General features: G+C 35.7%; 43 protein-coding genes and 5 pseudogenes. 30 read left to right on the top strand and 18 right to left on the bottom strand.

All coding sequences use genetic code 11. From position 1 onward, the window contains the following. Positions 1-131: 131 nt before the first annotated feature. A complete protein-coding gene (locus HNP81_RS13355) occupies positions 132-407 on the bottom strand; it encodes a hydrolase (protein WP_220478585.1) in 276 nt (91 codons plus the stop codon). Positions 408-1,512: 1,105 nt separating this feature from the next. Here HNP81_RS13355 and HNP81_RS13350 point away from each other — a divergent pair. Then, positions 1,513-2,247: a type II toxin-antitoxin system SpoIISA family toxin gene (locus tag HNP81_RS13350; protein WP_028390817.1), complete on the top strand. Its 735-nt coding sequence runs from the start codon at positions 1,513-1,515 to the stop codon at positions 2,245-2,247. Positions 2,248-2,264: 17 nt separating this feature from the next. Next, positions 2,265-2,444 (top strand): hypothetical protein, encoded by a 180-nt coding sequence (locus tag HNP81_RS13345; protein WP_028390818.1) that lies wholly within the window; start codon positions 2,265-2,267, stop codon positions 2,442-2,444. A gap of 400 nt (positions 2,445-2,844) precedes the next feature. Here HNP81_RS13345 and HNP81_RS13340 read toward each other — a convergent pair whose 3' ends face one another. Further along, positions 2,845-3,552, bottom strand: coding sequence for a DUF3298 and DUF4163 domain-containing protein (locus HNP81_RS13340; RefSeq protein WP_182502937.1), 708 nt, complete (start codon positions 3,550-3,552; stop codon positions 2,845-2,847). A 98-nt stretch (positions 3,553-3,650) separates the two neighbouring features. After that, positions 3,651-3,932 carry a hypothetical protein gene (locus HNP81_RS13335; protein ID WP_182502936.1) on the bottom strand — a complete coding sequence of 94 codons (282 nt, stop codon included), beginning with the start codon at positions 3,930-3,932 and terminating at the stop codon, positions 3,651-3,653. 250 nt (positions 3,933-4,182) lie between these two features. Between HNP81_RS13335 and HNP81_RS13330 the strand changes: the two genes are divergently transcribed. The 3 genes from HNP81_RS13330 to HNP81_RS13320 all read left to right on the top strand — a co-directional run bounded on the left by HNP81_RS13330 (position 4,183) and on the right by HNP81_RS13320 (position 8,735). Continuing rightward, complete coding sequence (locus HNP81_RS13330; protein WP_182502935.1) at positions 4,183-5,028, top strand: SDR family oxidoreductase; 846 nt, start codon at positions 4,183-4,185, stop codon at positions 5,026-5,028. Positions 5,029-5,435: 407 nt separating this feature from the next. Further along, entirely contained in the window at positions 5,436-6,389 is a 954-nt protein-coding gene (locus HNP81_RS13325) for a TRM11 family SAM-dependent methyltransferase (RefSeq protein WP_182502934.1), read from the top strand. Between the two features lie 978 nt (positions 6,390-7,367). Continuing rightward, the gene (locus HNP81_RS13320; protein ID WP_034300858.1) at positions 7,368-8,735 is read left to right on the top strand and encodes an alanine/glycine:cation symporter family protein; all 1,368 of its coding nucleotides are present in this window, start codon (positions 7,368-7,370) and stop codon (positions 8,733-8,735) included. Positions 8,736-8,967: 232 nt separating this feature from the next. Here the strand turns inward: HNP81_RS13320 and HNP81_RS13315 are convergent, their stop codons facing one another. After that, entirely contained in the window at positions 8,968-10,296 is a 1,329-nt protein-coding gene (locus HNP81_RS13315) for an oligosaccharide flippase family protein (protein WP_182502933.1), read from the bottom strand. 416 nt (positions 10,297-10,712) lie between these two features. Here HNP81_RS13315 and HNP81_RS13310 point away from each other — a divergent pair, with 416 nt between their 5' ends. Beyond that, positions 10,713-10,919 carry a hypothetical protein gene (locus HNP81_RS13310; protein WP_246399346.1) on the top strand — a complete coding sequence of 69 codons (207 nt, stop codon included), beginning with the start codon at positions 10,713-10,715 and terminating at the stop codon, positions 10,917-10,919. Positions 10,920-11,055: 136 nt separating this feature from the next. On the opposite strand, the gene gltC is transcribed toward HNP81_RS13310, so the two are convergent. Continuing rightward, positions 11,056-11,958, bottom strand: coding sequence for a glutamate biosynthesis transcriptional regulator GltC (gene gltC, locus HNP81_RS13305; protein ID WP_028390825.1), 903 nt, complete (start codon positions 11,956-11,958; stop codon positions 11,056-11,058). A gap of 423 nt (positions 11,959-12,381) precedes the next feature. On the opposite strand from gltC, the gene gltB reads away from it, so the two are divergent. The 4 genes from gltB (at position 12,382) to HNP81_RS13285 (ending at position 20,709) form a co-directional block, all read left to right on the top strand. After that, entirely contained in the window at positions 12,382-16,929 is a 4,548-nt protein-coding gene (gltB, locus tag HNP81_RS13300; RefSeq protein ID WP_182502932.1) for a glutamate synthase large subunit, read from the top strand. A gap of 16 nt (positions 16,930-16,945) precedes the next feature. Beyond that, entirely contained in the window at positions 16,946-18,427 is a 1,482-nt protein-coding gene (gene gltD, locus HNP81_RS13295) for a glutamate synthase small subunit (RefSeq protein ID WP_182502931.1), read from the top strand. A gap of 274 nt (positions 18,428-18,701) precedes the next feature. Continuing rightward, a complete protein-coding gene (locus tag HNP81_RS13290; RefSeq protein ID WP_182502930.1) occupies positions 18,702-20,291 on the top strand; it encodes an acetolactate synthase large subunit in 1,590 nt (529 codons plus the stop codon). A gap of 238 nt (positions 20,292-20,529) precedes the next feature. After that, complete coding sequence (locus HNP81_RS13285; protein WP_084552245.1) at positions 20,530-20,709, top strand: hypothetical protein; 180 nt, start codon at positions 20,530-20,532, stop codon at positions 20,707-20,709. 268 nt (positions 20,710-20,977) lie between these two features. Here HNP81_RS13285 and HNP81_RS13280 read toward each other — a convergent pair whose 3' ends face one another. Both HNP81_RS13280 and HNP81_RS24445 read right to left on the bottom strand, forming a co-directional pair. Next, entirely contained in the window at positions 20,978-21,181 is a 204-nt protein-coding gene (locus HNP81_RS13280; protein ID WP_182502929.1) for a hypothetical protein, read from the bottom strand. A gap of 449 nt (positions 21,182-21,630) precedes the next feature. After that, positions 21,631-21,972: a hypothetical protein gene (locus tag HNP81_RS24445; protein WP_312859679.1), complete on the bottom strand. Its 342-nt coding sequence runs from the start codon at positions 21,970-21,972 to the stop codon at positions 21,631-21,633. Positions 21,973-22,531: 559 nt separating this feature from the next. Between HNP81_RS24445 and HNP81_RS13270 the strand changes: the two genes are divergently transcribed. Further along, the gene (locus HNP81_RS13270; protein ID WP_028390831.1) at positions 22,532-23,929 is read left to right on the top strand and encodes a glycoside-pentoside-hexuronide (GPH):cation symporter; all 1,398 of its coding nucleotides are present in this window, start codon (positions 22,532-22,534) and stop codon (positions 23,927-23,929) included. 539 nt (positions 23,930-24,468) lie between these two features. Here HNP81_RS13270 and HNP81_RS13265 read toward each other — a convergent pair. After that, complete coding sequence (locus tag HNP81_RS13265; protein ID WP_182502928.1) at positions 24,469-25,659, bottom strand: ROK family transcriptional regulator; 1,191 nt, start codon at positions 25,657-25,659, stop codon at positions 24,469-24,471. A 267-nt stretch (positions 25,660-25,926) separates the two neighbouring features. Between HNP81_RS13265 and uxaC the strand changes: the two genes are divergently transcribed. Together uxaC and gnd are read left to right on the top strand one after the other, a co-directional pair. Next, positions 25,927-27,330, top strand: coding sequence for a glucuronate isomerase (uxaC, locus tag HNP81_RS13260; RefSeq protein WP_028390833.1), 1,404 nt, complete (start codon positions 25,927-25,929; stop codon positions 27,328-27,330). A 654-nt stretch (positions 27,331-27,984) separates the two neighbouring features. After that, complete coding sequence (gene gnd / locus HNP81_RS13255) at positions 27,985-29,400, top strand: NADP-dependent phosphogluconate dehydrogenase (protein WP_182502927.1); 1,416 nt, start codon at positions 27,985-27,987, stop codon at positions 29,398-29,400. 352 nt (positions 29,401-29,752) lie between these two features. On the opposite strand, the gene HNP81_RS13250 is transcribed toward gnd, so the two are convergent. Together HNP81_RS13250 and dhaK are read right to left on the bottom strand one after the other, a co-directional pair. Beyond that, entirely contained in the window at positions 29,753-29,911 is a 159-nt protein-coding gene (locus HNP81_RS13250) for a DUF4021 domain-containing protein (RefSeq protein WP_182502926.1), read from the bottom strand. Between the two features lie 962 nt (positions 29,912-30,873). Next, positions 30,874-32,631 (bottom strand): dihydroxyacetone kinase subunit DhaK, encoded by a 1,758-nt coding sequence (gene dhaK, locus HNP81_RS13245; protein WP_028390835.1) that lies wholly within the window; start codon positions 32,629-32,631, stop codon positions 30,874-30,876. A gap of 835 nt (positions 32,632-33,466) precedes the next feature. Here dhaK and HNP81_RS13240 point away from each other — a divergent pair. From HNP81_RS13240 to HNP81_RS13220, 5 genes are all read left to right on the top strand, one after another. Continuing rightward, entirely contained in the window at positions 33,467-34,345 is an 879-nt protein-coding gene (locus tag HNP81_RS13240; protein ID WP_182502925.1) for an AraC family transcriptional regulator, read from the top strand. A gap of 46 nt (positions 34,346-34,391) precedes the next feature. Continuing rightward, the gene (locus HNP81_RS13235; protein WP_246399344.1) at positions 34,392-35,291 is read left to right on the top strand and encodes a sugar phosphate isomerase/epimerase family protein; all 900 of its coding nucleotides are present in this window, start codon (positions 34,392-34,394) and stop codon (positions 35,289-35,291) included. Continuing rightward, the gene (locus tag HNP81_RS13230; RefSeq protein ID WP_182502924.1) at positions 35,288-36,448 is read left to right on the top strand and encodes a Gfo/Idh/MocA family protein; all 1,161 of its coding nucleotides are present in this window, start codon (positions 35,288-35,290) and stop codon (positions 36,446-36,448) included. The genes HNP81_RS13235 and HNP81_RS13230 overlap by 4 nt, the downstream gene beginning before the upstream one ends. A gap of 66 nt (positions 36,449-36,514) precedes the next feature. After that, complete coding sequence (locus tag HNP81_RS13225; protein WP_182502923.1) at positions 36,515-37,519, top strand: Gfo/Idh/MocA family protein; 1,005 nt, start codon at positions 36,515-36,517, stop codon at positions 37,517-37,519. A gap of 4 nt (positions 37,520-37,523) precedes the next feature. Next, on the top strand, positions 37,524-38,384 hold the full coding sequence (locus HNP81_RS13220) for a sugar phosphate isomerase/epimerase family protein (RefSeq protein ID WP_182502922.1): 861 nt from the start codon (positions 37,524-37,526) through the stop codon (positions 38,382-38,384). Positions 38,385-39,203: 819 nt separating this feature from the next. Here the strand turns inward: HNP81_RS13220 and HNP81_RS13215 are convergent. Continuing rightward, positions 39,204-39,476, bottom strand: a complete 273-nt coding sequence (locus HNP81_RS13215) for a hypothetical protein (RefSeq protein ID WP_182502921.1) — start codon at positions 39,474-39,476, stop codon at positions 39,204-39,206. Positions 39,477-40,074: 598 nt separating this feature from the next. On the opposite strand from HNP81_RS13215, the gene HNP81_RS13210 reads away from it, so the two are divergent. Continuing rightward, positions 40,075-40,305, top strand: a complete 231-nt coding sequence (locus tag HNP81_RS13210) for a hypothetical protein (RefSeq protein ID WP_182502920.1) — start codon at positions 40,075-40,077, stop codon at positions 40,303-40,305. A 335-nt stretch (positions 40,306-40,640) separates the two neighbouring features. Here the strand turns inward: HNP81_RS13210 and HNP81_RS13205 are convergent, their stop codons facing one another. Next, positions 40,641-40,901 (bottom strand): hypothetical protein, encoded by a 261-nt coding sequence (locus tag HNP81_RS13205; RefSeq protein ID WP_028390844.1) that lies wholly within the window; start codon positions 40,899-40,901, stop codon positions 40,641-40,643. Between the two features lie 220 nt (positions 40,902-41,121). On the opposite strand from HNP81_RS13205, the gene HNP81_RS13200 reads away from it, so the two are divergent. From HNP81_RS13200 to HNP81_RS13185, 4 genes and pseudogenes are all read left to right on the top strand, one after another. Then, a complete protein-coding gene (locus HNP81_RS13200; RefSeq protein ID WP_182502919.1) occupies positions 41,122-41,541 on the top strand; it encodes a hypothetical protein in 420 nt (139 codons plus the stop codon). 179 nt (positions 41,542-41,720) lie between these two features. Beyond that, the gene (locus tag HNP81_RS13195) at positions 41,721-42,161 is read left to right on the top strand and encodes a hypothetical protein (protein ID WP_182502918.1); all 441 of its coding nucleotides are present in this window, start codon (positions 41,721-41,723) and stop codon (positions 42,159-42,161) included. Between the two features lie 273 nt (positions 42,162-42,434). Next, positions 42,435-43,718, top strand: a complete 1,284-nt coding sequence (locus HNP81_RS13190; RefSeq protein WP_182502917.1) for a hypothetical protein — start codon at positions 42,435-42,437, stop codon at positions 43,716-43,718. A gap of 583 nt (positions 43,719-44,301) precedes the next feature. Beyond that, positions 44,302-45,492, top strand: a pseudogene (locus tag HNP81_RS13185) (IS110 family RNA-guided transposase). 436 nt (positions 45,493-45,928) lie between these two features. On the opposite strand, the gene HNP81_RS13180 reads toward HNP81_RS13185, so the two are convergent. Next, positions 45,929-46,801 carry a TetR/AcrR family transcriptional regulator gene (locus HNP81_RS13180; RefSeq protein WP_028390849.1) on the bottom strand — a complete coding sequence of 291 codons (873 nt, stop codon included), beginning with the start codon at positions 46,799-46,801 and terminating at the stop codon, positions 45,929-45,931. A 161-nt stretch (positions 46,802-46,962) separates the two neighbouring features. On the opposite strand from HNP81_RS13180, the gene HNP81_RS13175 reads away from it, so the two are divergent. Together HNP81_RS13175 and HNP81_RS23860 are read left to right on the top strand one after the other, a co-directional pair. Beyond that, positions 46,963-48,483: a DHA2 family efflux MFS transporter permease subunit gene (locus HNP81_RS13175; protein ID WP_182502916.1), complete on the top strand. Its 1,521-nt coding sequence runs from the start codon at positions 46,963-46,965 to the stop codon at positions 48,481-48,483. A 224-nt stretch (positions 48,484-48,707) separates the two neighbouring features. Next, a pseudogene (locus tag HNP81_RS23860) lies at positions 48,708-48,860 on the top strand (transposase); the annotation flags it as partial. 143 nt (positions 48,861-49,003) lie between these two features. On the opposite strand, the pseudogene HNP81_RS23855 reads toward HNP81_RS23860, so the two are convergent. Then, positions 49,004-49,117, bottom strand: a pseudogene (locus HNP81_RS23855) (YjcZ family sporulation protein); the annotation flags it as partial. Between the two features lie 486 nt (positions 49,118-49,603). Between HNP81_RS23855 and modA the strand changes: the two are divergent. From modA to HNP81_RS13145, 3 genes are all read left to right on the top strand, one after another. After that, on the top strand, positions 49,604-50,425 hold the full coding sequence (modA, locus tag HNP81_RS13160) for a molybdate ABC transporter substrate-binding protein (RefSeq protein WP_182502915.1): 822 nt from the start codon (positions 49,604-49,606) through the stop codon (positions 50,423-50,425). Further along, the gene (gene modB, locus HNP81_RS13155) at positions 50,406-51,086 is read left to right on the top strand and encodes a molybdate ABC transporter permease subunit (protein WP_182502914.1); all 681 of its coding nucleotides are present in this window, start codon (positions 50,406-50,408) and stop codon (positions 51,084-51,086) included. The genes modA and modB overlap by 20 nt, the downstream gene beginning before the upstream one ends. A 569-nt stretch (positions 51,087-51,655) precedes the next feature. After that, positions 51,656-52,246 (top strand): dienelactone hydrolase family protein, encoded by a 591-nt coding sequence (locus HNP81_RS13145; RefSeq protein WP_312859685.1) that lies wholly within the window; start codon positions 51,656-51,658, stop codon positions 52,244-52,246. Between the two features lie 479 nt (positions 52,247-52,725). On the opposite strand, the gene HNP81_RS13140 is transcribed toward HNP81_RS13145, so the two are convergent. The 3 genes and pseudogenes from HNP81_RS13140 to HNP81_RS24650 all read right to left on the bottom strand — a co-directional run bounded on the left by HNP81_RS13140 (position 52,726) and on the right by HNP81_RS24650 (position 54,900). Further along, positions 52,726-53,370, bottom strand: a complete 645-nt coding sequence (locus HNP81_RS13140) for a cupin domain-containing protein (protein ID WP_028390664.1) — start codon at positions 53,368-53,370, stop codon at positions 52,726-52,728. A 517-nt stretch (positions 53,371-53,887) separates the two neighbouring features. Then, positions 53,888-54,775 (bottom strand): annotated as a pseudogene (locus HNP81_RS13135) (IS1595 family transposase); the annotation flags it as partial. Continuing rightward, positions 54,664-54,900: a TGL-type protein-glutamine gamma-glutamyltransferase gene (locus HNP81_RS24650; RefSeq protein ID WP_376766752.1), complete on the bottom strand. Its 237-nt coding sequence runs from the start codon at positions 54,898-54,900 to the stop codon at positions 54,664-54,666. The gene HNP81_RS24650 and the pseudogene HNP81_RS13135, both read right to left, overlap by 112 nt. On the opposite strand from HNP81_RS24650, the pseudogene HNP81_RS23845 reads away from it, so the two are divergent. After that, positions 54,900-55,052, top strand: a pseudogene (locus HNP81_RS23845) (IS110 family transposase); the annotation flags it as partial. The gene HNP81_RS24650 and the pseudogene HNP81_RS23845 overlap by 1 nt on opposite strands. Before the next feature lie 482 nt (positions 55,053-55,534). Here HNP81_RS23845 and HNP81_RS13130 read toward each other — a convergent pair. Next, complete coding sequence (locus HNP81_RS13130; RefSeq protein WP_182502912.1) at positions 55,535-56,152, bottom strand: TetR/AcrR family transcriptional regulator; 618 nt, start codon at positions 56,150-56,152, stop codon at positions 55,535-55,537. Between the two features lie 166 nt (positions 56,153-56,318). On the opposite strand from HNP81_RS13130, the gene HNP81_RS13125 reads away from it, so the two are divergent. Then, positions 56,319-57,512: a YhgE/Pip domain-containing protein gene (locus HNP81_RS13125; RefSeq protein WP_182502911.1), complete on the top strand. Its 1,194-nt coding sequence runs from the start codon at positions 56,319-56,321 to the stop codon at positions 57,510-57,512. Positions 57,513-57,671: the final 159 nt, after the last annotated feature.

The raw sequence follows: 57,671 nt of genomic DNA, 5'->3' as shown, positions 1-57,671 counted from the left end.
GTAGACACAAATTGTGACACCTTAAATTAAGGAAATGGAAAAATTAAAAATAACGAGACTAAATTGATATTCGGTCTCGTTGATAAAGTGATAATTAATTATTTATGTCAGCTAATATTTGTAATTTCATATCAGTCTGCTTCGATACGAATGGCTTGTATTTGTTGGCAATCTACAATAAGAGTTGATCCTGGTTCTGTTGTAGGATCCGTAAAGAAAGCACAACAATCTTTCTGATTTAAGGTAATAAATACTACGTCTTCTAACATTTGACCACCTGATAAGAATACGTCTACTTCTGTCTGTGTTTGTAACTTTCTTAATTGATCACAAATGCATCCATTACATTTATTTTCATGATCTTTTTTGTGACATTCATTACAATGTTTTTGACTTTTATTTGTCATATGTCCCATATAGCGAATCTCTTTAGCCATAAAACTTTCCCCCTTTCGCTTTTTTATATGAAATAGCAATAATATATTATGAGTTTTGAGAAAAAAAGATTGGACAAACCCTATTTTTATGACACATTTTCTACCATTGGATAAAAAGGACCTTAAAAACAGTAATGCGCAGTTCGAATAAACAGGGAATGGGGGAATTAATTCGAAATAGAAGTGGGTAAAGAAGCTGAAGAATTCTGTCTAGCTACTAAAAATGGATGGGCTAAATTAGCTGGGCATTCAATCAATGTAGGTCAGTACCTTTAAAAAATATTTTTAGAGTATCTGAAATAAATTCTGGTGCCAAAATTTTAGATGTACCAGTTCCAAAAGCAGTTGAATCAAATGAAGATACAACTACATTTATTGAAATTATAGTCGGGGCGTAGCTAGTTTCATTAATTAATAGTGTAACTGAAAAAGAACCTGGTCTGCCCGATAGAACAATTGAGCAAACCGGCATATGAGAAGTGTGGCGAAAAACCACTCCTGAAAAAAGTTGATGTAGCACAGTACCACTCGGGTAAATTAGATTTGCACATTGTGAAAGAAAAAGTCATTAACAGAGCAAGGCTCACTGGTGGATTTCCATATATGACTAACACCTTGCCCTATAACTAATATATTGTTCTTGAATATTTTCTGTTACACCTATAATAAGGGGGGATTTTAATGAGTTAGGTAAAAGTTTGGTATTTGACTGAAAATGAACGTCTTGCTTATATTGAAAAAATGCGATTAGACCTTAAATGGGGTTTCCATCCTTTAAGTATGAATAAAGTAGTCTAAAGATATCCGAACTATTTAAGGATGTCCCAAAAGGGTTTAACTACATTCTCTATACACAGTTCATAGTGATTACTTACGCTTGATTAATACTGTGATGCGAGGTTGATTCTTATTGTTGGGGATATCCTTTTTGTTTAAATTATTGCTGATTTTTCATAGAATGTATCACAATAATGTTGGCTTTTCTTTTATCAATTTGAACTTGTGAGTAAAGCTGTCTTTCCCTTTGCATATAAATTCCTTATGATAAGTATAAGGGGAGTAAAGGGGGATTTTGATGTTATTGTTTTTCAAAATTTTTGTATGGTCGATATTTGCCGCTTTGGTCGGCTATGTCATTTTATCTTGGAAATATCAGGAGCAAATTAGGTATAAAATAGAAGTAATCAGGAAAACATGGTATCTTTTATTCGTTTTAGGTGCGATCATTTATTGGAGTATGTATCCTAAAAGTATTTTTGTTAATTGGAATTATTATTTAATTATTGCCCTCGTATTTGTATTGATTGATATGTTTGTGTTCCTTAGTATGTACTTTACAAAAATCGGTGATCACGAATTATCTTTTGCATCAAAGGCTGTCGCTGAGAGTGATCAAATAATTACGGATAATCGGGAGAAATTAAAGAATATGTTTCAACTTTTAAAGAAAGAGGGGATACCAGAATATTATCAAACTAATTCGGAATATTTAGCATATTTAGGAATCCTTCTTCAAGCTTATGTTGAGAAAGACGGAATGAATGTCCAGATCCTCCCTTTTAGAACAGAAGAGGAGAAGCAATTGGCGTTAAATGGATATCCTCACTTGAATGAAAGCGCCATCCGTGCTACATTGGAAAGAGAAGATACGTACTATAATGACAATGAAAAGATGGCACTTCATCCTGTAAGTCTATTAACAGATCCTTTTATTATAAAAATAAAATCTCGAAATTTTGTATCAGAAGTGGATTGTTTACTGATTGCTTTATTGATTATGATGTTCGATATGGTCATAAAACAAAGGTAAAAGGCGGTGAAGGATCAATGAGTATTTATAGCAAAGCCAATAAAAATGACATCGTTGTTGTAAGAAAGCCAAAGGTGAAAATTCCAGATGTAAGTTTAAGCCCACATACAAAAAAGGTTATGGAACAAAATGAACGCATTATGCTGAATTATAAGGCTAAAGCACCTAGATTAAAACGATTACGAGAAATATGGTAAGTGAATAGAGGATGTCCCTAAAGAAGTGTCAAGATCCCACTCTTATTACATGCAGTGAAAGTACCATCAAAAACTGTGTAATGAGTACATGGTCAGACTCTTATGGGATATCCTTATTTTTTCATCGTTTTTATCTTTTTACATATACTAAAAAAAACATGTATGGCGGAGTGAGAACTAATAAAATGAATAAAAAACCCGAGAGAGTAAACATCCCTGCACCTACAACATCTCCATCGGATAGAAAAATTCATCAGCAAAATGAATCTGTAAGAAAAATTCTAAGAAGATTAAAAGAAAAGCGCTGGATTTTTGGAAAATGAATCTTTTGTAACAATATTCCCAGTTGTACCATCAGTGGGGATGAAAAAAACCACTGATGGGAGATGGGAATTTCGCATCAATGATAAATAGTACTAGGAATGATAATCACTGGTTGTCCAGAAGAATAAGGTGCTATTTCATACGATTGAAATAGCAGTGCGATTCCATCATCTACAAAATAAAATGCGTGATCTTTGGTCACTTTTAAGGCATTTAATGTCTCACTGTCGGTAAAAAATACATCAGGATGCTTTTTGATATATTCTTTGACGTAATTTGAAATCTTCGCATAACTATTATCTTTTATAATAATGTCATCAAGTTTATATTGTTTTCCATTTTCTGTATTGAAATTATAAGCCGTGACTATTGTATTACCATGGGCTCCACCGGAAAATTGATAATCATACATCAATATGCTGATTTTGTGATCTTTATTAAACAAAACTTTATAACTCGAATTATACTCATATTGACACGCAGAGGGAGCTTCTTTGCAAAGGGGCTCGCCTTGGATTTTTTCCATGGACTTTTTTAATTTCTGAAAGTTATAATAAGAATTCTGAATATGTTTATTGAAAATAGCATTGATTTTGTTTTGTGCTGTTTTATTATTTAACTTTGATAACTGGGGGAAAGTTAAAAAATCCAAATCTTTATATTTGTATGTTATCACTTTAACTGGAGCATCGGCATAGGTTTTTACTGTAGATAATGTGAAGAAATTCATTAGGAAAAAGATAGTCATCAACAATAAAGCTCTCATTACAAATGTTTTTCTCATAGAATGCCTCCAATAATTTGATCTATACTATTTTGATTAGTATTTATTACTTGGATGTTCTTTATCCTATGAGAAAAAAGATAAACAAAAAAATGAGTTTATTTTTGATCAATAAAAAACTCACCATTAAATAAATTATATGATTCATCTTCAAATGGTTCATCATTTAAAATCGGTTCCGCATCGTTTCCTTTTCTTCGGCGATTCAGATTTGTGAATTCAGCTTCAAGAAAATCTGCTTGTTGGTGTGAAAGTTTAATGGTAACTTCATTATTGTTTTCATCTGCAGCTTTAAAAAGAACGTAACTATCGACTGAATCACGTAAAGTCACGTTGCTTAAAGTTATGTTCATATTAGTAAGTTCGTATCTGGCTTTCATAATAAAAAGAATCCTCCGATTGCACTTTAATAGTAGATGTCAATTATAGTTTACTTTATCATAGGTAAAGTGAAACATCCATCAGCGGTTTTTTCTTCCTGTTCAACAGGGATACATAAAATGGTTCCCTAGTGAAATAAGTTGAAGGAATGGAAAAAGTACTGTTATTAATGTGGTAATTATACATAGATGTAAAGCTTTGATATTAGTAATACGGACTAAATCGGTACATTCGAAAGGGTGCGAGTCTATGGGAAAGAAAATTGCAATTGTAACGGGTTCAGCAAGTGGGTTTGGATTATTAACTTCATTGGAGCTTGCCAAGCAAGGATTTCAAGTAATGGCTACGATGAGAAATAAGGGTAAAAAGACGGAATTAATAGAGAGAGCAGAGATGGCAGGAATCGCTGATCGGATAGAAATCTATGAACTGGATGTTACGTCTGAAGACTCTATACAGCGATTCAAAATCAATATTGAAATGCATGGGAGAGTAGATGTATTAGTGAATAATGCTGGATATGCCGGTGCCGGATTTGTAGAAGACATTCCAATTGATGAATATAGACAACAGTTTGAAACAAATGTTTTGGGCGTAATTGCTATAACTCAAACGGTACTTCCTTATATGAGAGAACAAGAGAACGGTAAAATTATAATAATTAGTAGCATAAGTGGTAAAATGGGTTTCCCAGGACTATCTCCCTATGTATCTTCGAAGTTCGCAATTGAAGGCTTTAGTGAATGCCTTCGTCTTGAGTTAAAACCTTTTGGAATAGATGTTTCCCTCATTGAACCAGGATCATATAAAACCAATATTTGGACTAACGGAAAACATATAACAGAAAAATCTTTACATAAAAATTCCCCATATCATGAATATCTCGTAAAAATGGAAAACTATCTAAAGCAAAATGAAACCTCGTATGGAGATCCAAAGGATGTTGCAAAAAAGGTTGCTAAGCTAGCGATAAGCAAAGAAATGAAGCTCCGTACTAAGATTGGCCGAGGCGTTAAAATAGGAATATTACTAAAGAGCATACTTCCATGGAAGGTTTGGGAGAGAATGGTTTTAACGCGATTGGATAAGAATTAACAGAGTTTTTATACATGAAGGGGGCAAGTAAGACCCCCACCTCTCAAGGCTAAGAGGAATCGGAGAAGCATAGGTGGGGGACTGCTGCCGGAAATAGCCTGATTGGTGAGATACAGTGAAACTTACCGATGCGTGAGCAGAGGTTTAGTTGAGGCCCACAGGATGTGGGTCACACAGACGTTGCCGCAGGACGCGGCGAACTTAGTCTGTGATTCATTGATTCGGGTTCATACTGTCGATTGATCGAAGCGAAAGCGAAGATCTTAGCGACAGTAGAACGGGACTAACAATCAGTGGGGGATGAAGAAAACCCCCACTGATTAAAGTTTCACTTTATTTTGCTTTTCCATTCTTTAAAGGATAAGGTTAAGAGAAGAAGGATTTTATCAATAAAGGGTGGGAACAGATTGAATAAACATAAGCGAATGCCAGCTTTTATATATACTTATGCATGTCGGATGGATGAACGCGCACTATGTCAGATGGAAATGCGCTCTTTATTTGGTATTGAGACGAAAATGAATATTTTAAAAACGGATGTTAAAGTCAATCCGAGCCGAAGTCCTTTTATCAAAGAAAGGATTGAAGTCCTCTTCGAAGGGAATGACTTATCGGAAATCCTAGATCAGGTTCAATCTATAGAATTGTATGAATCAACATTCAAAGTTAATTTTGTGAAAATTAATGACCTTGATAAATCGGAGAAAATTGAATATAAAGAACGTCGTAGTATAGAACGCGAATTAGGTTTGCGAATCAATGGAGAGTTCGATTTCTATCAACCAGATTATGAGTACGGCATAGTTACTATGGCTGGGCGATGGTATTTTGGAAACTATCGAAAGAGTGAGTCGATTTGGTTCCATCATCAAAAAAAACCTCATGAATATTCGACTGCACTTAGTACACGAGTAGCAAGAGCTATAACTAATATTGCTATACCGAATCCTGATGGAGTTCAAGCAATTGATCCGTGTTGTGGTATTGGAACAGTGTTGGTAGAAGCACTTTCGATGGGAATTGATATTGTTGGCCGTGATATTAATCCACAGATTATAGAAGGAATAAACGAAAACCTTCGCTATTTCGGTTTTGAAGGAGATGTATCATGTGGTCCAATTTCCGAGATATCAGAGTATTATGATGTAGCCATTATCGATTTGCCATATAATTTGTATACACATACTACACTTGAGAATCAACTATCTATCCTAAAGCATGCACGACGTATTGCTAGAAAAGTAGTTGTGATTTCGATAGAAACAATCGACCAGATGATTGAAGATACTGGATTAGAGATTATTGATCGATGTATAGCGAAAAAAGGATTATTTTCAAGACAGATTTTAGTATGTGAATAAGGCTCTTATACATAATGGATAGAGGTACGTAAAACGGTTTAATGAGCATAGTGATTAACGATTTTTCTCATTTAATAGAGTAAAACTCATTTCATCCCACATTAACGGGAAGTAAGACTCCCATCTGGAGACTTAGCAGAATCGAAGAAGCTTAGGTGGGGGGATGAAGAACCCCCCACTGTTTGAAGTTCACTTTATTAGGCTGCCCCATTATACGAAATTAACGGTATGTAGAGTTCAAGTTAGACTCTTTTGGGACAACCTTTTTCTTCTTAATATCCTGATAATCTATATTTATCATTTTCTGTTATACTACTACAATATTTGTTATGAATATAAATGGTGATGACTAGATTAAATCTATAACAGGATTAGGCTTTATTTTTTCATCTAGCTTTTGCTTCTAAAACCATTAAACAATAAAATGACAAGTTGATAAAGTGTAATAAAACCTTATTTTTGATATTGTACAAATAGTTTTCGTGGAATATAATAGTACAAATAGAGTGTAATTGAAGGAGGAGCTTTATTGATTATCTAACAAATTTCATTATATTTATTGAAAGGACCTCACTTATTTATTTTATTATTTGGACTAGAATTTTCAAATCTATCATTTTTAACAGTAAACAAGAAAGATACGGTAATTATCATAATCTTATATTTTTTTCGCGTTAAAATTCAGAACATTATAAATTATCACTCTAATTTATCGTTTGATTTATTGTTTTGTCAAATAATTTTATTGGCACCTGAGGAATTATTATCATTGGTTATCAAGCGTATGAAATTATCTAATTTAAAGTCTTGGAGTCATGTTGCATCTCACTTAAGCAGCACTGAAAATGCTGAAATAAATCACAAGTAACAGCTATCACTTCTTTATTTAATGTGTTTTTTCAGTATAAAAATGAAAATTAACAGGAAATACTCTGTACCCAGCTCGTTATTATTTTAAAGAGAAAGGAACGTGAAACTATGACTGAGTTTATGACTAAATTAAGTGACATAATTTGGGGACCTCCACTACTAATTTTATTAGTAGGAACTGGGGTTTATTTAACGCTTCGAATATCTTTCCTCCAGTTTAGTAAACTACCATATGCATTAAAACTTGCTTTTTCTAAGAACCAAGATCATTCTTCAGAAGGTGATATCTCTCATTTTCAATCATTAATGACAGCTTTGGCTGCTACAATAGGTACAGGTAATATTGCGGGTGTAGCTACTGCCGTTGTTTTAGGTGGTCCAGGTGCTGTGTTCTGGATGTGGGTTACAGCACTTGTTGGGATGGCAACTAAGTACGCTGAAGCGATTCTTGCAGTTAAATATCGAACGATTGGAAAACGTGGTGAAATGGCTGGTGGACCCATGTATTATATTGAAAGAGGATTAGGATGGAAATGGTTGGCTATTCTATTTGCTCTTTTTGGTGCCATCGCTGCTTTTGGAATAGGTAGTACAGTTCAATCCAATTCTGTTGCTGCTGCAGTTGAGTCTAGCTTTGGTCTAAACCCTTGGATTACGGGTGTAATTTTAACGATTGCAACTGCCCTTGTTATATTGGGTGGTATTAAAAATATTGGTAAAGTTACAGCATACTTTGTACCGATTATGGCCATTTTTTATGTTGTAGGTGGACTAGTTATCATTTTATTTAATATAACGGAAGTTCCTGCAGCTTTAGCTTTGATTATTAAAGATGCGTTTACAGGGGAAGCGGTAGCAGGAGGCGCCATTGGTGCAGTTATCCGATATGGTGTAGCACGAGGAGTTTTCTCAAATGAAGCGGGTATGGGATCTGCTCCAATTGCCGCAGCCGCAGCTAAGACCGATCATCCAGGGCGGCAGGCTCTTATTTCGATGACTGGAACTTTTCTTGATACGATCATCGTGTGTTCAATAACTGGCATCACGTTAGTAATGGGTGGATTATTTACAGAAAGCAAATTATCTGGCGCTGCTTTAACTACCAAAACTTTTGATCTGATGCTTCCAGGAATTGGCGGGTGGATTGTTACGATTGGCATTATCTTTTTTGCTTACTCCACTGTATTAGGATGGGCTTATTATGGAGAAAAGTGTTTTGAATACTTATTTGGAATAAAATCGATTATGTGGTACAGAACTTTTTACACTTTATCTGTATTTGTAGGTGCTGGTATGAGCCTTGGCTTAGTGTGGACCATTGCTGATGTATTTAATGGATTAATGGCGATACCGAACTTGATTGCTCTTGTCGCACTAGCGGGAGTTGTTGTATCAGAAACTAAAGACTTCAATAAAATATTGGCACAGGAAAAAAGAGAGAAAAAGAAAAATGTTGATATTACACATTCCACATAAGATATAGAATATGAAAAAAGCTATCAAAAGATATCCTTTTGATAGCTTTTTTGTTGTCTTAGTATATGGTTAGGACATTCTATGGTTTTAACCAAGTGAAACGTATTTTATTATTTGGCATTACCGATATTGATTCGTTTCAAAAATATTTCATTACACTTTTCAATCTTTTTAAAGGTATTCACTATTGGATTTGAATTTGTAGATCCATATTTAATAGTGAGCTAAATTGTTAAATGACATTTTGTCTAGGCTTCGTTAACCAAATTGAAATCCCAACTTTTTTGCAAATCGTTACATAATGCATCGCGGTTAATAAAACAGCACCTGTGTTCATGCCCAAAATAACACCAATCATATTTAAAGAGGATTGAGATCCTAATAGATACATAAGCATAAATGAGATGATGTGGGACCATACAGTATGGATGAATGCGTCTTTCACTAATCCTAAACCGATTAAATAAGCCTGCATCGGGATAATGAAGAAGTGGAATAAGAAATAAGGCCATAAAAGTTTAAGGTAGACCGCTGCTGTAGTTGACGAAAAAAAGAGTGCAGTTAGAGGTTCTGAAAATACATACATAATAAAGACAGCAGGTAATCCATAAAGTAGTGTTAAGGACATGGATTTTTGCAATAAATTTCTTAATTTTTGATAATCTTGTTTGGCATAGGCATCCGATACATTTGGAATGAGCATAATCATCAATGAATGAGCAATAAAAGCGGGGAAAAAGCCAATTGTCATGGCTACTCCCATCAACATTCCAAAATGTTCAGTCGCCATAACCGCGCCGAACCCAGCTGATAGTAAAGCTGAGTGGATTAAAAAGGGCTGGATGGCATTGGTAATGGCGTGAAAAATGCGAAGTCCTACGGTTGGTACTGATACTGCAAGCAGTTTGTAACGTGCATGTTTACCTGAAATCAACGTATTTGAAACTTTTCTCATTGTTTGCATTTGAATGATAAATAAGCTAATCAAATAGAGAAATACAATGAATTCACTGGCAATTAATATAGTCAACGCGCTTAGTAGTGATTTTTCTTGGTCAAATTGTAGAAAATGAAAGATAAGCAAGAGCAGTAGAAATTGAGATCCTTTTTTCAAAAAGTTTGAAAAGGCGATTTTCCCCATTTCTTGAACGCCCATGAAATACCCTCTTGCAATCGTTGAAATAGCTGCAATTGGGATTAACCCGATTAATAGCCACTTTACATATGGATGAAAATTATCCAAAACATTCGAAAATAATACAACGATAAATGTTAACAAAAGTGTGATCAGGATTGCATATCCTGCTAATTTAAGTGCATGTTGCAGTAAATTATAATGAAGTTTTGATTTATTTTCAGCAACAAATTTCGATATAGAAACCTGTAATTCGAAGCCGGAAATAATATAAACTAAGAAAATGATTGGCAGTATGGACATATAAAGACCCATTCCTTCTTCACGAAGTTCTCTAGCGAGGATCATATTGACAAAAAACTCAATACATTCTCCAAAGAACGCTGCAACAATCAATATGATGGTTCCTTTGTAAAAAGATTTCATGTTGACTCACTCCCAATAGGTCTTTGTATAAAGATATGAGACATGCTTTGGAATATTCGTATGAGAATATCAGTTTACCTATCCTTCTTTCGGTTATTAACTACTTTTTTAGGTGAGAAAAGATTTTTCTGATAAAAGGAAACGATTGGATGGGAATTGGAACGTGTACCTGCTTGATTTGTGCATACTAAACATGAGGTGAAAAATGAAAAAAACTTTTCAAATTTCATTGTTAGTAATCCTGTTACTCTCATCTCCAGTAAAGGGGAGCTATACTTGATTCAGAATGTCCAAAGGTAAAAAGTCTAATAAAAACCACCGAAAATGAAAAAAGTGAACTAATCCGTTCTTTGGTTGCTATTATTCCTGATGTTTATGGGACAAGTTCTGAATATAAAGAATGGAGTGTTGAAGTATTGAAACCTATGCCAGTTTTGACCGGGTTTGAGCAAACTTATTATAAAATGGCGATTAATTTTTGCGGGGATGACGTAGCGAATCATTCTTGGTTTGTCAGGTTTAGATTTCCGGGATTGCTACCAGATCAAAGTGCTTCTGTAGGAGAGCTATTTATAGTAAAAGAGATCAACAAAGGTTGGGTCCCTTGGCTTCAATATCATTAAATGAGTAGATTAAAAGATTATATATAATACGTTTCCACGACGGAAAAAGCAGAGGGAATCCCTTTGCTTTTGTCGTTTTAAAAGAGGTTGATATCTTTGGCTGTGAGATTGCGCATTTATAGATTTATAAACAAACTTAACGATAATGCTCCAACAATGAAAAGAATTCTTTAACAAATTGATAAAAAACTTGCTCAGTTGGTGCCAAGCTTCTATTTTTAGAAGAGATAATTCCTACGGTTCTTTGTACTTGTGGTGTATCAATCGGTATTTTTACTGTGAAGCGAGGTGTAGTGTCATAAAGAGTACCATCTGGTAAGATGCTCAGACCTATACCAGCTGAAACGAGACCTTTTATCGCATCCATATCTTCCCCCTCCGCAATGATGTTTGGTGCAAAACCTGCTTGTAAACAAGCATCTACTGCTATTTTTTGAAGAACATATCCTTTTGGAAATAATACGAAGTCATCGTTTCGTAAATCGCTAAGGGATAAGCTCTTTTTCTCTGCCAAAGGGTGGTTCTCAGGTACTAATGCAGAAAAACTTTCCGAAAATAAAATATCTGCTTTAATCTCCGGTTCATTTGTAGGAACAGGACCAAGCAATGCTAGTCCGATATCTCCGTTTTTAACAGAGTCGATTAAAGATGCATAGGATCCTTGTCGGAGGTGATAGGAAACGTTCTGATATTTTGCTTTAAAAGCAGAAATAACCGTTGGTAGTGTATGATTCGCCAAGCTTGTTGGATACCCAATTTTTATCGTCCCGTTTTCTGGATCTAAGTACTCGTCAACCTTCTCTTTTGCATAATCGACAGCCTTGATGGCTGTTTTCGCGTGGATTAAGAAAATTTTTCCTATTTGGGTAAGTTTAACGTTTCTTCCAACTCGTTCAAATAAACTCACACCAAGTTCAGCTTCAAGTTTAGAAATTTGTAAACTTATTGCGGATTGTGCCACATGAAGATGGTCTGCAGCAGCTGTTACATGCTCCCGTTCAGCGACTTCTATAAAATAGATTAACTGACGCAGTTCCATGAATTTACCTCCTCGTATATTCTAATCCAAGATTGTTTATATCTAAATGATATATTATTTAAATCTATTTGAATACATACAATATCACGTAATTTGGTAATCTTTAAAAATTGATGAACCGCTGGGATCTATTGTTTTTTTGAAAATGTGAAAAAGTAACTTTTTTTGAATAAAGTCAAACCGCAATGAGTAGCGGTTACTGATCGTTAATACAGGATAAATCTTAAAATTTTGGTTAATTTCAATTGATAAAAAGTGATTGAGTTAGATTAATCAGAATATCGGGATGTAATGTTCAAATCATTGTAATTAATTATATAAAAACAATATGGTTTACATCTAAATGATATATTGTTTATATTAATTGGGGAAATTACAATAAAAAATAAAGATATTGGTAAAAAAGAAACGGGGAAGATAATCATGACCTTTAATCAACTACCAAAAGCGCAAGGTCTCTACCGTCCTGAATTTGAACATGATGCATGTGGAATTGGCTTATACGCTCATATAAAAGGCAACGCAACACATGATATTGTGAAAAAGGGACTTCAAATGCTATGTCAATTAGATCATCGTGGCGGCCAGGGAAGTGATCCACTTACAGGAGATGGTGCAGGATTAATGGTGCAAATTCCAGATGAATTCTTCCGTCAAGTTTGCCTAAACTTTCATTTGCCTGAAAAAGGGCGCTATGGCGTTGGAATGATCTTTTTTTCAAATGATCAAACCGAGCAAATAAAGATTGAGGCGCAAATAAACGACTTAGTTGAACGAGAGGGACAAATAATTCTAGGATGGAGAACTGTGCCAGTAGATGTCGGAATAATCGGAAAAAAAGCTATGAAAACATGCCCAATTATTCGCCAAGTTTTTATCGGAGCGAATATTGATATCCAGGATGACTTAGCATTTGAACGTAAATTATTTATTATTAGAAAACAAGCTGAACTATGGGCGAAAGAGAGTGAGTCACGTTTTTATTTTGCTAGCCTCTCCAGTAGGACGATTGTTTACAAAGGGTTACTGACTCCCAAACAAGTGGATGCGTTTTACTTGGATTTACAAAATGAGTCTTTTGTTTCTGCCTTCGTTCTCGTACATTCTCGTTTTAGTACGAATACATTTCCAAGTTGGGAAAGGGCGCATCCGAACAGATATCTCATCCATAATGGAGAAATCAATACTTTGCAAGGAAATATTAACTGGATGAAAGCCCGTGAACAAAAGCTTGTCTCTAAAGCATTTGGAGACGATTTATCGAAAGTGTTACCGATTATTGATATAAATGGCAGTGATTCATCGATGTTAGACAATGCATTGGAGTTCTTGGTGCTTGCAGGCAGGAAACCAGCTCACGCAGCCATGATGCTCATTCCTGAACCTTGGACAAATAACCCTCATTTGTCGAATGAAAAGCGAGCATTTTATGAATACCACAGCTGTTTGATGGAACCTTGGGATGGTCCGACAGCCATATCCTTTACCGATGGGAGACAAATTGGGGCTGTTTTAGATCGTAATGGTCTACGTCCAGCTCGTTATTATGTGACAAAAGATGATCATATTATTTTCTCATCCGAAGTTGGTGTAATCAACGTGGAACCAGAAAATGTTTTATATAAGGAACGTTTGAGCCCGGGGAAGATGCTACTGATCGATCTAGAACAAGGACGGATAATTTCCGATGCAGAAGTAAAATCGGAACTGGCAGGGGCTTATCCGTATCAAGAATGGTTGGATGAACACCTTGTTCAATTAGATAATGAGGTACGAGAAGAAGTTGAAATCCCTGATTTGCTTTCACGGCAAAAAGCGTTTGGATACACGTATGAGGAAGTTATAAAATATTTGCTGCCAATGGTCATTGAGGGAAAGGATCCGCTAGGTTCAATGGGGAATGATAGTCCACTAGCCGTATTATCGGATTTTCCACAATCCCTTTTCAACTATTTTAAGCAATCCTTTGCTCAAGTCACCAATCCACCGATTGACTCAATTCGCGAGCAAATTGTTACTTCAACGATGACGCTGTTAGGCGCCGAAGGGAATCTGCTTCATCCAGATGAAACAAATTTTCGTAGGATTCAGCTTGAATCACCTATAATAACGAATAGTCAAATGAAGCGATTAAAAGAGATTCAAGACTTTAAGAGTGCGTATATAAACACTTTATTTTCGGAAAATTTAGAAAAAAGGCTCGAGTGTATATTCCTAGAAGCAGATCAAGTAATAAATCAAGGTGCAAGCCTGTTAATATTATCCGATCGTTTTATGAATAAAGATGATGTTGCAATTCCTTCTTTATTAGTAGTAAGTGCCCTACATCATCATCTTATTAAACAAGGAAATCGCACGAAAGTAAGCATAATCGTTGAAGCCGGAGATGTAAGAGAGGTTCACCATTTTGCCGCACTTATTGGGTATGGTGCGGATGCGATCAACCCCTATCTCGCTTATGCTACTTATAAAGAGGCAATCTTAGATGGCAGTTTATTAGTTAGCTATAAAGAAGCGGTTAATAAGTATGTTAAAAGTGTTACCGATGGCGTCGTTAAAGTGATGTCAAAAATGGGTATTTCGACGGTACAAAGTTATCGTGGTGCACAAATTTTCGAAGCGGTAGGCATCGGTTCAAGTGTTATCAATCGTTACTTTTGCGGTACAACTTCACAAATTGGGGGCATTGATTTAAAAATTATTGCGGAAGAAGCTAGGATTCGTCATAAGAAGGCATTTATTGAATCGAGTGATGATACGTTAGATTCAGGAAGCGATTTTCAATGGAGGAAAGACGGTGAACACCATGCGTTTAACCCAAAGACGATTCATACCTTGCAATGGGCTACCCGCAAAGGTGATTATGAATTGTATAAACAATATTCCCATATGGCAAATGAGGAAAGGATTGGCTTCTTACGCAACTTATTTTCATTTGATCCATCACGTAAGGCAGTGCCAATTGAGGATGTAGAATCTGTTGATTCAATCGTCCGTCGATTTAAAACCGGTGCGATGTCTTTTGGTTCTTTAAGTAAAGAAGCGCACGAAACATTAGCGGTTGCGATGAATCGTTTAGGTGGTAAAAGCAACAGTGGCGAAGGAGGGGAAAGTTCAAGTCGTTATATCTTAGCCGAAAATGGCGATAACCGTCGAAGTGGCATAAAGCAAATTGCTTCAGGTCGCTTTGGTGTAAACAGCCATTATTTGGTCAATGCAGATGAATTGCAAATTAAAATGGCTCAAGGAGCGAAACCAGGTGAAGGAGGACAGCTTCCAGGTAATAAAGTGTATCCGTGGGTTGCAGAAGTGCGGGGTTCTACACCAGGTGTTGGACTCATTTCACCTCCACCGCATCATGATATTTACTCAATTGAAGATTTGGCACAATTGATTCATGATTTGAAAAACGCCAATCGTGATGCAAGAATCAGTGTGAAGCTAGTATCAAAAGCAGGCATAGGGACCATTGCAGCTGGAGTAGCTAAGGGAGCTGCAGATGTCATTGTTATCAGTGGTTACGAAGGCGGAACAGGTGCATCTCCTAAAACTAGCATTAAGCATACCGGGCTACCTTGGGAACTTGGTCTTGCAGAAGCACATCAAACATTAATACTGAATGGCTTACGTCAACGAGTCATTTTAGAAACGGACGGAAAGCTCATGACAGGTAAAGACGTTGTCATGGCTGCAATATTAGGCGCAGAAGAGTTTGGTTTTGCGACAGCGCCACTTGTAGTTCTAGGTTGTGTAATGATGCGCGCTTGTCATTTGGATACTTGTCCTGTTGGGGTTGCAACGCAAAATCCTGAGCTTCGGGCAAAATTTAACGGGAATCCCGATCATGTTGTGAACTATATGCGTTTTGTTGCCCAAGAAGTACGTGAACTTATGTCAGAACTTGGATTTAAAACAGTTGAGGAAATGGTTGGTCGTACCGATGTCCTTCAAATAAGTGAGCGGGCAAAGAATCATTGGAAAGCAAAATATTTGGACTTATCTACATTGTTATATCAGCCTGAAGGAATTCGTACGTTCAAAACACCTCAAAACCATAAGATTAATGAAACGCTAGATATTCTAGAAATTTTGCCAAACGTATTCCCAGCTTTAGAAGATCAGATACCAGTGGATATTACGCTTCCGATTTCAAATGTCAATCGTGTTGTTGGAACCATTGTCGGTAGTGAAGTTTCAAAGCGGTATGGAAAAGAAGGTTTACATGAAGATACAATTACACTTCGTTTTACAGGGTCAGCTGGGCAAAGTTTCGGTGCCTTTGTCCCAAATGGGATGAGTCTTCATTTAACTGGTGATGCGAATGACTATCTCGGAAAAGGACTATCCGGTGGAAAACTGATTGTGAAAGCACCCCATGAAGCACAGCTTGTAGCGTCTGAAAATGTAATTGCCGGCAATGTTGCTTTAATTGGTGCAACTAGCGGCGAAGCCTATATCAACGGTCTCGTTGGTGAACGTTTTGCAGTACGAAATAGTGGTGTAAACGTTGTAGTGGAGGGGATTGGCGAGCACGGATGTGAATATATGACTGGTGGATGCGCTGTTATTTTAGGGAACGTTGGGAAAAACTTTGCGGCAGGTATGTCAGGAGGAGTCGCTTATGTTCTTCCGGATAATCGTGATGAGTTTACGGCATTGTGCAATCAAGAGATGATTGAACTTGGTGCAATCGATGATCGACACGATGTTGCTATACTGTGGGAAATGATTCTTAGTCATTATATATACACGGGCAGTATTAAAGCGTGTAATGTTATTGAGAATTGGGATGACGTCGCCGAAAAATTCGTTAAAGTCATTCCAAAAGACTATAAGTGCATGTTGGAAAGTATTCAAGATCAAAAGCTAACTGGTTTGACAGAAGAACAAGCTGTAATGGCTGCATTTCAAGCAAACGCTAGACGAGAGCAAAGAAAACCTGTTCAAACATTTGAAACAATTATGAAATAAGGAAGGAGAGGGGTACATGGGAAAAACAACAGGATTTATGGAATATCCTCGTCAAAAGCCAAATGATAGAGATGCTTTTAAGCGGTTAAACGGCTGGGAAGAATATTCTTCCCCTTTCTCTGATACGATGTTAAGTCAGCAAGGAGCGCGGTGCATGGACTGTGCCACACCTTTCTGCCATATGGGGATGGAAATACAGGGGATGACAACAGGTTGTCCCATTCACAATTTAATTCCAGAATGGAATGATTTAGTTTATCGAGAGAGGTGGAAGGAAGCGTTAGATCGTTTGCTTAAAACGAATAACTTCCCCGAATTCACAGGTCGAGTTTGTCCGGCTCCTTGTGAAGGGGCTTGTACAGTAGCCATTTCTGATCCAGCGGTCACTATCAAAAATATCGAGCGAACCATCATTGATAAGGGATTTGAAAATGGATGGATCAAAGCACGCATTCCAGATAAACGAACAGGGAAGAAAATCGCTATTATCGGCTCTGGACCTGCTGGTTTAGCAAGTGCCGATCAACTTAATCAAGCGGGTCACCATGTAACCGTCTATGAACGTTCAGACCGTGCAGGTGGATTATTAATATACGGCATTCCAAACATGAAACTTGAAAAAGAAATTGTCGAGCGTCGAATCCAATTATTAACTTTAGAAGGCATCAATTTCATCACAAATACGGAAGTTGGCAAAGACATCTCAGCTTGCGAACTTCAAAACGAATTTGATGCTATTATCCTTTGTACAGGTGCTCAAAAACAACGTGATCTAGTGCTTCATGGCAGAGAGGCGAAAGGGATACACCTCGCAATGGATTACTTAACATCCACTACGAAAAGTTTTCTAGATTCTAATTTTGAGGACGGCCAGTTCATTGACACAAAAGGCAAGGATGTAATTGTCATAGGAGGTGGTGATACAGGAGCTGACTGTGTCGCTACCGCTCTTCGTCAAAATTGTCGTAGTGTCGTGCAATTTGGCAAGCACCCAAAGTTACCGACATCTCGTACGCCTGAAAATATGTGGCCAGCATATCCAAACGTCTTTACTCTTGAATATGCGTATGAAGAAGCCGAAGCGAAATTTGGTGTCGATCCACGTGAATATTCCATTCAGACGAAGAAAATTGTTGCAGATGAAAAGGGAAATGTAAAAGAGCTTCACACAATTCAAATGAAAAAATCAAAAGATAATAATGGGAATTATTTCTACAAAGAAATTCCGGGATCCGAAAAAATATGGCCCGCACAATTAGTCTTCATCGCAATTGGGTTTGAAGGAACGGAAGAACCGTTATTAACTCAATTCGGTGTAGAAATAACGAATCAAAAAATCAATGCTGCCTATGGCGATTACAAAACAAACATCGATGGTATTTTTGCTGCAGGTGATGCTAGAAGGGGGCAAAGCCTCATTGTATGGGCGATTAATGAAGGTCGAGAAGTTGCACGTAAAGTAGACTGTTATTTAATGGGAAGTTCGGTATTGTCTTAGTTCAAAAGGTGGGTATCTCATAAGGGTATGACTTCGCACTCTAAATCAGTTGTTGCGGGGTCTGACCCTTTCTTTTTTGGGCTACACCTTTTAAATACATAAGTTACTGAAAATAAGACTACAATATTTTTCTTTAAAAAACAGAATTATATTGAGTAGAGAAAAATATTTACTTCTCTTAATGATTGCTAGTGAATAGGGTAATCCTAAAAGAAAAGCCTGGATACTTTATAAGCAAGGATGTATGAAGTAAAGAGTGCATTAGGAGGACAATATGAAAGTAACGGATGTACTTGTTCAATGTTTAGAAAACGAAGGGGTCGAATATGTTTTCGGCATTCCTGGTAAAGAAATTCTTGATCTTGTTGATTCCTTATCCCGTTCTCATCAAATTCAGTTTGTGAATGTTCGTCATGAACAAGGGGCCGCTTTCATGGCAGATGTATATGGAAGATTATCAAATAAGGTGGGTGTATGTTTATCAACGCTTGGACCCGGTGCTACCAATTTGTTGACAGGTATATCAAGTGCGAAGCTAGACCATTCACCAGTAGTGGTCATAACGGGACAGGCTGCTTTTGAAAGACAACATAAAGAATCTCATCAGTATTTGGATATGGCAAAAGTATTTGAACCTGCAACAAAATGGAGTATTCAAATAAAAGATTCCCAAAGAATTCCTGAAATAATCCGAAAAGCCTTTAGAGTCGCAAGGATGGAGAAACCAGGACCAGTAGCAATAGAATTACCGGAAAACTTAGCAAGTCAAATGATTTCAAGCAACCCCTTACCGATTACTCCTGTTCCAGAAAGCATCCCTGTAATGGAGTCGATTAATGATGCACTAACACTTATGCAACAATATAAGAAACCGCTTGTTATTATTGGTAACGGGGTGGTTAGACAAGAAGCCGTAGCTGAACTCCACCCCTTTATCGAAGCTCTTCAAGCACCAGTGATTCATAGCTTTATGGCAAAAGGCGTTTTACCTCAACATCACCCTCTTAATTTCTTCACGTTTGGGTTTAATGAGAAAGACGAAGTATCAGCTGTCATCAAGGAAGCCGACCTACTTATTGTCATTGGATTTGATTTCGTGGAAAAGTTACCTAAAGAATGGAATAAGAAGAAACTGCCGATTATACATCTGGATGCAATACCTGCCGAAATGGATGAGTATTATCCAGTACAAGTAGAACTGGTTGGAAATATCAAGCAAACCTTGAGGATAATTAATCAACTTGATATCCCAACTAAATCATGGGTTCCTTTCGGGAATCTTCAAGAAAAAATCAAGCAATCCTATCAAATTGAAGAGATACAGAAAGATCTAAATTCATTACCTTTAACGATAGAGAATATCCTACATATAATCGAAAAACTCTCTTCAATGAACACCATTGTGATTTCTGATGTGGGCGCCCATAAAGTGTCTATTGCTCGCACTTATCAGCCTAGACAGCCGAAAAGACTTATAATATCAAATGGACTGGCCTCGATGGGAATCGCAATACCAGGTTCAATAGGTGCTAAATTAGCTTGTCCCGGTGCAACTGTAATTTGTATAACTGGGGATGGTGGAGCATTAATGAACTTCTCTGAAATAGAGACGGCTAAGCGCCTCGGACTTTCTTTCATTATCATTGTTATAAATGATTCAATATTGAAATTGGAACAGGAGACGATGAATAAGATGTTTGGAAAGAGCTATGGAATAATGTTTCAAAACCCGGATTTTGTCCAGTTGGCAACTAGCTTTGGAGTCATAGGAAGACGTGTGAATCATGTAGCTGAATTTGAAAATACACTGAAAGAGGCTTTATGTAGATCAAATGAGCTTGTAATAATTGACGTGACCTTATAAATCTAATACATGATGTCTTTTCAAGATGATTGAATGAAGGCAACTTTCTTTTGAATATATAGAAATAGAGGCTTTTTTAGGATAGGTACCGTGAATCGATAGTAAAATCAGATGGAACTAAGAAGAATATTATTTCAGGATTACCGAGCCTAGGTGATCATCATAATAATCGTGTTATATTCGATCCAGATGGCAAGATGTATTTCAGCCAAGGAACGGCACGACTAACTCCGGTGTAGTGAGAGTTGATAATAGCCGATGGGTGAAGCAGTATCCGTACTTTCATGATTATCCAGGTTCTATCATTCCACTAGTCGGACAAAATTTTGAAACGGGAAATATTTTATTTAATCAATCAAGTGAACAAGTATGGATAGGAGCATACTCTCCATTCGGTGTCCTACCTATCGGAATATAAAAAAGGATAGTGAAAGCGAGTGGCAGTTATTTTGAGAGCGAATTTTGATGGAACTCAGCTTGAATAGTTTCTTGTAACTAAGGAATCCATTTCCGCTAAAATTTGATCGAAAAAATCGTTTGTTTTACGGTAATCATGGAATGGATGTTCGAGGAAGTCGCGTTGTTGATCAATCTACGGATGAAATTTAATGGATCCGACAAGGAATGTTGTACATTGTACGGCTGGCCCGATTAAACAGGGTGCAACCTGTGGCAAAACGTCTATTTTAACCCGAAGGAATATTACAGCCACTAGAAACACGGTCACCGACTAGAGATGCAGGGTTTCCACCAGTCGTATCTGGTGCCTCACTTCCAAACTCAGCGATTAATACCTCCCCAATTGGACCAAACGAAGGGTTATAGTTAAAATCAAAGCACACTATGGTCGAATGGGGAGTAAATGTAGCGACAGTTTTTGGTGGCTGCATGGGGTGCTCTCCAAACTATAAAGGAGGGTTCACCACGAAACAGGAAAAATTACGACAATTGCTATCAATAGGACTGGGCTTGTAGCAAGTGCAACAGGGGGGCGGCTTGGAACGGCCGATTGATGTTAATTATGGAATACAAAAAAAGGTATATTACAGATTTTAGAATCTTAATACCGACTGGAAGTACTATTCCACTTATTCCGAATACAGGTGTAATTTGGAAGCTAAGAAGATATAATCGGTTTCACCCTTTTAAAAATGATTATGCTAATTTCAACCCAAACCCAGTTATAAAAGATAGCAAATAATAAAATGAAACTAAGTGAAAGAAAAGAAAAAGTTTGAGAAAAAGTAGGGCCTAGTACAGGGAATTCGAAACCGTATAATAAGATAATAATTCCAACAGTTAATAGTGTGGCACCGCTAACAATAATAGTTACCTTTTTTTAAAAAAAATAAAAAGAAGCCCCAGTAGCTATCCCTAACAAACCTGTTGTAAAGGGGAAAATAATAAGTTCACTTGGCTGAAGAATTAGAAGTAATCCGATAGTCAGAAAATAAGAAATAGAACCAAGTGGAATAGAAAGCATGGAGCAAAAAAGGATTGGAGCAGTGGCTAATGGACTAATAAAATAACCAATCCCAGGAAAAAATCCCCCTGCTGATTGAAAGAGGGCGGCTAGACAGGCGAAAAGGGAACTTAACACAAGCCGTTTGGTTTTAGATAGTCTAAGAAAAGTATGTTGTATAGATTTGATCTCATCTGAATTGGATTGTAAAGAATTCATGGGATTCACCTCATTTAGATTTTTTATACACTATATGTGCCATTTCTAAAATATTTGCTGGAATTGATAAATTTAGAAGTACTTTTAATACAAGAATGGTGCACATTAATAATAAGTAGAGATGTAGTATATTTGCTATCAATCCGTTTAATGGGAGCAAAAAGTTAATGGTTATCATAAACAGATGAAGATGTTCCATAAGCCATTTGGACAGAACTACTATCACACAATAACTCTGGGATATCACAGAAGACATAATAATGGTGATGCGTAAGAGCTATCGCACCAAAAAAATTTATTTTTTATATAAAGGGAATACTGGATTAAAAATTCTAAATATAAACCCAAGAAGGAATATTATTTTTCTATAACGCTTACAATTTTTTGTTGACGAATAATGTCGAAGGTGATATTCTACATTTATCATTAATTAGTTAGTTTAATAAACAAATTAATTGATTTAATTTCATTCTAAATTGGGTATTGCTTTTTTATTTAATTTCCTTTGAAAAGGATTACAAACATGAGCAGGTTTAACTGAAAAAGGGGTGGGTTTTTTATGGGAGCACCAACATTAGCATCAAAAACAACAACAGCAACTAGTAAAAAATTAAGTTTAAAAGAGAAAATATCCTACGGTTTGGGGGATGTTGGAAACGGTCTCATGTTCGATATGGGGCAAATCTATCTATTGAAATTTTATACGGATATATTAGGAATTTCAGCATATTGGGCAGGTCTAGTATTCTTAATTTCGAAAATTTTCGATGCTTTCGCTGATGCGAGTGTGGGGGCTTTTGTTGATTCTAGAACGAAAATCTCAAAACGTGGAAAGTTTCGTCCGTTTATTCTTTGGGGTTCCATACCTCTCGCCATCTTAACAGTTGTCTCATTTTTAGCACCGGATTTTTCTGATAATGGAAAAATCGTGTGGGCATTTGGAACGTATATGGCATTTGGACTTGCATATTCCATTGTAAACATTCCTTATGGTTCTTTATCTGCAGCAATGACTCAAAATCCAATCGATCGCGCGTCGCTAGGATCATTTCGAGCAATTGGAAGCCAAATGGCTTTACTGATTGCAGGTGTTTCTGTTATTCCAATTGTTCTTCATTTTTCTGATCATGAAACAGGGTATATCGTTGCCATTTCTATCATGGCTTCACTTGGAGTTATTTTCCATTTTATTTGTTACCGAAACACTAGCGAAAATATTGTGAGAGAGCAAAGAAAAGAAAAAATTCCACTTTCTGTTTTGTTTAAATTATTATTATCTAATAAACCATTAATTGTACTTTGTTTAGTATCATTATTCATGATAGCAGCTACCAATCTTCGTACAGCCGTTCAGCTATATTACTTGGAATATAACTTAAACAATCCAGGGTTAATGGCAATTTTAACTTTTCTAAGTATTGGACTTGCGATTTTGGGATCTATGTTTATACCAGCTCTAGTAAAACGAATTGGGAAAAAGAAAACGTTTGCTCTTGGGCTTATAATTGGTATCACAGCTGATATTGTAAACTTTGTGTTGCCAACTGATACGACAACATTCTTAATTGCATTTTCAATCGGAAGCTTTGGACTTGCTTTTGCTTTAGGTCTTCCTTGGGTAATGGTTGCTGATGCAGTTGACTATCATGAATGGAATTCAGGGGAAAGAACTGAAGGTGTTGTCTATTCATCTTACAGCTTCTTCCGTAAATTAGCACAAGCACTTGCAGGTTTCATTCCAGGGGTTGCGTTAGGATTGATTGCCTATGTTCCTAACGTACAGCAAACTTCAGAAACATTGCTTGGCCTTAAAGGATTGATGTTCATGGTACCTGCAAGTCTCAACATCATTGCACTTATTATCTTATTGTTGTTTTACAAATTGACTGATGAGATATATAGTAAAATCGTCAGTGAATTAAAAGAAAGAAATAACAATAAACCAGATCTTGCATAAGCTTTCTGAATAAATAAAAGTATGATTTGATAATATCTAACTAAAATCCCCTTTTAGCAATTGTGCTAGAAGGGGTTTTTGGTGTAATTAGGAAAAGATTCTCTACCAGAGAATATCAAAGCAATATCCTTCGTTTTTCAAGGTAAATGGAGCTAAAGTGTGATAAGAAATGTCGATTATGCTAAAAGTAGCAGAGTAAATTAAGCTGATAAGGGGGAGGGTGTAAGTTATTACAGAAGTAAATTGAAACTTCAATCAGCGGGTTTTTTCATCCACTATCAAGGCTTCTTCGATTCCTCTAAGCCTTGAGGTGGGGGGACTGCTATTAAATACGGGATAAATTCGATTAAAGCTTTTTAGGTTTTGGGGATATTTATTAATTATCCTCTTACGAGAAAGAAGGTGTCCAATTAAAGGGTCTACCTCAGCAACCATATTATTCAGTTCAAATTAAGCATAAGAATCACTGAACTGTGCAGGTGTGATCGAACTCTTTAAAGCACCTTCCTTTATTATATTCAGGATAAGAGGGGATCAGGCTATATGATTAATTTTGATTTTGGCGTTTCTTCTTCATAGGTTAAATTAAGCATCGGCACATCCAAGAAATGTTTGATGGCAAGTGCACATGCTCCCATAGCGCAAGCTTTTTTTCCAATTGAAGATATCGACAGTTCACGGTAATGACTGATGGAAGATGTAAGATTTTCTTTAAGTCTATTGACGGAATCTGGTAACATTCGAAGGAGTTCACTATATAACACTAATACATCGGGATTATACAGATTAATCATATTGTTTAACCCAATTGATAAATAGTAAATAAATTCTTCAATTTTTGCTAGTACGATCTCATCACCTTCGTTAATCCATTTTTGAATATGGTCATAACTCAGATTCTTGATTTGACGTTCTTCAGACAGTTGCTTAAAAAAACTAGTTTCGGACGCGTATTGCTCCCAACAACCTAAATTTCCACATTTACAAGGTTTCCCTCCAGGTACTACAATCATATGGCCAATCTCACCTGCAAATCCATCGTGACCACGAAAAAACTCACTGTTCATCATCATACCAAGACCGATCCCTGAAGAAAGGCTGGCACTTAATAAGTTGTCTGTTTCATGATGGACATAGACTCGTTCGGCAAACGAGCATAGGTTTGCATTGTTTTCAAGATAAATATTAATGTCTATTTCTCTTTGAAGATCCTTTTTTAATGGGACGTCGCGCCACTGTAAGGATGGGACATATTGAATAACTTCATCTTTCGTAACTAGTCCATGGATACCGATGACAATTCCTACAATTCCATAGAGGCTGTCTGAAAAACTTGTAATAAATGATTTGATTTCAGTAATTAATATATGAAAAATCGTTGTGTATTCTGTAGTATTTATTTCGATAACTTTTGTAGTAATAGGCTGGCCAAGTAGATTTGATAGAGTAAAAGAAATGTGGCCATAGTCAAGGTCAATACCTAACGCGTAGCCTGCTTCACCGTTTATAGAAAGCATAATTGGTTTTCTGCCGACGGCGTAATGTTCTAGTTGCTTTTCAACAATCAGGCCTTCTTCTAATAAAGAAACAGCTTGCGCTGAAATGGTTGCTCTAGTTAAGTCTGTTGCTTTCGAAAGATCTGCTCTGGAAATCATGCCTTCCTCTATGATTTTTCTGATGATTAATGATCGATTAATTTTTTTTATATAAGATGCATCCCCCGTAATCATGCATTTATTCCCCCGTTCATGAGCTGTTTATATGTATGCGTTTTCATTATAACAGTTTTCATAACATTATTCCTATCTATTTTAAGAATATCTTCGATAAAGTGAATTGACGAAATAAAAAAAAAATGATAAATTAGATTTGTAATTAATTTGTTTGATAAACAAATTAATTAGGTGGGATTTTAATAAATATTATTATTGTTTTTTGAAAAGGTTTACAGAGTTACGTTATATAAGTATTAATCACGAAATTTGGAGGGAAAAACGTTGAAGAATTTTTTAGACAAAGACTTTTTATTAGATTCAGCTACTGCAGTAAGTTTATATGAAAATGCAGCCAATCAACTACCGATTTTTGACTTTCACTGCCATTTGGATCCACAAGAAGTGTGGGAAAATAAGCCGTTTGAAAATATAACACAATTATGGCTTGCTGGAGATCATTATAAATGGCGGACTATGCGAATGCATGGAATAGGTGAAAGATTCATTACGGGTGATGCATCAGATTATGATAAATTCGCTGCATGGGCACAAACCGTTCCTCATTTAATTGGCAATCCACTATATCACTGGACGCATATGGAATTAAAGTCTTATTTCGGTATTGAAAAAAGTCTTAGTCCAGAAACCGCACGTGAGATATGGGAAGAATGCAATGAGAAATTGCAACAGCAAGAATACAGAGCAAGAGGATTTATTGAAAAATCAAATGTAAAATTTATCGGAACAACAGATGACCCAGTGTCAACACTTGAATATCATCAGTTATTAAAAGATGATTCAACTTTTACATCAATCATTGCTCCAACGTTCCGTCCGGATGGGGCACTTTTTATAGAACGACCTACTTTTGAAAGTTGGCTTGAAAAATTGACACAAGTATCAGGTTTTGAGTCTGATTCTTTGGATGGCTTATTGAAAGGGCTTAAACAACGGGTTGCATTTTTCCATGAGAATGGCGGCCGCGCATCTGATCATGATATTCCAAAAATGTATTATAAGGAAACATCTAAATCAGAAGCAGAAACGATTTTCAATAAACGAATTAGTGGCGAACAATTGTCAGATGATGAAATCGTCGCATATCGTTCATTCCTTTTAAAAGAACTAGGAAAAATGTATGCTGAAAAACAATGGGTTATGCAGTTGCATATGGGTGCAATTCGTAACAACAACACAAAAATGAAGGAATTGATTGGTCCTGATACAGGTTTTGACTCAGTAGGTGAGGCAAATATAGCAGAAGGATTGTCACATTTCCTTGATGCATTAGAACAGCAAGATGCTTTGCCAAGAACAATTCTTTATAATTTAAATCCAAAAGATAATGCTGTGCTCGCTGGAATGATGGGGAATTTCTACGAAGAAGGTGTCCCTGGGAAAATTCAATTTGGGTCTGGATGGTGGTTTAATGACCACATCGATGGCATGGAAAGACAAATGAAAGATTTAGCTAATGTTGGCGTACTTAGCCATTTTGTCGGCATGCTGACAGACTCACGTAGCTTCCTTTCTTACGAGCGTCATGATTATTTCCGTCGGATCTTATGTAATATCTTAGGTAATTGGGTAGAAGAAGGTAAAGCTCCTAACGATATGACTTTCCTTGAACAAATGGTTAGGAATATCGGATATAACAACGCTGAAAGATATTTCTTGGAAAGATAAATTAAACTTCAATCAGTAGTGGGGGCTTCATCCCCCTCTTATCAACTATGATTCCCTAAAACCTTGAGGTGGGAGGGGACTGCCCGTTAATGCGGGAAAAAATTAAGTTGAGTTAACTTCTTAAAACCGGGCAAATGCCTGGTTTTTTTATGGAGTTTTGGTGTTATGTAGAAGATGGTCCAAAAGGGGTTTACGGTGTTTAAGCTTCCTATGTATGTAACCATATAAAACTAAGAGTACACACATAAAAAAATAAAACTGATTTTCACAAAAATTCTTGTCGAGTTAATTGACTAACAATGAGAAAAGTGTTAAATTATCTATAAATTATTATTAATTTGTTTATTAAACAAATTAATAATACTAGATTTAAATTTAAGTTACTAAAAATGATTGAAAAAGGCGAATTTCAGAAAAATTTTATGTTCACAGGAGAATTTAACGTTAGCGTACAATTAGCTTGGATGAATCACGAGAAGTGGTTGCATACGCTAAAGGTACTGCGGGAACAATTAGCATGTCTGAATGTGAAACTTTATCTAAACTTTATATTAGATATTTCTGTCTTATTCGACCAATTTTATGTAAAATGGTATTAGAGGACTCATATCATGCTTTTTAAAAAAAACTAAAGCGTCAAGAAAGGAATTAGATATGTCAAAACAACAAATTGGAGTAATAGGTTTAGCAGTAATGGGGAAAAATCTTGCGTTAAATATTGAAAGTCGTGGATATTCAGTTTCTGTTTTCAACCGTTCATATGACAAAACAGAAGAGTTCTTAAAGAATGAAGCAGAGGGAAAAAATTTCGTTGGTGCGAAAACAGTTGAAGAGTTTGTTAATTCATTAGAAAAGCCACGTAAAATTCTTTTAATGGTTAAAGCTGGTGCAGCGACAGACGCAACAATTGATTCGTTAAAACCATATCTTGAAAAAGGCGACATTCTTATGGATGGCGGAAATACTTTCTTCCAAGATACAATTAGACGTAATAAAGAACTAGCGCCTACAGGTATTCACTTCATCGGTACAGGAGTTTCTGGTGGTGAAGAAGGAGCGTTAAAAGGACCTTCGATTATGCCAGGTGGACAAAAAGAAGCTTACGAGCTAGTTGAACCAATCTTAACAGCCATTTCAGCTAAAGTTGAAGGCGATGCTTGTGTTACATATATCGGACCGAACGGTGCTGGCCACTATGTAAAAATGGTTCATAACGGAATAGAATACGGGGATATGCAATTAATTTGTGAAGCTTATTTTATTCTTAAAAATGTACTTGGTTTAAGTGCAACAGAACTTCATGATGTATTTGCAGAGTGGAATAAAGGTGAGTTAGACAGCTATCTTATCGAAATTACTGCTGATATCTTTACAAAAGTTGACGAAGAAACAGGTAAACCACTAGTTGATGTGATTCTTGATACGGCTGGACAAAAAGGTACAGGCAAATGGACAAGCCAAAACGCTTTAGATTTAGGTGTTCCACTACCAATTATTACTGAATCTGTATTTGCTCGCTTTATCTCTGCAATGAAAGATGAGCGTGTCAAAGCAAGTAAAGTGTTAACAGGTCCTAAAGTTGAAGCATTTAAAGGTAAAAAAGAAGAGTTAATCGAAGCAGTACGTAAAGCACTTTATTTAAGTAAAATCGTTTCATATGCTCAAGGATTTGCACAAATGCGTGCAGCATCAGAAGAATATGATTGGAATTTAAGCTATGGTGATATCGCGATGATTTTCCGCGGTGGTTGTATCATCCGTGCTCAATTCCTACAAAAAATTAAAGATGCATATGACCAAGATCCTAACTTGGCAAACTTGTTATTAGATCCATACTTTAAAGAGATTGCTGAAAGTTACCAATCTGCATTGCGTGAAGTTCTAACATTGGCTATTGAGAGTGGAATCCCAGTACCATCATTCGCGAGCGCAATTGCTTATTACGACAGCTATCGTACAGAAACTTTACCAGCTAATCTTTTACAAGCTCAACGTGATTACTTTGGTGCACACACATATCAACGTGTTGACAAAGAAGGCGTGTTCCATACAAACTGGATGGGCGAGTAAGTAGGAAAAGAAATGAAAAAAGGACGAAACCTTTAATACATAAGGTTTCGTCCTTTTCTTTTTGTTTGAACCTGACCCTTTTGGGTGCTTGTTGACCAATTTCGTCAACTAATTAAATTTGAATAGATTATCTAATTTTTTAGCTGCTGGTGTAGATGGGGATAATAATGCATTCTGTTCTTGAAAATAACACCAATAACAAGAGATCTTCTGATAGTATAGATAACATTTAATAATTATTTTGACAGGAATACTCTAAAAAAAACAAGAATATACAGTAGACTATAGTATGTAACCAATACATGCATCAATTTTGATGTAAGCATAACTATGCAGCCATGCTTACACAGGTTTAATTTAGTGAATCGTTTTGACGATTTTCAAAATCAGTTTCTGGCATTCCGTATAGACCGTTCATAGCTTGTTCCTCTGGATCAAGACCTACTTCATTAATACTTTGTTGTAGCTCTTTTTTTACATGTGTCTCTTTTTTAGGATCTGGGTTAATCATTTATATCACCTCCGATTATTATAGAGTGGCTAAAAATGAGAGAAATATACTGGTATAAGGAAAGAATATATTCTTTCAATACTAGAGATATGAGGATTGGAAAGAGTAGAGCGTGATGTATCTTCGTAGAACACAAAAAAATCCGGCATTTGACCGGACAAATTAATGGGAAACTCATGAAAAAGCTTGGGGTTTCTTTACCTTTATATCTTACCGAGTAGATGTTACTAAACTATGAATAAATTTTTAAGATTTAAAGAAATGTCATATTAAAGTATCCTACAAAGTAGAACCACCAAATTCACTACTTTATTATGTATCAGCTTTATCTTTAGTTAATTTGATGGTTATGGTCTCATGATTAGCAACAATGAAGCAACAAGAACAATTAAGAAGATTAAAAAATAACTTTTCGTAAATTCTGGATTAATATTATTTGTAGCAGGATGTGGCAATAAGGCAACGATAACGGTAGGTGGAAAAGGAGGTACCACTAAAAGAGGAGCGTGTAGTTAAACATGTTAAAGAAGACACAGCGATTATAGGCACTCTTAAAAAATCGTAATGCTTTATCAAGGATATAATAGGTCTAGCTGGTTCAACTAGTTTTCTAATTATTAATAGTTGTTTTGGTGCTGTTACAACACTAGTGAATGCGGACTGTGATATGATAAATGATTATTAAAAACAGTGGAAAAATCTATTTTTTTTGCATCTAAGAAAATGTGATGAACTTCAATATGTATAGTGTTCGGAGCATATAAAAAAATATAGCGATAACCTTAAAAATAGGTCATAAAAAAACACCTCATAGCATGGTTTTTGTTAATTTGTCGAGAATCACAAAAACCGTACAAAAGAGGTGTCTCCTAGTCGAAAAATGTTCAAAATAAACAATTACAAAATGAACTAACACTGACTTTCAAATAATTACTGATCCTAAAACATCTAAAAAACTGGTATTATCTAAGACTACGGGAGAGTTCAGTAAAAATAACTCCTAGAGCATAGGCGCCAGCATCAGGATAACCTAGGCTTCTTTCGCCAACCGTACCAGCACGGCCCATTCGAGCAACGATTTCCTTTGTGTATTCGGCTCCTTCAACAGCCGCGGCTGCTCCTTTTTCAAAAGCGGACTTAAAGTCCAGGCCAGCAGCTGCACTTTCTGACCAAGAATTTGCACAAGGCACAAGCGCATCCACAAGGGTTTTATCGCCTACCATTGCACCTCTTCCAAAAGATCGCTCGCCAATAAATTGTATTCCCTTGACTGAAGCATGCAACATTTCAGCAAACTCTCCGACTGTTAATTCCATTTTGTCTTCCGTAGCCTTACTAGCAGCTCGGAAAGCTGCGCCCCAAATTGGACCAGAAGCACCTCCACAATGTTCCATAATAATCATAGAGCACGCATCAAGAAAGTTCCCTATATGTAAACGTTCTTGATCCAAGATCGAGCTCCATTCTCGTTTTAATTGCTTGAATCCCTTGGAGATGCTCATCCCAAAATCGCCATCGCCTGCGTGTGTATCCAATTCGCAGAAGGGCACTTCATTCTTGATAATGACTTCACTCATTTTATCTACAAGATAGATGATATTATCTAATGTGATTACCTTATCCTTGATAATAGCGTGTTCTATTGCTGTTTCTGTCTCGAAAAAAACAGGATTCTTTTCTACGGGATCCCCAATTTCAACGTATTCTACACTCTCAATTGGTCCATCTACTCTAAAAGCAGGTGTATTACATTCTCTAGATAGCAATGTTTTCAACTCATCATCTAGTTTCATCACTGTCAGGGAAATTCCGGCCATATCAATACTAGTCATGTAATTACCGACAAATGTTCGATAAATTCGTATATTTCTGCTGTTCAACTCCCGAGTAACGGAATTGTTAAAAAGATAGAGCTCTTGCAATGGTGTACCACCAAAGCCGTTTACTAGGATAGCAATTTCTGAAGGAACATCATCATCTAGTTCTAAATCCTTCAGAAGGTCAGTTGTCATACGTAAGGCCAATTCGTCTGCGGTCGCAACTTTTTCCCGTTTTATGCCCGGCTCTCCATGAATGCCTACACCATATTCCATCTCGTCCTCATTCAATTTGAAAGTGGGCGTTCCATTAGCCGGAACCGTACAGGAGGTTAGTGCTAGACCAATGGTTCGAACATTTGTCGCTGCTTTTTCCGTTACGGCTTTGACCTGCATTAGATCTCTACCTTCTTCTGCTGCTGCTCCTGCTATTTTATGTACCATTACAACGCCTGCAACGCCACGTCGTCCTACCGTGTAGAGACTGTCTTCTACAGCAATATCATCGTCTACTCTGATATATTCTACTTGAATACCGTCCTCGGTAGCTAAGTAGGCTCCATTTTTAAAGTTCATGATATCCCCACTGTAATTCTTAATGATCAGTAGAGTACCTTGTTTGCTTACTGTTGCTTTAATCGCCTGATATACTTGTATCTGTGAGGGGGAAGCAAACACGTCTCCACAAACTGCTGCATCTAGCATTCCTTTTCCCACAAACCCTGCATGTGCAGGTTCATGGCCACTACCACCACCGCTAATTAGGGTCACCTTATTTTCGTTCATTTCTTTTTTCTTTATTACCTTATACTTTTTTAAGAACTCGAGTTCGGGATGGGCCATGACCATCCCATTGCACATTTCTATCACAAGATTTTCAGGTTTATTAATAATTTTTTTCACTTGTTATTCCCCCTTTATTTTACAAACTCGGAAACTTATTAGTTTATTGATTCATAGAGTGGTACGGATATACCTCCTTAAAAAAGGTATAACATATTATTTCGCCAATGTTTTAGGCATCCCTTCTTCATCTTATTTGTCCCTTCCGTATAATTAGGTAAAAAATCAGAAAAGAAATAATAAAGTATTGTTTAGAACGTTAAGGGGAAAATACTTATTGTTGGTAAACTAAAATGTGTTTAATTTTTCTTTCCAGTGACTTTACTAAATTCAAGTCCTCCTTTGCGAAGCAGAAGCGAATCAAATAGAAAGCCAAATAACATCATTTATGACAGGTTTGCAACTTGAGACTTCTAAATATAACTATGATTGAAAAATTCAAATAATTGTGGTAGGTTGTTTTTTCTGTATTACAAGGGATAAACGGGCATGGAGAAATAATTTCGTCAACAAAGCTAAGTTGTGATTGAAATAGAAAAGTAGTATCACTTGAAAACAGAGTCTTAATAGTTATGATACAACTCTTTAATGGTTTGAAATAATATCATCCATCCAAAATAGTTAGAATAAATGATAAATAAAGTGAAATTCAAAATAAAAAGTTATTGTAAAATCATAAAATGATATTGTAAAATCTTCTCAATGCGTCTAAAGTTTGTCTCTATTTTTTTCTAGTATTTTACTGGAGTTTGATTACAAAAAGCAATATGAGTCAAAAAACATTAAAATCCAAGCAGTTTTGGAGAATGTTTTTTATAAAAAGTTCCATTAAAATAAAAGTAGCTTCAGTTATATATTACTTAATTGATAGCGTTTTCGTAAAGGTGTGAGAAAGATGGATGAATGGATATATGGTCAGTATAGAATGCAAGGAAATTTAGATCATTCATTTACTTTTCATTCTCACCACGAATATGAAATATATTTTTTTCATGCAGGAGAATGTAAGTATTTAATTAACAATCGGATATACGAATTGCAGCCAGGTGATATCATTTTATTAGATGGCTTAACTTTGCATAAACCAAACCCACGATTAGTAAGTACGTATACGAGGAGTGTTATTCATTTTTCACCGACATGGTTAAGTGAATTATTGTCTGTTCTTGGAATCCCAAATTTATTGGATCCGTTTCAAAAGCTGAACAATTTTTTACTACGTACAGGGTATGATGAAGCGGGGCAATTTGTAGATGGCAAGATTGAGCGAATTGTAAGTTTGCTTTCGAATGGTGATAAAGTGAGGCAGCAAACAGGTCAAACAAGCGAAATAATTGAAGCTGAAGTTAAGATTGAGTTGGTTCAATTATTGTTAAAAATTTACAAAATGAGCCAAAAAGATTTAGCTCAGGTGACAAGTAAGAAAAGTGAAAAGGAACATCATGCCGAGGCCATTGCATCATGGATTGATGCTCATTATGCCGAAAAAATTAGTTTAGATCGAATGGCATCAGAGTTGAATTTAAGCAAGTATTATACTTCACATGTTTTTAAGGAAGTCACAGGATTTACTGTAATGGAATATGTGATGGGGTGTCGTCTAAATCAAGTGAAATATTTGTTGGAGATGGAACCAAACCAATCGCTAGGAGAGGTTTCTCGTACTTCGGGTTTTGAGAGTGTGTCACATTTTAGTCGGTATTTCAAAGATAAAGTAGGCATAACGCCATCTCAATATCGTAAAAATAAGCAAGTTCAATCAAGTAATTCTTAAAGTTTCAATAGATTGGTCTTTTAGCAAGAAGGAGGAACAGAACTAAATGAATATGGTTAAAGACATAATGATTTCAGGCTTTTCCGATGAAATTTCATCAGATTTCGATACTCAGCTTGATGTGGTCGCAAATCTAGGTATGCATTATATATCATTACGTGGGATTGATGGTAAAAACATTGGAGACTTTAATGTAGAAGAGATAAAAGAATCTGTATTACCACGTCTTCAAAAAGCTGGCATCCAAGTTTCTTCAATTGGATCGCCCATAGGCAAAGTGTTTATCTATGATCAAGAAGGTTTTGCTAAACAAAAGGTAATGTTGGACGAGCTTTGCCAAATTAGTAACTTGTTAGACTGTAAATATATTCGTATTTTTAGTTTCTATATTCCAAAAGGTGAAAATTCAGATCAATATAGTAAAGAAGTAATCGCGAAAATAACGGAGTTTGCTGCTATTGCAGAAAAATATAATGTGATTTTAGTACATGAAAACGAAAAAGATATCTATGGTGACATAGCAAGGCGTTGTCATGAGATATTGAAAGCGGTTGACTCTCCTTATTTTAAAGGGATATTCGATTTTGCTAACTTTGTACAATGTGGGGAAGACACGCAGGCTTGCTACGACTTGCTAAAGGATGAGATTGTTTACATTCACATCAAGGATGCAGTTACAACAGATAGCCAAAACGTTGTGTGTGGTACTGGCGATGGGAAAATACCTGAGCTACTTGCACAGTTTATCCAGAGTGGTTACAAAGGGTTTTTAACTCTAGAGCCGCATCTTGTACTATTTGATTCATTAAAGGATTTAGAACTTGAAGAAGCTACAGATGTGATTAAGGATAACAAAGGACTTGATGGTGCTGGTGGATACAAGCTTCAATATGAATCATTATTAGCCATACTTGAAAAAATAGAGAGTGAGGAGAAATCAATATGAAAACGGTTAGATTAGGAATTATCGGAATTGGTGCACAAGGTGGAACTTATGCTGGATTTATTTCAGAAGGAAAAGTAAAAAACATGGTGATTGGAGCTATTTGTGACATTGATCCAGAAAAAAAGGCAATGTGTGCAGAAAAGTATCCAGACGTACCTTTCTATGATAACTATATTGACATGCTTGAGAGTGGAGATGTTGACGCAGTCGTTACAACTGTTCCACATTACTTACACCCAGAAATTGGAATCGCAGCATTACAAAGAGATATTCATGCATTAGTAGAAAAACCAGCTGGTGTATACACGAAACAAGTAAAAGAATTAAACGAATTCGCAGCATCAAAACCAGAATTAACATTTGGAATTTTCTTCAACCAAAGAACAAATCCACTTTATCAAAAATTGAAAGAGCTTATTGATAATGGAGAAATTGGTAATATCCGCCGTACAAACTGGATGATTACAACATGGTGGAGACCACAAGGTTATTACGAGCAAAGCGCTTGGAGAGCAACATGGGGCGGTGAAGGCGGTGGTGTTCTTGTAAACCAAGCACCACATCAACTTGACTTGCTTCAATGGATTTGTGGAATGCCTAAAAAAGTCTATTCCAATGTAAAATATGGCTTCCAAAGAAATATTGTCGTTGAAGATGAAGTAACGACATTACTTGACTATGGTAATGGTGCAACTGGAGTGTTTATTACATGCACACATGATATTTTGGGTACGGACCGTTTTGAAATTTTGGGTGATAAAGGAAAAATTGTCGTGGATGATAGTAAGAAAATTACAATCAAACGACTTAACACACCTGAATCTGAAATGAGTGCTAATATGAGCTGGGCAGATGTAATGGCCATTTTCACAGGAAAAGGTCTATCAGATATATACACTGAAGAAGTGCTTGAATTTGAAAGTGTATGGGGTGCTCAACATATCTCTGTTTTGGAAAACTTTGCAGCAAATATCGTAGAAGGCACACCTTTAATTGCACCTGGTAGCGATGGTATCCATGGTGTTGCACTTGCTAATGCTATCCATCTTTCAAGCTGGTTAGGTAAAGAAGTTGAGCTTCCAGTTGACGAAGACTTATACTTTGCTGAATTAAACAAAAAGATTGAAGAAGAAAAAAAGAGTCCTGTTAAACAATAATTAAAAATATCCCAATGAACTCATGGCTAGTTTGGTCGTGAGTTTGTTTTAAAAGGAGTTGGGCGTATGCTCAAAGTAGCAGTTATTGGACTTGGAGATATATCCAAAATCCATATCCCAGCTATTAAATCTAATCCTAATGTTGAATTAGTAGCGGTATGTGATACTGATGTAACATTAAAAGATACCGTACTTGATGTGAATTTTTATACGGATTTTCACGAGATGCTTGAAAAAGAAGCGTTAGATTGTGTGCATAATTGTTTACCACATCACCTGCATTACCCTGCGACAAAAGCGTGTGTCGAAAAGGGCATTCATGTTTTTCAAGAAAAACCATTATCTTTGAACACAGAAGAGGGATATGAGTTAGTTAAACTTGAGCAGAACAACATGGAAGTTAAGATTGGTGTCTGTCTGCAAAATCGATATAATGAGTCTTTTGAAAAACTTCAAGAATTAGTTACGAGCGGACAATATGGCAAAATTATCGGGATTAAAGGTATCGTATCCTGGTTTAGACCGAAAGATTATTATGATGCTAAACCGTGGCGGGGAAAAATGGAGTACGCCGGTGGTGGAGTCATGATTAATCAGGCACTTCATACTTTAGATTTAATGCAACTGATCGGCGGTGAAATTGAATCGATCAGAGGATCTGTTGATAATTTATTGGATTATGGCATTGAGGTGGAAGACACAGCCACAGCCAACATAAAATTTAGTAATGGTGCTTCAGGTCTGTTTTTTGCGACGGTTGCTAATTCGGGGAATTCCAGTGTTGAACTCCAAGTAGTCTTTGAGAAAGAAAAATTTACAATTAAAGATAGCATTTTAACAAGATTAAATGAAAATGGTAGAAAAGAAGAGATAATAGAAGACAAAAAATTGCCTGGTACAAAATTTTATTATGGTGCAAGCCATACAAAATTAATTAATCAGTTCTACGCGTGTATTGAAAACAACTCTCAGGATTATGTTCATGCTAAAGACGCACTAACATCTATTAAAATGATAGACGCGATTCGCAAATCATCAGAAATAAAAAAAGAAATTAAATTGGAGGTTTGACAATATGAAAAAAGGAAAAATTGGCGTTCAAATGATGATGCTTAAAGGCAAAGTCGAAGAACTAGGTGCATATGAAACAATGAGAAAGATAAATGAGCTAGGATATCATGCTGTCGAAGTATCACAAATTCCAATGACTGAAGAAAATGTATCTGAGTTAAAGAGTGCTAGTGCCGATTTTGATATAAAAATTGCTGCGATGTCCGCTGCTCTAGAGCCTATGCTACCTGGTGCTCCTGGAGAAACATTGACAGATGATTTCGAGAAAATAGTGAATGATTGCAAAACATTAGATTGTAATTTCTTACGTATCGGCATGTTGCCTTTAACCGTAATGGGTGATAAAGATAAAATCATGGATTTTATCCATAAAGCTGAAGTAATGGCTGAGAGATTAGCTGAACATGGTATTGAATTATATTATCATACTCACCATCTCGAATTTCAAAAATATGATGGCGAATATCTATTAGATTTAATGAAAAATAATACGACTAAACTTGGATTTGAGTTGGATGTTCATTGGATTCAAAGAGCTGGCGTAAACCCTGTTGATTTTATTAAACAATATGCAGGACGTATTTCTCTATTACACTTGAAAGATTATCGAGTTGGACAGATGGATTTAAGCGAAGTTGATTTTAATGACATGGCTAAATTCATGCAGATCTTTACAAATACGATAGAGTTTGCAGAAATTGGTGAGGGTAATCTTGATATGAACGCCATTATTGAAGCTGGGCTTGAGAGTGGTGCACAATATTTCTTAGTAGAGCAAGATAACACATATGGTCGTGATCCATTTGATTGCTTGCAAACGTCTGCTGAGCATTTAAGAAAAATTGGATATGCCGATTGGTTTTAATTGAAATGAAAAATAAAAGTACATTAATGGTATAAAAACTAAGAGTCTCAGAACCACACGTAGACAGATGTCTAACAAATGGTTTCTGAGGCTTTTTTTTGAATTTGCTATAACTAGTAGTTTCTTACAATCTTTAGGATTGAAATCGAAGAAATGTCAAAAATTTATTAATCATATATTTTCCTCATTCAGGAGCATAATGGGCTAAGTAGTGCACGGTAGCAAGACCGCCTAAAAGCCTCTAAAGAATGGTCTTCCAAAAAAACCAAACCCAATTGGTCGCGTTGTGTCATTAACATTTATATTAATATCTTCTAATTCATTATTCATGTGAGCCACTTCTAATTTATTATGTTTATCTTTATCAAAAAATGTAATCTCTAATAAAATGTATAGTTGAATACCCTAAGTTACAATGGATATTGCTGTGTAAGCATATTAGTGGTTCGTACTTATTCAGTTTAGGACCAAATAGTAAAATTGCTTTTATAAAGAAAGGTCTTTGATTTTTATTCTCCCTGTAAAAGTAGATAGGATGATACAGTTTAGCCAAGGGAGAGTAGGCACATACTGCGCAGTATAATTATTTTTTCTAACAATTGACCATCCTGAATAAGGATGGTCTAAATTGGACGTTAATTTTGTTTCAAATTTATTTTATTCAATTAACTTGTTGCTTGAACGTAGTCTTATGTTAATTTGCGGATATAATTGCCCAACAGCTGCAACTATAAAATCAGTCCAATACCTACAATTAGGATCATTACTAACTGCTATCACAGCATCTCAAAAGTTTGTAAAGATAATTGGAATTTTCATTTAACCGCCCATGATAAGGTAACCATTAATATATGGGTGTAAAGGAAGCTTTTTAGTATGCTTATGTCCTGGGGAATTCCATACTTTGTGCTGAATATTCTGTCCTTGGTTCCATTGTGACTGAGGGTTCCATAACTGTGGATGATAAATTTGCTGATATGGAAGTAATTGATGATTATGATACCAGAGTTGATTAGGGTCCCATAGAGGCTCAGATTGATATTCTGGATATTGGACGTATTGACGGTATACCAACTTTTTCACCTTCTCCATCTTAGTATTCCTTATATGGTATGTAGTGAGAAAGAAAAAGAGAATGTATTATGTGTGATATAAATGCTGAAATATTGTCTATTTTTGAGAAACATGTACGAATCCAAAAAGGCTTTAACATAGTCAAAGACATAATCTTCAATTGGGTTAAGATCTATGTTTACTATGATAAGATAGTTGATAAAATAATGGGTATTTATACTGTACTGCCTCTAACTTGGATAGGTGCTCTTTGTATTGAAGAATGATGTTTATATACAACTAAAAGAAAAAATGAATTTATTAAAGGAGAGTTTAAGGATACCAAGATATTTTCAATCCTAAAAGAAAAGTTCTTGTTAAACTATTGGGTGCGTTAGTGAAAGAAGGGACTGCATAAAACACCCCTTTTTTATGCAGCTATCAGGCTTCTTAAGAAGCCGAAAATGTTAATTCATCAACATTGTATAAAATCATGTATAAACGATAAAAACGGACCATTCGAAACCTTGGGATATTGTTCACTAATAGGGCAGAAGATAGTTAAATAAGACTTGATTTATAATAGGATTTATACCGTATCTACGTATAATAACAAGGAATTTTAGGAGTGATTTTAATGAAAATATATGAAGCCTTAGAATGGCTTAAAAGTAACAACAATTCATCAGCATTAGCATCTGATAGGTTTGGTGAAACTGTTAATGCAATCAAATTTGTTGAAAAACTCTATGAACTTGGTGTATTAAAGGTAAATGTTATAGGTATTCAGGATGAACCAGAAAGAATAGAAGATGAGGGAGGACCATATGCTACGTCCTTGATTGTCGATTTACCGAAAGACAACTAAAAGCGTAATAAGATCATTGAGTTTTATAAAAAGGAAATGGAAGAACAAGGAATTGAAGAAGGAGAAGGAATTTTAGAATGGAATGAAAGCAAATTGAATGAAGATAAATTGGGTTTTAGTTGGGACTAATAAGGCATACCACCTAACAGACCTATAATTGAACAAGCAGCTAAAAGGATTTTCCAGACGAAGATCCTTTTTCACTGCCTATAACATCGCTTATGGTGACTAGATTTTCTGCACCCCCTTTGGGGAGCTGCTTCAACTAACGATGCACCCTTTAGTGCAATAAGAAAAGGTTCAAACAAAAAAACGAAGTCCAAATACTTCGCTTTTCACTTAATCAACTTCAGCTTATAACCCAACAAATAAACCAGCATTACAACGATAAAGCCAACAATAAATTCTGTAATGTAGGAAGAGCTAAAATTTCCACCTATCACTACTTCACTTTGAAGATAGTATACTTCTTCTCCATTTGATACCATATCAGGTTGATACATAGCTGTTAATATAAAAGCTAATACAAACTTAACAATTAATAATGCTAAATTTGTAATTAAGGAGAAAATAAAAGAGCGAGTAAGTAAATTCAATATAATCACCCATTAAATAATAACAAAAATGATATGTATTTCCTATGATTATACTATCCATAGTTCTGGAACTAACGGATAGCTTTAATTCAATAAGCAGCAAAAAAGGATCTTCAACTGAAGATTCTTTGTTCATTGCGGATAATTGACCTTGGATCTACTATAACTAATGTATGTTAGAATTAGCATATCCAGACACCTTGTCTAAAGGAGGTATGTTATGAGTCTTGCAACTTATCTAGGATGCAATTTTAAAGTGGAAATTACAGACGAAGTGACTGATGACCTTATCGAAATTAGTTACATTTTTTCAGAAGAAAAAGATAGAAGAAATGTTCAAAAAAAGCATTTTACTACTCAAAATGTTTATGAAATTGAATTACCGAATCCTATATATTGGATAAGTCATTATCAAAAAAAGAACTCTCCACATAATTATAAAAAGTCACAAATAGATTTTATTACTTTATGTGACCTTCTAAAACAGTATCTTAAGCCAGGAGAGTATTGTGAAATCTATCCTTGTTGGCTAGGTGAAGAGCTTGAGCCAAATGAAGGTGAATGTACAATTCGATTAGACGATTATAACATTGATGAAATTGAAATTTATGAAAAATGTCTGGTTAGGATAGAGAAATAAATGATCATGGATCTTCATTGAAGATCTTTTTTTATGCCTATAAGGTTGATTATGTAAACTATTCTTGGAATAAAATAAGAGGAGTTTTTTAATCTAGCTTATCAAGCTAATGGTTGAAATCAGTTCAAGAAGAAGCAAAGGGAATATATTCAAATAGAATTTAATGAGGGTGGTAGTTTATGAAATTTCCTAACGGTATAACTGGCTTTTATGAACAACAATGCGAACCTCCAAAAATTGATGGAAAACAATTTAAACAGCTATGTTTCAGTATCATAAAAAATAACGAAGGAACGGTTTTAGAATTTAAAGCACCAACAGAAGTAACAAATTTCTTTGATGTGGAAGTTAATGTTATTAATAAACATTTTCATATACTGCTGAATGCATATTATCCTTTACTAACTTTTTCTTCTGTTGTTAATTTCGGAGAAATCAATTTTATTGATGAACCTCATTTATATAAAGAATTTAGCCCTTTTTATAGTGTTTTGGGTACTACGGAACTGAACGAACAATTTTTTCAAAAAGACAATGAATTTAATAATGCTGAATTGGAACAAATAGCCTATTGGAAACCCGAAAGAATTGGAGATGTAATCTTTAATTATTGGGATTAAGTCTATTTAAAGCAAAAGTTCTTGTAGAACTAACGATTGATTAATTCAACAACGCGACCACCAAATTGGTGGTCTTTTCAATGGACGAAAATAACGATAATCTTACATTGTGTAGAGTCGCTTCACCCCATCATCTCGTAAAACGTTGGCCAGAACCCAATTACTTCACTTGAATCAAATTTTCCATCTATAAATAAGAGCAAATACACTTTTGTTGTCATAAACTATACAAGCTAATTAAATAGATAAAGGAAGGAAGGGAGATTTAGCAATATGAATCCTGAAGAAAATGATGTTTCTAGAACCGTTTATTGCCGGAAGCATAAGGAGGAACAATGCTTTGGTAATTTAATTAACGAATCTACTGTGTTTTGTAAAAAATGCCAAAATAAGCCGTGTTGTTGTAAGAGTCAGAACGCAAATCGAGGAGATCAAACACAAACGGTGGGAGATCAAACTCAAAATTCAACAGAAAGCCAGCAACAAACCTTAGGCGATCTAACTCAAAATCCAAATGAGAACCAGCAACAATTCATGGGCCCTCAAACCCTAACACCACAAGAGAACCAGCAACAATTCATGGGACCTCAAACTCAAAATCCATTTGAGAGCCAGCAACAAACCTTAGGCCCTCTAACTCAAAATCCACAAGAGAACCAGAACCAGCAACTAACCTTTGGTGCTTTAACTCAAAATCCAACTGAGAGCCAGCAACAAACCTTAGGCTCTTTAACTCAAAATCCATCAGAGAGTCAGCAACAAACCTTAGGAGAACAAACCCAGACACAGAGACACGGGGACCAGACCCTAGGCCCTCAAACCCTAACCAATACACCAACAATCAATACACCTGTTACAGTAAGTGGAGTTACAGTAAATGTTCCTGTTACGGTAAAATGCGGCTGTGAAAAGAGGAAAAAGAAAAAAGATAGACGTAATCGAAAAGGAGAATGCTGTGATTGCTGTGCACGAGCACTAGCCAATGTATTGAATCAAATAAGAATATTTGAACTATCTAATCCTTCTGAAACAGTAGATATCTATTTCCTTAATCTTCCTTTCTTCACTCCCGTTCCTACTACCGGACAAACAATTACCAATGTAAATGACTGTTCAACGGTATCTTTCAGGACAGATACCACACCCCCAACAACAACGGTTCAATTATGCAAGGTAGCAGGTATTAGAGTTGGAGCAACCTCTCCTGATTTAGTTCAATTTTTAGTAACCTTTGCAAAAAATAATTGTAATAATAGTCCGATCTTAAGTAAATGCGATGAGTGCGATGATAAATGTGGAGGAAATTGTCATACTTGCAAGAATTCCTTTTGCAGCTGCAATAATTGTGCAAATGGAATTGGACAACAATTGGAATTTGCAGCTGGGCTTGTAACACCAGTCAATCTTATTATTGAAAGTTTGATAGCCCCGATTAATGGAGTATTTTTACTAGCAATCTGTGATTGTTTAGCGTTTTTTGTTGATGATTTAACTACTCCTAAAGTAATCTACGCTTTTTCATTGTGCTCAGTGGCTGGATTTACCCCAGTGATTTAAATGTAAGATACCGAAGGAAAATCAGAGGCCACTATTTTGGTGGTCTCGTTGTTTGGGATTGCAGGATTAGTTGTAATAGGGATATCTTTGTGTACAAAAAGGCTTTCAATTGTAGTGTATTTTACCTGGAAGGATATCGTGTATGTGCTGTTTAATTTATTATTAGAGGTTGATGATATATGGACGATTTAAAAGGATTAGAATTAGAAATTGAAGATTATAGACAACTACCGTTAAATTAGGATTTTATAATGTCTCATAAGACTTGTGTCAAAATGCTTATCGTTGTAAATCCGCACTTTCTTGACTCTACCCCTAATTAAGCTAAAGGATGCTTTTGTATTATAAGGTCAACCAGTTATTTTTACTGGTTGACCTTTATTTAATAGAATCTATTATATCAGTAGCCAGGGTAGGACATACGGGTGCGTGGGACATGATCCTGTGAACTAAACTGTCCGCCCCCTACTTGTAGAAACATGTTTGAGGCTGGTTGGGACGTAGATCTCGTATAACAAGCGAAGCTATGACACTACATGGAGGACTATAGGGTACTGGTTAGTAAGTAGAGGAGGAAAAAACGATGAATCCAGTAGTTGGTGCGGATGTGGCAAAGGGAGAGAGCCCAAGTTCAGGCATTTTTAAATAAATCAAAACCGTATGGAAAGTGCTCTTCAATAAAGCATACTAGAGAGGAATTAGATTATTTTATAGGATTTTTAAAAGAGATCGAAGAGGTGACAGGGAAAATGCCTATGATCCTTTTAGAATCTACAGGGCATTACCATACTCCCGTTATTCAATACTTGGAGGAACTAGGGGTCCAATATATCTTACTAAATCCCATTATTTCTTATCAGGCAAAGAAGTCTAGTTTACGAAAGGTAAAAACAGACGCAATCGATGCGTACCAGTTGTGTGTGTTGTATTACAAAGCGGATTTTGAACCTCATAAAATTAGAGGAATTCAGCTGTTAGACCTTCGGAATATGTCAAGACAACAGGAAATCGTAACGAATATGTATGTGGAAGCTAAACTTCAGTTTCATAATATTTTAGATCAAGTGTTTCCTGAATACCAAAAGGTTTTTGGCGATTTATTTTCAAAGGTTTCATTATTGTGTTAAAGGAATACCCTACTTCAGAGGCGGTACTAACAGTCGGGGAAAGTAAACTAGCAGAGAGTGTAATGGAGTTCTGTCCTAGCCGATCTGGTCAATGGGCATGGGAAAAAGCCAAAAAAAAATGGATTCCGCATCTCGAAATCCGTTTCGAACAAGCGTGTATCAAAGTCACTTAATTAATCTGCGTATGTATATTGAGTTGCTTTTTCATTACCAGGGAAACCTTTCCGATTTGGAAGATCGTATAATTGCCCTGGCAAATGAAATGGGAAAATATAAGATGATCCAATCGATTCCTGGTATAGGAGAAAAAATCGCAGCCACGATTATCTCTGAGATTGGTGAAATCGATCGGTTTAATCATCCCAAAAAACTGGTTGCCTTCGCTGGAGTCGATCCTAGTGTTCACTCAGGTTTACGGCAACCATCAATCGTATTACAAAAAGAGGTTCGAGTAGACTACGCCATTCCCTGTATCTTGCCGTATTATGCGGTATAAGGAGTTCAATAAACAACATAAAGCATTCTATAATAAGAAAAAATCAGAAGGAAGGCCTGCCCAAGTGGCAATCGTTGCCCGTATTAATAAACTCCTTCATTGGATTTATGCTTTATTAAAGAGAAAAGAAACGTTCCTTGATTTAGCCTAATTAACGGTTTTGTGAAACAAAGAAAAATCCTTCCAAAAGGGTTTTGGAGGGTTATTTGGTATGGCCAAAAATAGTATAACATAAGGGAAATAAAAATTTTAGAAAAAGATATTGCCTTCCTATTAGCTGGTTTAGCACTATAATAAATAGTGGAGAAGTATTTATTTTTTTATAATAAGTTCTTCCACAATTGGGTGCTTTTCTTTAATAAGAATGCGTCTTTTTGTATTGGACCAGATTCTGGAGCCAAACATTTAAGGGATTAGATATATTAAAGTGAAGAAGAGATTGTGAAGCTTCTACTTAAGTGGCCTTAGTAAAAAATTAAACCCCAATTTTATCTTTGTATCTCATAGATAAAATTGGGGTTTTTATAACAGGCAACTCTTAATGTTACAAATCCGCATTTTCCTGATGCTAATTCTATTATGAAAATTTAAATAGACTTCAAATAATACCATATCATATTCGTAAATGTGTGTACTTGCGATTGAATGGTTGTTTCGTTAAATAATTGTTGAAACGGCTTTAATAATTGCTGAATTACAATCTTTCGTACCCGTTCACATTGTAATTCGTTCATTATCACATCGAATAAATCTTGTTGCTCTTCATTAAATGTATAGTGTTGCTGAAGTTGATCTGCTAATTCCTTTAATTCTGCTATGGTTACCACTTTTTTATCAACATTTGTGCGTAATAAATCAATTGCAGAATAGTTTAACATAAAACTGCCATTCTTCATCATATACGGCATAATCAATTCTATATATGACAAAATGACATTTACTAAATGATGTAAAGAATACGGACTATTCGTAATTCGCATGGTAAATAACATATGTTGCAACATGCCATAAAACAATATGGTTCCTTCAAAAGCGTATTCTCGAATTTCTTCTCCTACGACTTCAATAAAACGATTAGATAGCCATTCTATTTCGAAAACTCGATGCTGCAACACTAACTTTTTCAGTTCTGTTTCATTCGAATGTAAAATAGCCTCAAATAGTGCATGTAAATTTCGTTCTTCGTTCAACCGAATTAAAATAGTAATTTGTTCAACAAAAACGTCGCGATCTTGTGGATCTTTGCTGATTTGCATGGCAATTCGCTGTTGACTGGCATCATAACGAAGAAATTCTAATATATCTGCAATACAATCATTTTTAGAGGAGAAATAATTGTAAAAAGTACCTTTAGATATGTTCGCTTTTTCAATAATTTCTTGGATAGAAGTTTGCTGAATACCCTTCTCAACAAACAATTTTAATGCAATGTCGGCTACTTTCCTTTTTCGGTTATTCATGCCGTCCTCCTGTCATTTCTATATAGAGTAGTATAATTTTCTTACACTAAAAAAACAACTGTTTTAAACCGATAGTATAAAACAGTTGTTGTTTTTGAACTATTGGTTTAAAATCAATTGAGTGAAGAAATTAATTAGAAAAGATAAGAGGGATAAAAAATATGGATTCAACCTTACAACATAAAAAAACACCTTATTTTATGATTGCTATCCTCTTCGTAGGAGCATTTGTTTCATTTTTAAATAACTCGTTATTAAATGTAGCACTGCCATCCATTATGGTCGATTTAGAAATTGCTGATTATTCAACAGTACAATGGCTTTCTACAGGCTATATGCTTGTCAGTGGTGTATTAATTCCAGCGTCAGCATTTTTGTTAACACGCTTTTCGAATCGTCGTTTATTCATTACATCGATGGCGATTTTCACGTTAGGTACTGCAGTAGCAGCCTTTGCACCAAATTTTGGTGTATTACTTACTGGGCGTATGATCCAAGCAGCAGGTTCTTCGGTCATGGGACCTTTATTAATGAACATTATGTTAGTAAGTTTCCCACGTGAAAAACGTGGTGCTGCAATGGGTATTTTTGGTTTAGTTATGATTACTGCACCAGCAATCGGACCTACATTATCAGGGTACATCGTACAATACCACGACTGGCGCGTACTTTTCGAAATGATTTTGCCATTAGCTGTCATTAGTTTATTACTAGGGATTTGGAAGCTTGAAAATGTAATGGAACAAAACAAAAGTGCAAAACTTGATTACTTCTCAGTTGTATTATCTTCTATCGGTTTTGGTGGATTACTATATGGTTTCAGTTCTGCGAGCTCAGATGGTTGGACAGATACAATCGTATTAACAACGTTAATTGTTGGTGCCATTGCATTAATAGCCTTCATTCTTCGCCAGTTAAAAATGGATGAACCATTATTAGATTTACGTGTTTACAAGCACCCAATGTTTGCACTTGGATCTGTGATTGCAATTGTAAACGCAGTAGCAATGTTCTCTGGTATGATATTAACACCAGCATATGTTCAAAACGTAAGAGGGATTTCACCGCTTGATTCAGGTTTAATGATGTTACCTGGTGCAATAATTATGGGTATTATGATGCCAATCACAGGTAAACTGTTCGATAGGTTTGGTCCACGTATTTTAGCTGTAGTCGGACTTGTGGTTACAGCAATTTCAACTTATATGCTAGCAAACTTGCAAATAGATTCTAGTTACACACATATTGTACTTGTTTACACTTTACGTATGTTAGGTATGTCAATGGTTATGATGCCAATTATGACAAATGGTTTAAACCAATTACCAACTCGTTTAAATCCCCACGGTACAGCTATTAACAATACAGCCCAACAAGTATCAGGTTCAATTGGCACAGCTATTCTGATTACTATTATGAACTCAGTTACGAAGACAAAAGCTGAAAACTTAATGGCTGGCGTTGATCCAGCAACATTAACAGATACTTCAACAGCTGCATTAACGCAACAAGCATTACTAGCTGGAATTCAATATTCATTCTTTGTAACGCTTGTGATCAATATTATCGCCCTAGTATTAGCACTATTTGTTAAACGTGTCGATACAAGTGCAGCAGCAATAAGCAAATTAGAAAATCAAGACAATCAAGACAATATTGCATCTAAAACTGTAACAAATTAAAAGGGGGGGGGTTAATTAGAATTGAGTGTTTTAAGATCCAGATTTTCGTTATTTCATAAAAGGGCGCTATTGTATAAGATCAAAGGTAGAAAATGATCAAACTTTTTTATAAAACCCTAACTTAAATATGCTAATGAAGAATCTATTTTGATAAAATTTGATATGCTCCCCATAAGGTAGACAGGTTAAAAAATAAAATCTGTTTCTCTAAGGGGAGTATTTTTATGGCTCGAATTAAATATTCTAAAGCTGAGAAATTAGCCATTCTACACCTTTATAAAGATGGTCATCATTCAATAGCCGATATTAGCGCTAAATTTTCTGTTGATCCCGGGACTACTAGAGAGTGGAATAGAAAATATGAAGTAAATGGTGAAGAAAGTCTGGAAGAAGCAGCTTCTTGGAATTCTTATTCGAAAGAGTTAAAGTTAGCTGCCGTCACTGATTATCTATCAGGTAAATATTCTTTGAAGCTAAGGGGCGACCATGAAGGTCGCTCTTTTTGCTCCTTATTTCCAAATCCACTACAGAAGTTGGCTCCAATAATGATTAAGAGGATAAACAATACAATTAGCAAGGTAAAGCCGCCGCCAAATCCAAAACCACCATGGGATGGACCAAAGTAAGATGCCAGAAGAAATGAACCCCCCGGAAGGGCTTGATCCAAGCCAATGGCTAAAAGCGGGACTGCCGATCCTTCCGTTTCCAAATCATAATGGGGAACCGCCCAGAGGATTTACATGATGCATCAGTCTTTATTAAAACTTATAATGGTTCTATCATAGATGCAGAAGTAACTAAATTACTAGGGGCAGTAAATATTCTACACTCAAAAATCCAGGTCAACCATTTTACTGCCCGACTTGATACACGATCTGATGTTAAATAAGAACAACTCCTTAAGCTGTCAGCGGATATGAATAAGATGCATTTTTTTTATTACAAAACATAAAATCGTATTCATCTAGATGGATAATCAGAAAAATTCACAGGTTTATATTTATTAAGGGTTAATTTTCTGAAAAGTTTGAAAAATATTTATTTTTATAATTAGTTAGTATAAAATGTAAATAGTAATAATTAATTATATCAAAAGGGTGGAGAGGGTAGAGGTGGAAACATGCAAAAACGGTTTAAATTCGTCAGTATTCTCTTATTTTTACTTATGTTTGCAGTAGCGTGTTCTAATAAAGAGAGTGCAGATCAATCTTCAGACAAACAGGTAACACAAACAGCATCTGAAATTAAGGAAAATGTTGAATTAACCATTTCAGCAGCAGCTAGTTTGAAAGATGCAATGGATGTTATTCAACATACATATCAAGAAGAACATCCCGAAATAACGTTGAAATTCAACTTTGGGGCTTCTGGTTCTTTGCAGCAACAAATCTCTCAAGGAGCGCCGGTTGATCTATTTTTCTCAGCAGCAGAAGATAAATTTGATTTATTGGTTGAGGAAGGAAATATTGCGAAAGAAGACGGATTGGATCTTCTTGGAAATGAACTCGTATTAGTTGTCCCTAAAGAAGATCAATCTATTAAAAGTTTCGAAGATCTTGTAAAAGCTGAAGTAGATAAAATTTCAATCGGAACTCCTGAAATAGTGCCTGCGGGAAAATATGCAAAAGAGTCTCTTGAAAAGATGGATATATGGAAAGATGTTGAGTCAAAAGTAGTTTATGCAAAGGATGTCCGTCAAGTATTATCCTATGTGGAAACCGGTAATGTTGACGCTGGAATTGTGTACAAAACAGATGCATTGGTTTCAGAAAAGGTAGTAATTGTTGCAACCGCTGGTTCTGCAACACACATCCCTATTATTTATCCTGTCGGTATCATTAAGGATTCTGAACATTACGAAGCGGCAAAAGAATTTTATGAGTATTTACAAAGCAACGATGCATTAAAGGTATTTGAGGAATATGGATTTACTATTGAATAAAGATTTTATGCAAGAATTTTTGAGTCCAATTTGGTTGTCGATAAAAATAGCTACTATATCAGGTGTTATAGTTATTTTGATTGGAACATTGATAGGACGAATTTTGGCTAGAAGATCTTTTAAGGGGAAATCCATTTTGGAAACTACTCTCATGCTCCCGATGGTTCTCCCTCCTACAGTTGTTGGATTTTTTCTTATTGTCATCTTTGGAAAGAATAGCATGGCTGGAAAGGCTATTGAATGGCTTTTTAAGCAGCCCATCATTTTCACTTGGTGGGCTGCTGTCATTGCTTCAATAGTTGTAGCATTTCCACTTATGTATCAGTCCGCAAAATCAGGATTTCAAGGAATAAACCTTGATATTGAAGAAGCAGCTAGGGTAGATGGAGCGAATGAATGGAGAATTTTCTTATTTATTTCTATTCCTCTAGCTTCAAAGGCCCTTATTTCAGGAAGTATATTAAGCTTTGCACGGGCATTGGGGGAATTCGGTGCTACCTTAATGTTTGCTGGTAACATTCCGGGAAAAACACAGACGATACCTACAGCTATTTATATAGCGATTGATTCTGGTAATATGAAAATGGCGTGGATGTGGGTGATTTCCATCGTCATTCTTTCCTTTTTAATACTGCTGACTGTCCGGGTAAAACAAGAATAATATAATTAAAGAGGCTGGAGAAACTGGAGCCTCTTTAATTTATATATTTATCAAACTTTCCAAGTTTATAAACTCATTATTTAATCTCCTAGATACAGATATCTAAACAAATCATCGCGGTGATATTATTGGATTGAGAGATCAAAATGGTTCGATGGTCGTCACGTATTCCTATGATGCGTTTGGCAGACCTCTAACAGCAACAGGGGCAGCGAAAACGGCCAGTGAATTTCGTGGATCATGATGGAAAATTTCCATTCCCAGTCATTTCCTAGCGATTCGCTTAGGAATTGCGGCGTATGATGCTTATACGACCTAAAAGTCCATAAATAATGACCAAGGCATAGTGGTTCACATAATTAAACAATTTATTTTATTGACGAGTGACACAAGTCTAGACACTCTTGTACTACAACTCGGGTTATCGAGAACGAGACTTTATTCAACGAACAGGCCATTTAATGGAGCAAGCATCTCAATAAAATTAGATATTTTTGCCAAAGTATAGATAAGATTTTTTTGCATGTATTGTATAATAAGAAGGAAGATTCAATAGGAGGTATAAACTAATAAAAATATATAATAAGTCAGATACTCTAATCATTGTAGTTCATGAAATATATGGAATTAACCAGCATATGAAGAATATTTGTCAATTATTATCAGAAAAAGATTTTGATGTTATTTGTCCAAATTTATTAAATCAGGAAACACCATTTGAATATTCTCAAGAGGAATTAGCTTATCGTAATTTTACTGAGAATATAGGTTTTGTAAATGCTTCGGAGGAAATTAAAAGTCTATTATTAGATATTAAAGATAAATATAAAAAAGTATATATTGTCGGATTTAGTGTTGGGGCAACTATTGCCTGGTTGTGTAGTGAGGAAGATTGTCTCGACGGAATTGTGGGATATTATGGCTCACGAATTAGGAACTTTGTAGGGATAGACCCCTTATGTCCAACAATTCTATTCTTTCCTGAAAGAGAGCAAACATTTACTGTTGACCAGTTAATTTCATCTTTAGAAAAAAAGAATATCGAGATACATAAATTTTACGGGCAACACGGATTTAGTGACCCATACTCTTCAAAATATGATGAAAAATCAGCACAAGAAGCTTTAAATAGAATGGTTGATTTTCTTCTAAAACATTGATTATCTTAATAAGCTGTTATGACTTGGAAAAGTATTTTTAGAAGATATAGAAGCTCCTAAGTTATTCCGTTATAGGGCGTGATTCTTCAATAAAGAAGATCGCTTTTTTTCATTATAGGGCCAGTTAATGGAGTAACGGAAACCCAAATCCTACCGAGTTTGATTTTCGAATGGCTAATCAACCCACTAATTCGATCATGAAAATTTTTATTAATGCTTTATTTTTAAGGCTATGTTAAAGGAAAAGGTTGATTTATAGTAAAATGGTATGGTGACACCTACCCTACTTCTGATTAAATTAGATTCACTTAAAATGGATATTTATGTTAAAACAAGAACAAGTTTGTGAAGGTTTACACTTAAACTAACGGTGCAGTTTAGTTGAAAAAGCGAGATAACTCCTTCATGTTGCTTTTGAGCGAAACAGGTACACAGAAAAGGCATGGTTTTAGCCATGCCGATAGATTTATTTATTTAATTTATCTAAAGCCCCAATATTGCTGATACTGAGGCATGTAGGGATATTGTTGATTATATTGTTGTTGTTGATACTGTTGAATTAAATACCGCTGAGAGAAATTTTCATTTTTACTATTGCAGTTTGTGTAAGGACCTATAACTGTTGATGGTTTAACCGGTCCAATTGCATCTTTCCATTTATTTTCATCAAGACAGTAGGTATGTGCCATAATATTTGTAGGAGTATATTTTAAAATGTCTGAACCAAAAACCACCTCTGGAGTTGGTGCATCAAAAATTGCTAAAAAGTGAGTGTTATCAGCAGTAGCCATTTGATAATGCCACCAACCTTGTGGAATGTTTACCACTTGACCGGGGGTAATAGCGTAATTGAGAATTTGTTTTGTAAATGGGTTCAGCATCGAAACAGTTATCGCCCCGGAAATACAATAGTTCAACTCGGCAGCATTTGGGTGATATTGAGGTTCTGCTACATTATTGGCACTTAGGAAAATGTCTAACAGAGATACATTTTCCAATGTATTTAACTGGTTCACACCTAATATGTTAATAAGGTTGTTGTTATCCTTTTTAAACAAGGGACTGTTATTTACGTCAAATGTGTATTGAGTTGATGGTGATGTGTAATCCATATATAAAGTCATAATTTTCTTCACCTCATTACATAAGATATATATAGGTATTTTATGTACTTAAAACATGTTCGGTGTGCAAAGTGATTGAGAATAACTTAGTGTGAAGCAGAAGAGAAGGTACATCTCAAAAATGAACGTTTTTGAGATGATTATGTTTATGCTTTGTTATAGCTAATTCGCTTCCTTTTAAAAGTGGTTTTGGACAAGATAGTAGTACATGAAGGGAACTTGTGAAACATTGTACTTACACTACCATGAAAATAAACTTCTGTAACTTCGAAAAAAGGCAATACCAAAAAAGGCCCTTCTCATTCGTTTAAAAAAATGGAGAGAGCCACAATTCATTGATCTATGGATTGACTGGATTAAGAATCAGTACGGACACTTCACTATATTTTCATTCTCTGTGGTGAAGCGCTGATTTTGCGCTTCATGGATGGCTAACGGGTAGCTTTAGTTAAAAACGGACATCAAAATTCAATGAGCTTGGAGATATTTCCCAGCTCATTTTTATGTGCATTTATATTTAGAATGCATAGTCTCTCAGTCTTAACTTGTCTGCGGTTTCCCATGTTCCATGAACACTTGCCAAGATAAGCATTTGTTTTTTCTTGCTTAAATCGCTTTCCATTTTCCTATTGTCGAGGAATTGAAACCACACTAAATAAAGTTGTAAATACTTCGTAGAAACACCATTAAACCGACTTATCCATTTCTTTAAAGGGGGATGGTAATTATTAATATTATTGAGGTGGTAGATGCCTTTCTTTACATATTCTTTCTTACTGCCGTTTATGATGATGTGCTCCACATCATTAGTAGATGTGTAAGATTTGTAAGAATTGTGAGCATCGGAAATAAGCACCGTATCATTCTTAAAATGCGATGTAAGAGTGTTATCAATTTGTTCCATTAGAATTCTACCTAAACCGACTCGTTTTGAAAGGGTTGTTTTGTTTCGGTCTCTAGCTACTAATACACAGACTTGTTCATTGGAAATACCTCTTTTGGTAGCAGAACCGCCACGTTTTCTTGGTTTGCGATTCGGAATAACTCTTCGTCCTTTATGGCTTTCTAAGAAGTATGTTTCATCTACTTCTACTAGACCTTCAAATATACCGATACTTTCTTTTGCGAGAGCAGACAGCACTTTATGCCTCCAGTAAAAAGCGGTTACGTGAGTGATGCCTATTTGTGAAGCTGTTTCACGAAGTGATAGACCATTCAACATACACTCTATAAATGGAATCCATTTATCTGCCTTTTTCGAACGATACATAGGGGAATTGGTCAAATCACTGCTTAATTTATAACAGTCTTTGCACTTATAACGTTGGCGACCATCTCGCTTCCCGTAACGAACCACTGATGTACTTCCACAATGCCGACAATGAAAACCATGAGAAAACTTTCTGGATCAAGGTCTGGATTATTAAAATAAACAACATCTCCAGGTAAGAAATGATCCGTATGAATGGATTGTATCCCGAGATCAGGATCTACGTGCCAGCTGTATAAATAAATGTTGTCTTGTAAGATTACGCAAAATGCAATCCCTGATTGCTTTGTGTAACAAGCTTATTCGTATTTTATTTTCAATTGGTAAAAAACAATTTACGTTCCAAGAAGACAAGATGTTAAGGGATATTCCTCATATGGCTCCATTTATGGAGCATCAAGCAGTCGCATAAGTTCAACTAATTAAGGTAACAAAGTCACTTCATTAGATATTATTAATTACAAGGGAAGCACGGATTAGTCGGCAAAGCATCTAACGTAAGGACTTAGATCCTGTGGGGCAGCATTACCGACATCCACCTCATGGAAAGGTTGAACGAAGGAATGTAGGAGCATCGACTCTGTGAGGCATGGGAGGGTTGACCTCCATGAGATATGTGGACATCCAAAAGTGCGATCATAATTGACTTAACCAATTTTTCCCTATGATTGGTTACTTTAATATACAATTTTTTCGGTCATCCGCTATCCTTGAGGAATCAGGCTGGACTTGTGATGGTAGTGGTTAATCATTTGGCTATGAAAACCTAAGAATTCTTGAGCAATCGTGAGATTGTGATTAGTTTATTGAGGGAGGTTAGATATACATGTTTGTAAAAATAAAGGGGCAGTACCTGTTTTTTTCTAAGGCACTGTCCCTTTTGCTTTGACTAATCTATTTTTTTAACCCAGCTGCAAAAAAGGGTCCATTTACTGTTATGGTTGATAGGATACGAGCCATTTCTTGAGGAGATTCTTTCCTGCCACTGTCTAACCATTGTTGAATTACTCCTATATGTGCAGACGCAACGTAAGAAGCTAAATATTGTCCTGGAACAAGTAAATTTTCTTCCTTAATAAGTGCGTTTGGTTCATTACCAAACATTGTTTTCCACATAAAATCCTTCAGCCTTGTTTGAAATGATAAATCTCCTTTTGGACCTAACACAGCTCTCATAAAACCGCTATTTTCATTTAGATATTCAAAAATTGAAACTGCAAGGGGAAATGGTGTTACAGTCGGTGAGTTGGTTTCAAGTGCGGCGATTACACCTGGGAAGTTCTGTTTTGCAATTCTGGACATCTCAATCATAATTTCGTCTTCGCATTTAGTCATTAAATCGAATTTGTCTTGATAGTGTGCATAAAATGTTCCTCGATTAATCCTCGCTCTGGTTGTTATGTCTTTAACTGTAATTGCCTCGAAACCTTTTTCCTCGATTAATTCAACTAGTGCATCTCGGATGGATTCTTTTGTCCGAATGATTCGTAAATCCGTATTACTATCTCGCAAACTACTCCCTCCTTAATTTTACCCAACACATTTATAAAAGGTGTTCCGTAACCAACACATCTGCCATTTTTGATTATTGAAGAGAAAAGGATTCAAATATAAAATTTTAAGTATAATGAACAACAGGTTGTTCATTATTATAACAAAAAATAAGGGAGGATAAAATATGTTCAGAAACAAACTGTTTTTAATTTCACCCATTATCGCATTAGCAGTTATTTTTATCTTTTCACTAACATTATTTCCATCGGTTCAACCTCAACCAAAAAATTTGCCCATTGCAATTGTAAATGAGGATGTAGGGATTGAAATCCCTAATCAACCAAAGATGAATATGGGGCAAACAATCGTTGACATGATACAAAAAAATTCAAATGCAACAACTGTGAAAGACCCTGCTGTAAAATGGGTTGTAGTAAAAAGTTCAGAGTACGTACAAAAAGGGTTAGATAATCAAGAATATTACGCAGCATTAGTCATCCCGAAAGATTTCAGTGCGAAACATGCTTCCATACGGACTCCTACACCTTTATCGCCCGAAGTTAAAATATTTATTAATCAAGGTATGAATCCAGCAGCATCAGCCGCGTCTGGGCAAATATTGAACGGGGTAGTTGATAATATGAATAATAATATTCGTACACAACTACTTGATGGTTTTGAAAAGCAAGGAGCAACTTTAACAGTAAAGCAAGCTGCAAGTCTAGCAACACCTATTACAAAAAAAGTCATTAATGTTAATGAAGTTGGTATTAATAGTGCAAACGGAAATTCTCCTGTTTCCCTATTTCAACCATTATGGATAGCAAGCTTGGCAAGTGCTGCTATTATCTTTATCGCTGTTAGTAAATTATCAATTGCAAATCGGAAAGAGAGCCTTATCGCAAAGATAGGACAAATAGTGATGGGGGCAATTGTCGCCATTGTCGTTGGATTTGGTTTACCTTGGTTGGCAGATGGGATGATAGGACTTCATATTCCATATTATATGGATACAGCTTTATTCCTATCGATTACTTCTTTTAGTTTTTTCCTAATGATTTTAGCTGTACTTTCGTTGTTGGGAATTAGAAGTATTGCTGTTTTTGCCTTAATGTTATTCTTTGGAGCACCATTACTTGCAATGGCTCCAGAAATGATGTCACCATTTTATCGAGATTGGGTTTATTCTTGGTTGCCAATGCGATTTATGATACAAGGCTTGCGTGAATTGTTCTTCTTCGGAAAGGGATTAACTTGGAGTTCACCTTTATCTACCCTTGTATGGATTGGAGTAGTAAGCATGGTAATCATACTAGCTTCTGCTTTAAAACATAATTCAATAAAAATGAAATCACAAACCGAAAAATTGGAGGTATAACAATATACAAGCCGTATCCTTATGGGAAAACGGCTTGTTTTAGATAAAGTTTGTAAACAAACGCACTTAAACTACCATGAAAATAAACTTCTGTAATTCAGTGAAAAAGGCAATACTTAATAAGACGCAGCTCATTCATTTTTAAAAAAGGGGAGAGCG

Source organism: Peribacillus huizhouensis (assembly GCF_014138605.1).
Lineage (GTDB): Bacteria > Bacillota > Bacilli > Bacillales > DSM-1321 > Peribacillus > Peribacillus huizhouensis.
Note: the sequence above shows the minus strand (reverse complement) of the source record. Positions and strands in the feature narration are given on the sequence as shown.

Excerpts from the sequence above, each read along its gene's own strand:
- HNP81_RS13355 (WP_220478585.1), bottom strand. The coding sequence starts at position 407 with ATGACAAATAAAAGTCAAAAACATTGTAATGAATGTCACAAAAAAGAT.
- HNP81_RS13350 (WP_028390817.1), top strand. The coding sequence starts at position 1,513 with ATGTTATTGTTTTTCAAAATTTTTGTATGGTCGATATTTGCCGCTTTG.
- HNP81_RS13345 (WP_028390818.1), top strand. The coding sequence starts at position 2,265 with ATGAGTATTTATAGCAAAGCCAATAAAAATGACATCGTTGTTGTAAGA.
- HNP81_RS13340 (WP_182502937.1), bottom strand. The coding sequence starts at position 3,552 with ATGAGAAAAACATTTGTAATGAGAGCTTTATTGTTGATGACTATCTTT.
- HNP81_RS13335 (WP_182502936.1), bottom strand. The coding sequence starts at position 3,932 with ATGAAAGCCAGATACGAACTTACTAATATGAACATAACTTTAAGCAAC.
- HNP81_RS13330 (WP_182502935.1), top strand. The coding sequence starts at position 4,183 with ATGGGAAAGAAAATTGCAATTGTAACGGGTTCAGCAAGTGGGTTTGGA.
- HNP81_RS13320 (WP_034300858.1), top strand. The coding sequence starts at position 7,368 with ATGACTGAGTTTATGACTAAATTAAGTGACATAATTTGGGGACCTCCA.
- HNP81_RS13315 (WP_182502933.1), bottom strand. The coding sequence starts at position 10,296 with ATGAAATCTTTTTACAAAGGAACCATCATATTGATTGTTGCAGCGTTC.
- gltC (WP_028390825.1), bottom strand. The coding sequence starts at position 11,958 with ATGGAACTGCGTCAGTTAATCTATTTTATAGAAGTCGCTGAACGGGAG.
- gltB (WP_182502932.1), top strand. The coding sequence starts at position 12,382 with ATGACCTTTAATCAACTACCAAAAGCGCAAGGTCTCTACCGTCCTGAA.
- gltD (WP_182502931.1), top strand. The coding sequence starts at position 16,946 with ATGGGAAAAACAACAGGATTTATGGAATATCCTCGTCAAAAGCCAAAT.
- HNP81_RS13290 (WP_182502930.1), top strand. The coding sequence starts at position 18,702 with ATGAAAGTAACGGATGTACTTGTTCAATGTTTAGAAAACGAAGGGGTC.
- HNP81_RS13280 (WP_182502929.1), bottom strand. The coding sequence starts at position 21,181 with ATGCAGCCACCAAAAACTGTCGCTACATTTACTCCCCATTCGACCATA.
- HNP81_RS24445 (WP_312859679.1), bottom strand. The coding sequence starts at position 21,972 with ATGAATTCTTTACAATCCAATTCAGATGAGATCAAATCTATACAACAT.
- HNP81_RS13270 (WP_028390831.1), top strand. The coding sequence starts at position 22,532 with ATGGGAGCACCAACATTAGCATCAAAAACAACAACAGCAACTAGTAAA.
- HNP81_RS13265 (WP_182502928.1), bottom strand. The coding sequence starts at position 25,659 with ATGATTACGGGGGATGCATCTTATATAAAAAAAATTAATCGATCATTA.
- gnd (WP_182502927.1), top strand. The coding sequence starts at position 27,985 with ATGTCAAAACAACAAATTGGAGTAATAGGTTTAGCAGTAATGGGGAAA.
- HNP81_RS13250 (WP_182502926.1), bottom strand. The coding sequence starts at position 29,911 with ATGATTAACCCAGATCCTAAAAAAGAGACACATGTAAAAAAAGAGCTA.
- HNP81_RS13240 (WP_182502925.1), top strand. The coding sequence starts at position 33,467 with ATGGATGAATGGATATATGGTCAGTATAGAATGCAAGGAAATTTAGAT.
- HNP81_RS13235 (WP_246399344.1), top strand. The coding sequence starts at position 34,392 with ATGAATATGGTTAAAGACATAATGATTTCAGGCTTTTCCGATGAAATT.
- HNP81_RS13230 (WP_182502924.1), top strand. The coding sequence starts at position 35,288 with ATGAAAACGGTTAGATTAGGAATTATCGGAATTGGTGCACAAGGTGGA.
- HNP81_RS13225 (WP_182502923.1), top strand. The coding sequence starts at position 36,515 with ATGCTCAAAGTAGCAGTTATTGGACTTGGAGATATATCCAAAATCCAT.
- HNP81_RS13220 (WP_182502922.1), top strand. The coding sequence starts at position 37,524 with ATGAAAAAAGGAAAAATTGGCGTTCAAATGATGATGCTTAAAGGCAAA.
- HNP81_RS13215 (WP_182502921.1), bottom strand. The coding sequence starts at position 39,476 with ATGGAGAAGGTGAAAAAGTTGGTATACCGTCAATACGTCCAATATCCA.
- HNP81_RS13210 (WP_182502920.1), top strand. The coding sequence starts at position 40,075 with ATGAAAATATATGAAGCCTTAGAATGGCTTAAAAGTAACAACAATTCA.
- HNP81_RS13200 (WP_182502919.1), top strand. The coding sequence starts at position 41,122 with ATGAGTCTTGCAACTTATCTAGGATGCAATTTTAAAGTGGAAATTACA.
- HNP81_RS13195 (WP_182502918.1), top strand. The coding sequence starts at position 41,721 with ATGAAATTTCCTAACGGTATAACTGGCTTTTATGAACAACAATGCGAA.
- HNP81_RS13190 (WP_182502917.1), top strand. The coding sequence starts at position 42,435 with ATGAATCCTGAAGAAAATGATGTTTCTAGAACCGTTTATTGCCGGAAG.
- HNP81_RS13180 (WP_028390849.1), bottom strand. The coding sequence starts at position 46,801 with ATGAATAACCGAAAAAGGAAAGTAGCCGACATTGCATTAAAATTGTTT.
- HNP81_RS13175 (WP_182502916.1), top strand. The coding sequence starts at position 46,963 with ATGGATTCAACCTTACAACATAAAAAAACACCTTATTTTATGATTGCT.
- modA (WP_182502915.1), top strand. The coding sequence starts at position 49,604 with ATGCAAAAACGGTTTAAATTCGTCAGTATTCTCTTATTTTTACTTATG.
- modB (WP_182502914.1), top strand. The coding sequence starts at position 50,406 with ATGGATTTACTATTGAATAAAGATTTTATGCAAGAATTTTTGAGTCCA.
- HNP81_RS13140 (WP_028390664.1), bottom strand. The coding sequence starts at position 53,370 with ATGACTTTATATATGGATTACACATCACCATCAACTCAATACACATTT.
- HNP81_RS13125 (WP_182502911.1), top strand. The coding sequence starts at position 56,319 with ATGTTCAGAAACAAACTGTTTTTAATTTCACCCATTATCGCATTAGCA.